Origin of the sequence: Tsuneonella rigui (genome assembly GCF_003958625.1) — a bacterium.
Lineage (GTDB): Bacteria > Pseudomonadota > Alphaproteobacteria > Sphingomonadales > Sphingomonadaceae > Tsuneonella > Tsuneonella rigui.
The window spans coordinates 167,501-220,697 of sequence record NZ_RSEL01000028.1 but is presented as its reverse complement, the minus strand read 5'-3'; the positions used below and the strand labels follow the sequence as shown (position 1 = coordinate 220,697).

The following is a 53,197-nucleotide window of genomic DNA, read 5'->3' as shown; positions in this document are numbered from 1 at the left end:
CCCGGAATCGGTCGAGAACCCGCTCAAGTACTACCACAACAACACCGCCAAGAGCCGGGCTCTGATCGAGGCGGTGGTTGCGGCGGGTGTGCCGCACTTTATCTTCTCGAGCACCGCCGCGACCTACGGCGTGCCTTCGGTCGAGCGAGTGGCGGAAGACTGCCCGCAGGTGCCGATCAACCCCTACGGCTGGTCGAAGCTGATGACCGAGCGGATGCTGGCAGACACCGCCTTCGCGCACGAGCTTAACTACTGCGCGCTGCGTTATTTCAACGTCGCCGGCGCCGACCCCGAAGGCCGCAGCGGCCAGTCGACCGCGGGGGCAACGCACCTGATCAAGGTCGCGGTCGAGGCGGCGCTCGGCAAGCGCGAGCACGTCGCGGTGTTCGGCACCGACTACGACACGCCCGACGGCACCGGCGTGCGCGATTACATCCACGTCTCCGACCTCGCGGCGGCTCACGTGCACGCGCTGGAAGCGCTCATCGCGGAGCCGGAGCGCTCGCTGCAGATGAACTGCGGCTACGGCCGGGGCTTTTCGGTAATGGAGGTGCTCGACGCCGTCGACCGCCTGACCAACCGGCCGATCGAGCGCCGGCTGGAGCCGCGACGCGCGGGCGATCCAGCATGCCTGGTGTCGGACAACGCGCGCATTCTCGATACCCTGCCTTGGCGCCCGCGGCATGACGACCTCGAAACCATTGTGCGTCACGCGATGGCATGGGAAGAACGACTGAGCGCGATCCGCGCCGAAGCGGCAAAGGCTGCCTGACCGCAGCCTGATCCGCGCTTGACGCGAGGCGCTCACCCCACTAGGGGCGCGGCTTGCTTTTTCCGGCATCGGAGCTTGCTTCCGGTGCCGCAATTTTTTCAGGCAGACCCATGAAGATCCGCAACAGCCTCAAGTCCCTCAAGGACCGCCACCGCGACAACCGCGTCATCCGTCGTCGCGGCCGCACTTACGTGATCAACAAGACCAACCGTCGCTTCAAGGCCCGCCAGGGCTGATTCGCGCTGCGGCCCGGCTGGGTCGCGCTGGTCTTTGAAAGCCCCTGCATTCGCGGGGGCTTTTTGCGTGTATTGTGGTCGCGCACAAAAAAGGCCCCCAGCTTCCGCTGAGGGCCTGAAGTGCCACCCTGGGGTCGGAGAGGACTGGGTGGTCGGGAGAAATTACTTGCCGTTGCAGCGCGCGAGGTCTTCGGCCTCGAGCGCCTTGCCGCCGGCAGTGAAGGTCGCCACTTCGCCGACTTCCTTGGCCAGGCGGGCGCAGACGATCGCCGGGCGGCTGGTGCCCTTGGGGGCAGCGCAGTTGGTTTCGGCGCACTTCCACACGAGGCCGCCGGCAACCGCGTTGGTGCTCGCGGCGGGAGCCGACAGCTGGGCGCGGTAATAGGCGCCTTCGGCGGCCTGGGCGGCGGACGGCGAAACGGCGGTGCCGATCGACAGGGTGGTCCAGGCCAGCGCGGCAACGATCGCGAGCGGGCGGGCGGTGTTGGGGAGAGAGAGGGTCATGTCGCATCCTTAGAATTTGCCAAACGAGTTTCGATTCGATACCCGTTGCGAATCGCTACCTAATCGATTCGATTTTAAGTTGCAACCTAAAACTTAAGTTTCGCATGTATGCGCGCGGTTTCCGCGTTACAAGAGCGGCAACGAGAGGATGACCATGGACAAGCACAAGCTGCGCGAGCCCCTGCGTGAACTGAACGCCTGCGGATTGCCCGAGGCGCTCGAGGTGATGGGCGAACGCTGGTCCTTCATGATCCTGCGCGCGAGCTTTAACGGGCTGCACCACTTCGAAGAGTTCCTGACCGAGCTCGGGATCGCGCGGAACATCCTCTCCAACCGTCTCGCCAAGCTTGTCGAGCACGGCATCCTCGACCGGCAGCCGTGCGCCGACGACCGCCGGCGGATCGAATACCGCCTGACCGAGAAGGGTTTCGACCTCCTCCCCGCCATGATCGCGCTGCGCCAATGGGGGCAGAAGTATGCCGGCGAGTTCGTCGAGGACCCGGTGCTGGTCGACGAACTCGACCGCCTGCCGATCGGCCCGACCTCGATCATGTCGCACGATGGGCGCGTGCTCGGCGGCAAGGACTTGCGCTTCGTGGCGCGCGGCGACCTCGGCAAGCGCGAGGACGGCACGTTTGCGACCCCCGCCGACGGTTTCGACCGCGCGCGCGATGACGAGCCCGCGAGCCTGCCGCACATCGCCGCCGTTCGCTGAGCGGATCGCCGAAAACTCCCGACGGGCGCTACATCATCGTACGCGGGCGCCTGTGGCGCGCGAGCAATCCCGATCTGTCCGAAGCTGAGCGGCAGCGCCACGTCGATGCGCTGATGGCTGCCCGGCGCGCGGTGCGCGAGGCCAAGGACGATCCTGAAGCGATGAAGCGCGCCCGCGCCGATGTGCAGGCGGCCAAGGTCGCACTCGGCGAGCGCGGGCCGGTGTGGTGGCGCGATGGCGCGCCCGACTACAATCGCAAGATGGCCAGGAACACGCCGTACGCGGAGTGGGCGGCTGAGCAGGCCTAAACGGCGCTACTTGCGGTCGATGTGATAGCTGATCCTGATCCGCACCCATTCGCCGACCAGTAGCCGGCCGCCCTTTTGCGGGGGCCGCACTTTGAATTGCCAGGTCGAGGCGAGCACTGCGCGCCCCATGCCGGCTCCGTTCGGCCATTCGTCGACCAGCTCGCATTGATCCACCCGGTACTGCGGCTCGGTCTTGCAAGTAATCAGCGCCCAGCCGGGGTCGGCAGTCGAGAGATAGCCGCGCATCTCCTGCTCCGTCGGCTCGCGGTACCAGCGCGCCGCGTAGATCGGCTCGCCGCTCGCGGTGCGGCCGACCACCGTCGAATCGCCGGGTGAGCCGGTGTCCGGCGGCCCGACGGGTCCGCTCATGTCGTCGCGGATCACCGCGCGAATCCGGCTAGGCGGCGCAGGCGGCGGCGCAGGGGCCTTGGTGATCGGGATGACCGCCGCCGGCGGGAGCGGGATGGGCGGGGTGATCTCGCGCGGCATGGGCGTCGGCGGAGGCGGCTTGGCGACCGGCGGCAGCGCCCGCGGCTTCGTCGTTTCCTCGGGCTTGGGCTCGTCCGGCTTGGGTGCCGGCGCGAAGTCCACCGTGGTTAGCGATTCGCTTTGGGGGCGCTTTGCGTCCGGCGCGCCGCCGAGCGTGAGGATCGCCAGCAACAGCCCCGCCTCGATCGCCAGCGCCAGCGTTATTCCCACCATCCGCCGCCGCGCGCCGGGCCAGCGCTGGTCGAACACCGCCAGCAGCGGTTGGAGGCGCGGGTAATTCATGAGTCCTCTGGCGAACGGAAGCGCGGGCGGCGCTGTAGTCGCTCGCGAGAACGAAGGCTACGGCCGCGTCAGGCGCGCGGCGCGGCGCGACGATAGCTGAGCGCCTCGGCGACGTGGATGCGGCCCACTTGTTCGGCGCCCGCCAGGTCGGCGATGGTCCGCGCGACGCGCAACATCCGGGTGTAGCCGCGCGCGGAGAGCCGCATCGCCTGCGCCGCTTGCATCAGCAGCTTTTGACCCGCTTCGTCGGGTTTGGCGAAGCGTTCGAGGGCATCGCCGTCGAGCTCGGCATTGGTGCGCGCGCCGGTGTCCGCGAAGCGCGCGGTCTGGATCGCGCGCGCGGCGGCGACGCGGGCGGCGACTTCCGCGCTGCCCTCGGCGGGCGGCGGCAGCGCGAGGTCGGCGGCGCTGACCGGGTCGACCTCCACATGGAGATCGATGCGGTCGAGCATCGGGCCGGAGACCTTGCTCTGGTAATCGGCCGCGCAGCGCGGAGCGCGGCTGCAGGCGAGCGCCGGATCGCCCAAGTGTCCGCAGCGGCACGGATTCATCGCCGCGACCAGCTGCACCCGCGCGGGGAAGCTGACGTGCGCGTTGGCGCGGGCGACGTCGACTTTGCCGGTCTCGATCGGCTGCCTGAGCGAATCGAGCACCGCGCGCTGGAACTCGGGCAGCTCATCGAGGAACAGCACGCCGAGGTGCGCGAGGCTGACCTCGCCCGGCTTCACCCGTAGGCCGCCGCCGGTAAGCGCGGCCATGCTCGCCGAATGATGTGGCGCGCGGAACGGGCGCTGGCGGCTGATCTTGCCGCCTTCGAGGATGCCCGCGACCGAGGCGACCATGCTGGTCTCCAGCGCCTCGCCCGGGGTGAGCGGCGGGAGGATGCCGGGGAGGCAGCTCGCCATCAACGACTTGCCCGCACCCGGCGGCCCGACCATCAAGAGGTTGTGCCCGCCGGCCGCCGCGATCTCCAGCGCGCGCTTGGCCGTTTCCTGACCTTTGACCTGCTTGAGGTCCGGACCGTAACCGGGTTCCTCGACCTCGCCCGGCGGCGGTTCGGGCAGCCGCTGGGTGCCTTTGAGGTGGTTGAGCAGGCTCACAAGGTCGGGCGCGGCGAGGACGGGAACCCCGCTCGCCCAGCGCGCCTCGCTGCCTTGCGCTGCGGGACAGATCAGGCCCGCTTCCTGCTCGCTGGCGTGGATCGCCGCAAGCAGCACGCCGGGCGAAGGCGCGATGCGGCCGTCCAGTGCCAGTTCGCCGACCGCGATCCAGTCGCCCAGCTGCTCGGCGTCGGTCACGCCCATCGCCGCCAGCAGCGCGAGCGCGATGGGGAGGTCGTAGTGGCTGCCTTCCTTGGGCAGGTCCGCGGGCGACAGGTTGATGGTGATCCGCTTGGGCGGCAGGCTCAGTCCCATCGCGGCGAGCGCGGCGTGGACCCGCTCCTTGCTCTCGCCCACCGCCTTGTCGGGCAGGCCGACGAGATTGAATCGCGGGAGCCCGGGCGCGACCTGGCACTGCACCTCGACGGCGCGCGCCTCCAGCCCGAGATAGGCTACCGTCCTGACGAGTGCGACCACGAAACCCCCTGTAAGCAGGGGCTTGTGGCGAATGCTTGGCGGGCTGTCGAGTGGTCCGGACCGGCATGGTGAACGAAATCGCAAGCATGCTGCTTGGGACTTCGGCAAGGCGCGTGGGCGCAATCGGCATCATGCGCCGCACCTTCATCCTCGCAGCCAGCCTCCTTGCGGGCCTGGCCGTGCCGGCGCACGCGCAGAGTTACGTGGTCAGCGAGACGGTCACGGTCGAGGAGTGGACCGAGGACGGCGCCGAGCGCCTCGTCGCGGCGCATGGGCCGGCGCTAGCGCAGGGCGAGGTGTACGGCCCGTTCCGCGTGATTGACGAATCGCGTGCCGCGATGGTCGACGTCAGCGATGGCGCCACGCCCGCGCAGTTCCAGGCGATGTTGCGCGATCACCCCGGCATCACCACGCTCGAGATGCTCGAGTGCCCCGGCACCGACGACGACACCGCGAACCTCAAGCTCGGCCGAATGATCCGCGCCGCCGGGATCGCCACACACGTGCCGGCGGACGGCTCGGTGCGCTCGGGCGCGGTCGAGCTGTTTCTTGCCGGCGCTACCCGTCGGATCGACGACGGCGCGGAGTTCGCGGTCCACGCCTGGCGCGACAGCGACGGCTTGGGTCCGCGCGACTTCGCCGCCGATTCGCCGGTCAACCGCGCCTATCTCGACTACTACCGCGAGATGGGGGTTGCCGACCCGCGCGGGTTCTACGACATGACCAACGCGACGCCCAACGCCGACGCGCGCTGGATGACGGCGCAGGACATGCGCGCCTGGGTGGGTGAAGCGAAGCCCGCCACACCGGCCATCGCCTACCTTGACTTGGGCCACGCCTTCCCATAGTGGCGCGCGCTTGACGGCGGCCCCGTGTGGTCGCCCTTTGCTTTTAGACATACCGAGGATCCGATGAAGCGGACGTTCCAGCCCAGCAATCTCGTGCGCGCCCGCCGCCACGGTTTCTTCGCCCGCAAGGCGACCCCCGGCGGCCGCAAGGTCCTGCGCGCGCGTCGCGCCCGCGGCCGCAAGAAGCTCTGCGCCTAATCTCTTTGCGAGCGCGCCTCCGCGCGCTCGTCCTCGCTGCTGTTCCCGTCGCTACGCTACGGGGCAGCTGCGGACGGCCGTTCGGCCTTGCGGGCTCCTTCGGGAGCCCGTTTGCTTGCGTATCTAGCAAGCGGTGTATTAGCTCCCTATATCGCCTGACATGACGGTGGAGACCATCCGCAAGCGGGCCGATTTCCTCGCGGCGAATCGCGGGATTCGCGTGGCGCGACCGGGCTTCGTGCTACTGGCGCATCCTAACAGCGGGCGCGGCAAGCGGTTCGGGGTCACGGTTACCAAGAAGATCGGCAACGCAGTCGTCCGCAACCGGATGAAGCGGCGCTTTCGCGAGCTGTTGCGCGTCGCGCTACCGGGCGAGGGGCTCGCCGACCACGATCACATCCTGATCGGCCGCGACGGCGGAGTGGAGCGCGACTTCGCCTTGCTGCGCGACGAGCTGGCGCAGGCGCTCGCCCGCGCCACCGCCGGCAAGGGCGATCCGCCGCGCCGCCGGAAACCCCATGGCCCGCGCAATTGAAGCAGCTCTTCATCCTTGTCGCGCGCGCCTGGCAAGTCGGCCCGAGCCGCATCCTGCCACCATCGTGCCGCTACGCACCTTCATGCTCCGAATACGCCATCGAGGCGCTCACCAAGCACGGGGCATTGAGGGGTGGATGGATGGCCGTGAAGCGTATAATGCGCTGCCACCCTTGGGGCGGGCACGGCTACGACCCGGTGCCCTGACCATGATCATCACCCCATAGACAAACGGGATCGACCTTCTTGAGCAACCAGCGCAACCTGTTCCTCGCCGTCGTGCTGTGCGGCCTGCTGCTGTTCGGCTGGGACGCGGCGATCAACTACATCTATCCCAAGCCGGCCATCCCGGCGAAGGTCGAGGCGACCACCGCTGCCGCTGCAGACGGCGACGCCAAGAAGGTCGTCCGCACGCGAGAAGGCGGGCTGACCGATCCCGCCGCCGAGGCGCTCGAGAAGCGCGACCTCGCGACCGTGCTCAAGAGTCCGCAGCGCGTCGCCATCGCCGCGCCGGAACTGGCCGGCTCGATCGATCTGGTCGGCGCGCGGATCGACGATCTCACGCTCACTACGCACCGCCAGACGGTCGACAAGGATTCGGGCCCCGTTCGCCTGTTCAGCCCGTCCGGCACTCCCGCGCAGCACTTCGCGCAGTTCGGCTGGGTCGGCTCGAACGTGAAGGTGCCCGACAGCACCACCGTGTGGCAGGCCACCGGCGGCCCGCTCTCACCCGGCAAGCCGGTCCAGCTCTCGTGGGACAACGGCCAGGGCCAGCGCTTCGGGATCGAGTTCGCGATCGACGACAAGTACCTGATCACCGCCAAGCAGACCGTCGCCAACCTTGCGCCGGGCGCGATCGTGGTGCGCCCCTTCGCGCTGATCAACCGCACCAGCGCCACCGCCAGCATCGACCAGTGGACGATCCACTCGGGACCGATCGGCTACTTCGGCAGCGGGGTCGATTTCGGCAGCAACTATGCCGATGTCGCGGAAGCCGGCAAGGTGACGCCGGAAGGCGCTGCGCGCTGGATCGGCTTCACCGACATCTACTGGCTGTCGGCGTTGGTCCCGCAATCGAATGCCGAGGTCGACGCCGACTTCCGCTCGCTCGGCCGCGATCTCTACCGCGCCGACGTGATCTACGATCCGCTGACGGTCGCCACCGGACGCCAGATCGCCCGCACCACCCGGCTGTTCGCAGGCGCCAAGGAGATCGACGTTCTCGGCGGCTACACCAGGGCGGGCATTCCCGGGTTAGATAACGCCATCGACTGGGGCTGGTTCGGCGTGGTCGAAAAGCCGATCCACTGGCTGCTCGCGACGCTTTACAGCCTCGTCCACAACTTCGGCGTGGCGATCATCCTGCTCACGCTGATCGTGCGCGGGGCGATGTTCCCGATCGCGCAGAAGCAGTTCGCGAGCATGGCGGCGATGCGCGCGATCCAGCCGAAGATGAAGGCGATCCAGGAGCGCTACAAGGACGACAAGCCGCGCCAGCAGCAGGAAGTCATGGCGCTCTACAAGAGCGAGGGCGTCAACCCGCTCGCGGGCTGCCTGCCGATCCTGCTGCAGATCCCGATCTTCTTCGGGCTGTACAAGGTGCTGATGCTGTCGATCGACATGCGCCACAAGCCGTTCGCGCTGTGGATCCACGACCTGTCGGCGCCCGATCCGGCGCACATCCTCAACCTGTTCGGCCTGCTGCCGTTCACTCCGCCCAGCTTCCTCGCCATCGGCGTGCTGGCGGTGCTGCTCGGCATCACCATGTTCCTGACCTTCCGCCTCAATCCGCAGGCGATGGACCCGATCCAGCAGCAGATGTTCGCGATCATGCCGTGGGTGCTGATGTTCGTCATGGCGCCGTTCGCGGCCGGACTGCTCATCTACTGGATCACCTCGAACATCCTCACGCTGGCGCAGCAGAGCTATCTCTATTCGAAGCACCCGCAACTGAGGGCGCAGGCGGATAAGGACAAGACCGACCGGGATCGCGCCGCCGCGCGCGATGCGAAGGCCAAGGGGTGACGCCCGAGGAAGCCGAGGCGGCCGAGCTTGAGGAGCGCGCGCGCAAGCTGCTTACCGGCAAGGTCGAGTTCCTTCTGTCGGCGCCCAAGCTCGAATTCCTGCCCGACCCGGTCGTGCCGGAGATCGCCTTCGCCGGGCGATCGAACGTCGGCAAAAGTTCGCTGCTCAACGCGCTAACCGGGCGCAAGAGCCTGGCGCGCGCCTCGGTCACGCCGGGCCGGACGCAGGAGCTCAACTTCTTCGACGTGGGCGACCCGCTCGCGATGCGGCTGGTCGATATGCCCGGCTACGGCTTCGCCAAGGCGCCGATCAAGGTGGTCGAGCGCTGGAAGTTCCTCGTGCGTGATTTCCTGCGCGGACGGCTGGTGCTCAAGCGCACGCTGGTGCTGATCGACAGCCGCCACGGGGTAAAGGACGTCGACCGAGAGATGATGAAGCTGCTCGACGAAGCAGCGGTCGGCTATCGCCTGGTGCTGACCAAGACCGACAAGATCAAGGCGAGCGAGCTTGCCGCCGTGCGCACTGCCGCCGAGGCCGAGGCCAGAAAGCGCACCGCGGCCTTCCCGCTGGTCCACGCGACCAGCGCCGAAAAGGGCATGGGAATCGCCGAGCTGCGCGCGGCGATCCTGTCCGACGCCGAGAGCTGAAGCCCGCGCTTCGGTCTACCGCGCCAGCCGAACGCTTCTCTCGTTTCACCGCGTCCAATGCTCCAGCCAACCGGCTGTCGAGCCCGCTCGCGTTGTTCGTTCATCTGGCAGCAAGGCCGCGGACCATCTCGCCGCCGGGCATCTTTTGAAGACTGCACGTGGGGGTCCTGAAATCCGGCCGCGAGGGGGCACGGCCGCTGCCAGAGTTCGAAGGAAAACGACAATGACAACTCTTCGCCGAAAATCGCCCATGCTCCTCGCCGCCGCCGCGCTGGTGCTCCCCGCCGGGCTCGCCGCCCAGCAGGCGCCTGACTATGCCGATACCTCGATCACCGTAAACGGCCCGGCGCCGTCCGACCTCACGGGTCTGGCCGAAGGGCCGGCGGTCGAAGGCTTCATCTCTGCGCGCCGCGACGACAAGGTACAGGTGACCACGGTCGACGGGTCGAAGACGGTGGTGCTGCTCAGCGACGCCACCGAGGTCCGCGGCAAGGGCGGCTTCCTGGGCCTCGGCCGCAGCAAGCTCGCCGCCGCCTCGCTCGTCAACGGGCTTCCGGTTACCATCAAGACCGTCCAGTGGAGCGGCGGGCTGGTCGCAAGCCAGGTCGCGCTCAAGGCCAAGGACCTGCGCACCGCGTCGATGATCCGCAACGGCACCGAGCAGGGCTTCGCCGAGCAGACCGCCGCGACCGAAGCGCTCAAGGGCCGGATGGCGGACATCGACAAGTACAACGTCAAGGGCGTGACCAACGTCAACTTCGACACCGGCCAGTCGGTATTGTCGGAGCAGGCCAAGGCCGATCTGTGCGCCGCGGCGGGACAGGCCGATGCGACCGAAAACGCGCTTCTGCTCGTCGTCGGTTATACCGATTCGACCGGCAGCGAAGACTTCAATCAGGAGCTGAGCGAGAAGCGCGCCAGCCGCGTGGTAAACTTCCTCCAGCAGAAATGCGGCTGGAAGCCCTACCGCATGCTGACGCCCACCGGGATGGCCGAGTCCGATCCGATGGCGGACAACTCGACGCCCGAAGGCAAGGCGCAGAACCGCCGCGTGGCGGTCAACATCCTCGTCAGCAAGAGCGTCGACGGGTTGTAATCCGAGGCGGGGCGGGCTCCGGCTCGCCCCGCTCAGAATGAATCGTACACGTAGCCGAGCTGGCGGACGGTCCGGATCGGGTCGCTCACCTTGGCCGAGACCAGCGCGCGGCGCAGGCGGCCGATCCACACGTCCACCGTACGCTCGTCGACCTGGTCGCCGCCCTTGAGCGCACCGATCAGCTCTCGCCGTGACACGACCCGGTCACGATTCTCGAGGAAGAAGGCCAGCAGCAGGAACTCGTTGGGCCGCATCGGCACCGGCGATCCGCCCGCGCGCACCTGATACGCCTCGCGGTCGAGCTTGAGCGGGCCGTGCGCGAGCACGTTGTCCGCCCGCGGCAGCAGCGGCGCCGCCTCGCATACCCGCGCTGCAATGGCCGACGCCGTCAGCGGGCCCAGCACGTAGTCGTCCGCGCCGGCTTTCAGCGCCCGCCGCCGGGTCTCCCGGTCGTCGTCTTCAATCACGAGGAAGATGCGCGCGTCGGCGGTGCGCGGCTCGGCGCGCAGGCGGCGGCATAGTTCGAGTCCCGAGGACTCGGGCAGCAGCCAGTCGATGAACAGCCATAGAGGCCCCGTCGCCTCAGCGATGGCGTCGAGCGGCCCCACCCGCGCCGCCGGTATACGGCGCGCGAGGTCGGAGGCGAGGTCCGCGTCGAAAGGCGCCAGGATGATGGTGGGCCGGTCGCTCATGCAGGCGCCTGTCTGCGCGCGTTTCATGACAGCCAAGTGACGGCCGGCCTGTCGCAATTCGGTCGCAAACGGCCCGATCGATTGTCGGATATCTATCACAACGGCGCAACCGACTCGCCCTAGTTGGCGGCGGCAGACGGGATGGCCCGAGCGCCAGTTCCCGCCGACTTGCCGATCACCGATCGGCCCACCGATGAGGGACTTTTAATGTATCGCTTTCGCCTTGCCGCGGCCGCTTCGGCACTCGCTATCGCGCATGTTTCCACCTCCGCGCTCGCTGCCGATGAAGTTGCCGCCGACGCGGCAACCGCGGAAGCCGCGACCGCCGACGATGGCGCGTTCGAAGGCGATAGCGGCGATGGACTGAACACGATCGTCGTCACCGCGACCAAGCGCGAGACGAACCTGCAGGACACCCCGATCGCGATCTCGGTCGTCGATCCGCAGCTGATCGAGGACCGCCACGTCCAGTCGTTGATCGACCTCGCCGACGGCGGCGTCCCCAGCTTGCGCGTTGCGACCTTCGAAGCGCGCCAGTCGGCGCTCACCATCGGCATCCGCGGCATCGTCCCGTTCGACCAGAACCAGGTCGCGCGCGAGCCGGGCGTGGGCGTCTACATCGACGGCGTCTATCTCGGCCGCAGCCAGGGCCTCAACGCCGCGCTGTTCGATGTCGAGCGGATCGAGGTCCTGCGCGGGCCGCAGGGCACGCTGTTCGGCCGCAACACCGAGGGCGGCGCGCTCAGCATCGTGACCAAGTCGCCCACGGGCGAGTTCGGCGGCCGGGTCAGCGCGGGGATCGGCAACTACGGCGCTTACAACGGCGAGATTCACCTCAACCTGCCGGCCTTCGCCAACTTCGCCATCAAGATCGACGGCGTGCTCCAGCACCAGGACGCGACCACCGAGAACCCGGCGAGCGGGCAGTACGGCTGGAACTACTACAACCGCGTCGGCGGCCGCATCGCCGGGCGCTGGACCCCGGTCGCGGGCCTGTCGGTCGACCTCGCCTATGACCGGGCGAAGGACGAGAACACGCCGTTCTACAGCCAGCTCTTGAACTACAACCCGCTTGGGCTCGCCGTCGGCACCTACGTGAACCCCATGACCGGCGTCACCGGCACCACGCTCTATCGCGGCACCACGCCGTGCAACTCGACCACCAACGTGTGCATCGCCCCGCTCGCGCCGCTGGTGCAGGTCGAGGGCGAGGACCGCATGAAGGTCGCCGATCTCGGCGTGATCCAGCAGCCAAGCGTCGACGAGACCCACGGCTACACCGCCGCCATCGCCTATGACTTGACGCCCGACCTTACGCTGCGCTCGATCAGCGCCTGGCGCGGGGTCGATACCAAGCAATGGGATGGCTCTGCCGGGGCACACCGCAGCGCGTTCGTGCCCAACGGTCAGTTCGGCCGCTACAGCCTTTCCGAGCTGCACCAGAACCAGTTCAGCCAGGAAGTGCAGCTCGTCGGCTCAATCCCAACGCTCGATTTCGTCCTCGGCGGCTACTACTTCAACGAGCATGTGCGGGAGGCGGCGGCGACGCCCAATCCGCTGCAGTGGAATGCCTCCGGCACCGGCTACACCTTCGTCAACCAGGTCGCGCCCAACCCGACCGCGCCGATCAGCTCGAGCAACCAAGGCTGGGACCGCGCCTACTGGTACGTGCAGCGCGATAGCCAGGCGGTGGGCAAGAGCCTCGGCTTCTTCGGGCAGGCGACCTGGACCCCGGCCGGGCTCGACATCTTCCACCTGACCGCGGGCGGGCGCTACACCCACGAGACCCGCAAGGGCGCGCTGACGGTGATCAATAACGCGCCGCTGCCGGGCGCCACGCTCGACTACAAGAACAACCGCTTCGATCCGATGGTGACGCTCGCGGTCGATGCCGCGCCGGGGGTCAACCTCTACGCCAAGTATTCGACCGGCTTCCGCGCCGGCGGCGCCAACTCGCGCTCGTCGAGCTTCCGCCAGTTTGATCCCGAGGAAGTGAAGGCGTACGAGATCGGGCTCAAGACCGATCTGCTGAACAACCGCCTGCGGATCAACGCCGCCGCCTACATCATGGACCGGACTGGCACCCAGATCGACTTCGACTTCGTCGACACCCGCGCGACGCTGGCGGGCGGCGTCGCCAATCCGTTCTTCAACCGCCACACCGAAGAGACGGTCAACGTCGCGGGCAAGTCGCGGATCAAGGGCATCGAGCTCGACGTGACCGCCGAGCCCATCGACGGGCTGCGGCTCGGCGCATCTTACGCCTACACCGATGTGAAGGTGCCGCCGGTCGCCAATCCGATCGCCGAATCGCCGGCGACATTCGGGGTGATCACCCGGGTATTCACAGTGTTCACGCCGAAGAACGCGCTGACCGGCTTCCTCGATTTCGAGACCCCGGTCGCCGCCAACGACACCCGCCTGCGCTTCCATATCGACGGCAACTACGCCGACGAGCAGTACAGCTTCCAGTCGGAGGATGTGCGCACCGAATCGAGCTTCATCGTCAACGGCAGCATCGCCTTGGCGGCCATCCCGCTGACGAGCAGCGGCGTGACGGGCACCCTCTCACTGTGGACGCGCAACCTGTTCAACGAAGCGCACATCTACCGCCGCTCGAACGCCAACAGCGCGCTGATCGGCGACTATGGCAACTTCAATCCGCCGCGCACCTTCGGCGTCGAAGGCACGGTCAAGTTCTGAGCCACGCGGGAGGGCGCTCGCGGGACGCCCTCCCGATCGCCTGCGGAACGAACTCGCCGCTGGCGCGCTTCGCTCACCCGCAGCGGAGTATAGTCGTGGCCGATCAACGCAGTGCAACCCTCTACCGCATGGTCCTCCCCGACCACATCTGCCCGTTCGGCGTGCGCGCCAAGGCGTTGCTCGAACAGAACGGCTACGACGTGAACGACCGCGTGCTCGCCTCGCGTGAGGAGGTTGATGCGTTCAAGGAGGAGCAGGGCATCGACACCACCCCGCTGGTGTTCATCGGCGATGAGAAGATCGGCGGCAGCGAGGAGCTGTCGGCATACCTCGCCAACGCCTGATCACCAGTCGCCCGGCCCGTGCACCCAGGCCGATGCGAGCCGCAGGAACTTGTCCGAGTTGTCCTTGATCGCGAGCTGACCGAATTCGACCGTCTGCTTGAGGCAGTCCTCAGCCAGAGGCTCGTCGAACACGAGCCCGCAGCGAATGCCGTCGTTCCACACGACACGAACATAGACGGCGAAGTTCAGCCAGCAGAGCCTTCCATCGGCGAGCTTCTGCGGATGCATCAGGCGCACGCACGCGCCGCTCGCCGAGATATCTTCCATCTGCACCCGCAGATTGTTCGCTCCACCGATCAGGCGAGCGGAAATCTCCAGTCGGTGGCGCTGACTGACGCGCCGGCCGATCTGCGCCTCTTCAGCGCAGGTTGCTTCAAGCTGCTCGACTAATCCCGGCACGGTGCGACCCTCCTGCGTAGGATAACGCAGGCTCGCCGTCGGGTTCCGTTAACATTCGAATATCGTTGGTTTATTTGGAGTAAAGAGGGTCAGGTCGCAAACAGTCCGTCGAGGCTGGCGAACGACTTCATCTCGATCGCATTGCCGCTCGGATCGCGGAAGAACATGGTCGACTGCTCGCCGGGCTCGCCCTTGAAGCGGGTGTAGGGCTCGATCTCGAACCGCACGTCCGCCGCCTTGAGCCGCTCCGCCAGCGTGTCGAATGCGTCCAGGGTCAGCACGACGCCGAAGTGCGGCACCGGCACGCCGTGCCCATCGACATGATTGACTGCCGCGTCGCCCTCGTTCTTCGCCGGGGCGAGGTGCGCGACGATCTGATGGCCGAAGAAATCGAAGTCGATCCATTGCGCACTGCTGCGCCCTTCGGGGCAGCCGAGCAGGCCACCGTAGAACGCGCGTGCCTCGGCGAGATCGTGGACTGGAAAGGCGAGGTGAAACGGGCGCAGGCTCATGGCCAATCCCTACAGCCGCACGAACCGTTTTCCTACACGCCAGCGTTTTGCCAACACCTTGCGGATGGATCGTGCCGAAGCCCTCCGTGTCCTCGCAGACTTCAAAGCCATGGCGTTGGCGGAAGACCGAAAAAGGAACCCAGAACAGTGTGACAAGTGTGACACCGTTCAGCCTCGACAGCGACATGATGAACGCCTAGGCCGCGGCCCGGTGGGACAACAGGCAGACAGCATGAAGCTGATCATCGGCAACCGGAACTATTCGAGCTGGTCCTTGCGCGGCTGGCTCGCGGCCAAGCAATCGGGCCTCGCGTTCGAGGAATTGACCGTCAGCCTCTACGGCGACGAGTGGGAGCAGGTGAAGCGCGAGCGCGACGAGCTCCAGCCCTCGAGTGGCAAGGTCCCGGTCTTGTGGGACGGCGAGGCGGTCATCTGGGACAGCCTCGCGATCCTCGAATACCTCGCCGACAAGGTCGGGCGCGAACGCTTCTGGCCCAAGGACGACGGCGCGCGCGGGATGGCGCGGGCGATGGTCGCCGAGATGCACTCGAGCTATCTCGCGCTGCGGCGCCAGTGCCCGATGAACGTGCGCATGCGGCACGAGGGCGTGCAGGTGTCCGACGAGGCGCGCGCCGATATCGTCCGCATCCTGCAGCTGTGGGCGGAAGCGCGCGCGCGGTTCGGGCGCGGCGGGCCGTTCCTCTTCGGCACTTTCGGCGCGGCCGACGTGTTCTACGCCCCGGTGGTGAGCCGGTTCGTGACCTACGGCGTCGGCGTTCCCGGCTTTGCACAGGCCTACATGGAGGCGATGTGGGAGCACGAATGGATGCAGGCGTGGATCAAGGCCGCCGAGGACGAACAATGGGTGATCGAGCAGTGGGACACCGTCCCATCCGTGTGACCGCGCGCCTGATCGCGGCGCTGCTCGCCATGCTGGCACTGGTCCAGCCGGGCGCGGCGGGTGCCTGGGGCTATTACGGCCACGCGACCACCGGGCGGATCGCGCTCGCCAACGTGAAGCCGGAAACCCGCGCCGCGATCGCTCGCCTGATCGCGCACCAGGCCGAGCTCGGCACGCCCGACTGCCCGATCCGCAGCCTCGCCGATGCCGCGACCTGGCCCGACTGCCTGCGCGGCCAGTACTGGCGCTGGGCCTATACCTTCGCCTGGCACTACCAGACCGAACCGGTCGCCCAGCCCTACGATGTGAAGAAGAATTGCGGCGGCGGCGACTGCGTCTCGGCGCAGATCACCCGCAACCAGGTGATCCTGTCGGACGAGAGCCTGCCGGCGAACGTCCGCCTGGAGGCGCTGGCGTTCATGGTCCACTTCGCGGGCGACATCCACATGCCGCTCCACTCGGGCGACAACAACGACAAGGGCGGCAACGCGGTGGAGGCAACCTACGGCATCGCGCCAGGGCTGAACCTGCACTCGGTGTGGGACAGCGCGCTGGCGGAACGGGCGATATCGGGCGCCAATCCGCCGCTGGTGCGGCACTATTCTCCGGCCGAACGCGCTGCGCTGGCTGGGGGCACGCCCGCCGACTGGGGCCGCGAAAGCTGGGAGCTGGCCCGCGACTTCGTGTACAGGAACGCCGCCGGGTTCGGTCCGCTCGCGGAACCCGCTTATCCGGACAAGGTGACGCTGTCGCAGGAGGCGATCGTGCAAGCGGTTCCTGTCGCGGAGAAGCGCATCACCCAGGCGGGCCTGCGTATCGCCGACCTGCTCGACGCCGCCTTCGCGCCCGGCAAGCTGCCGGACCCCGCGCGCTAATGGATGCGCTTGGCCGGGTAGGGCGTCCCGTCCTTGCGGGAGTAGCCGTCGGGTTCGAACACCATGTCGATGTCGGGGTACTCGCCCCGGTCGGCGGCCTTGTCGCCAGCGTCGACGACCACGAACACGCAGTCCTCGCTGCTGCGGTTCTGGAGGTGATGCCCGTTGCGCGCGCCCGCCGGCCAGACGCACACATCGCCGGGGCGCAGCAGCGTTTCGCCGTCGTCCTCGACCAGCACCGCTTCGCCCGCGATCATCACCAGCAGCTCGTCGAGTTCCTGGTGCCAATGCCGCTGCGAGGACCACGCGCCCGGCCTCAGCGTCACATGGCTCGCGCCGAAGTGCCTGAGGCCGCTGGCCGGCGCCATGCGGCGGTACCAGCGGCCCTCAACCGGCTCGTCGAACGGCGCGGGGTAGCCGGTCGCGTTGGTTTGCGGAATGGCGGCGAGATCGAGCTTGGGCATGGCGGGCTTCCCTTGGCTGGTGTGCGCGGCCGGCCCGGTATAGCGGCTCGCGCATGAGCGGACAGACTCCCGATGCTGAATTGGCCCTCGTTGCCGATCTCGCCGAGCGGTTGATCGCCTGCCCGAGCGTGACCCCGGCGTCGGGCCTGGTGTTCGACGCGCTGGAGGCGATGCTCGCGCCACTCGGTTTCGAGGTCGAGCGCTTCGTCAGCGAAGACGTCGAAAACCTGTTCGCGATCCGTCGCGGGCCGCTCGGCTCGCGCCATTTTGCCTTCGCCGGGCACCTCGACGTGGTACCGCCGGGCGAAGGCTGGACCACCGCCCCCTTCGCCCCCGAATGCCGCGGCGACCTCCTCCACGGCCGCGGTGCGGTCGACATGAAGGGTGCGATCGCCGCGATGGTCGCCGCCGTGGCCGAGGTGCCCGCCGACGCCGGCACGATCAGCTTCATCATCACCGGCGACGAGGAGGGCCCGGCGCTCCACGGCACCCGCGCACTGATCGAGCGTATTCGCGAACGCGGCGACATCCCGGATCTGTGCCTGGTGGGTGAGCCCACCTCGACCACGCGGCTCGGAGACATGGTCAAGATCGGCCGCCGCGGCTCGGTCAACATCTGGCTGGAGGTTGAAGGGACGCAAGGCCACGTCGCCTATCCGCACCTCGCCGACAATCCGATCCCCAGGCTGGTCGCGATGCTGGCCGAACTGGAGGCGCTAGAGCTCGACCAGGGGACTGAGTGGTTTCAGCCTTCGAACCTTGAGGTGACCGATCTAGAAGTCGGCAATCCCGCTACGAATGTCATTCCGGCGCGGGCCAAGGCCCGCCTGTCGATCCGCTTCAACGCGCTCCACACTGGCGCCCAGCTTGCCGAGCTGGTCGGGGTGATCGCCGCGAAACACGGCGGGATGGCGCGGGCGATGATCAGCGGGGAGGCGTTTCTGACGCCGCCCGGCGAGTTCTCCGCGCTGCTTTCAGCCGCGATCGAAGCCGAGACCGGCATCGTGCCCGAGCTGTCGACCACCGGCGGCACTTCAGATGCGCGGTTCCTCAAGGACTTGTGCCCGGTGATCGAATTCGGCCTGCTCAACGCGACGATGCACAAGCGCGACGAGGCGGTCGCGATCGCCGATCTCGAGCAACTCGCGCGGATCTATGCGCGGATCGCGCGGGACGCGCTGATTGTGCCCGGTGCGCCGCGCTGATAGCAGTCGGGTCAGGAGAGGGAGAATACAATGGTCGCCACCGCCGCGCCTGACGGCAGCATGCCGCAACCCGAAGCGCCGGGGCCGCAGCGCCGCTCGGCGCTCGGCTGGATGCTCCATGCGCTGAGCAAGCATCTGACCGCGTCGATCATGGTCGGCATGGTGCTGGGCATCGTGGTCGGCTGGATGGTCAATCAGGGGCTGCTGTCCGGCCTCGCCGATGCCGAGCACTGGGCGCGGTTCTTCCAGATGCTGTCGACGATCTTCCTCAATCTGATCAAGATGCTGGTCGCGCCGCTGGTCCTCGCGACGATCGTCTCCGGCCTCGCGCACATGGCGGACAGCAGCGCGGTGGGCCGGATCGGTTTCCGCGCGATCCTGTGGTTCATTGTCGCGAGCCTGATCTCGATCAGCCTCGGCCTGGTGATGGTCAACCTGTTCCAGCCCGGCGTGGGGGTCGACGTCGCAGCGCCGACCCAAGCGATCGGCGAGGTCAAGAAGCTCGATTTCTACGAGTTCATCGAGCACGTGTTTCCCAAGAACGTGGTCGGCGCGATGGCCGATAACAACGTCTTGCAGATTCTTGTCTTCGCGCTGTTCGCGGGCGTCGGGCTGACTGCGCTTCGCGAGCGCGGGGCGCCGCTGGTGCGGGCGGCCGATACGCTCGCCGAGCTGATGCTTGAGATCACCGGCTACGTGATGCGCTTCGCGCCCTTCGCGGTGTTCGGCGCGCTCGCCAACGTGGTGGCCAAGAACGGCCTGGGAATCCTCGGCACCTATGCGGTGCTGCTCGGCGAGTTCTACCTCGCGCTGGTGATCCTGTGGGCGATCCTGCTGTTCGCGGGCTGGGTAGTGTTGCGCGGCCGCGCATTCCAACTGGTGCGGTACGTCCGCCAGCCGGTCCTGATCGCGTTCTCGACTGCGAGTTCGGAGGCGGCGATGCCGCGCCTGTTCGAGCAGCTCGACCGCTTCGGCATCCCGCGCCGCATCTCGGGGCTGATGATACCGCTCGGCTACAGCTTCAACCTCGACGGCTCGATGATGTACGCGAGTTTCGCGACGATCTTCATCGCACAGGCTTACGGGATCGAGCTTTCGCTCGGTACCCAGATCGCGATCCTGCTGACGCTGATGATCAGCTCCAAGGGCATCGCCGCGGTCCCGCGCGCGAGCCTGGTGGTGATCGCCGCGACCCTCGCGATGTTCGACCTGCCGGCGGAGGGCATCGCGCTGGTGCTGGCGATCGACCAATTCCTCGACATGGGACGGACGGCGACCAACGTGCTCGGCAACGCGGTGGCGACGAGCGTGATCACCAAGTGGGAGGGCATGCTCCAGCCGATGCGCGATCCCGAAGCGGACGAAGACATCGCGCCGAGCCATACGCCCGAAGAGGGACGGCAAGGTCTTACGCTGGATCCGGCGGCGAACCCCTAATCAGCCTCCGTCGCCCCGGCCTTGATCCGGGGCAGTGCTTTCTTCGAACGCCGCGCCTCAAGGTAGCACCGGGCCCGGATCAAGTCCGGGGCGACGTCTCTTTGGTAAGTTTCGTCTTCGGCGGCGGCGTCTTCGGCTTGTAAGCGCAGAGGTCCACCACGGGGCACCTCCAGCACTCGGGGAGCCGCGCCTTGCAGGTGTAGCGCCCGTGCAGGATCAGCCAGTGATGCGCGTGGCGGCGGAACGGCTGGGGCACGCGCTTCTCGAGCTTGGCCTCGACCTCATCGACCGTCTTGCCGCGGGCGAGACCGGTGCGGTTGCCGACCCGGAACACGTGCGTGTCGACCGCGAACGTCTCCGCGCCGAATGCGCAGTTCATCACTACGTTGGCGGTCTTGCGGCCGACGCCGGGCAGCCGGACGAGCTCTTCCCGCGTTTGCGGTACCTCACCGCCGAACTCGTCGAGCAGCATGTGTGAGAGCGCGATGACGTTCTTGGCCTTGGTGTTGAACAGACCGATCGTTTTGATCTGCTCGCGCAGCCCTTCTTCGCCGAGCTCGATCATTTGCTGAGGAGTGGTGACGCGCCGAAAAAGCTCGCGAGTGGCCTTGTTCACGCCGACATCGGTCGCCTGCGCGCTCAGAGCGACTGCCACCACCAGTTGATAAGGGTTCCCGAACTCCAACTCCGTCTCAGGCGAAGGATTGTCCTCCGCAAGGCGGCGGAAGAACTCGAAAATCTGGTCCCGGGTCATGCAAACAGGCGGTAGAACCAGAGACCGATCTCGGTCCACCACTGCGATCCAAATACCAGTGTCTCGAACGCCTGCCACGCGATGACTGGCAAGCCGACGAAGAGATAGGCAGGGTGCATTGCCCCGAACCGCACCTGGTCGCGCACCATGGCGCCGATCAGGATCAGGTTCGTCGCGACGAGACCGAGTGCGATGTCCGGTCGCGGGACCCACGGGAGGAAATGCCGCCAACGGAACCATGCGGGCCAGATGATCACTACGCTGGCGATCAGGATGAGGCGCTTGTGCCACTGCGGCCGTTTGCGCAGCGCGATTGCGGCGGCGACCAAGGCGCAGAAGACTGCGGGAGTGGTCACGTTCCCGGCCATCCCCGCCGTGCCGCCGGCAGCGAGATCGCGGCGCGTTGCCTCCACGCCGATGGCGATGGTGCTGACGGCAATCGCGGGGGCGAGCACGACCGCGAACCAGCCAAGGCGCCGGTGTACCTTCAGTCGGCCCGCCGCGAGATGCGTCTGCACGATCGTCTGGCAGAGCCACGACAAGAGCAACGCTCCATGCACGTGCGACCAGCGCGGTCCATTGAACGTGCTGCGGACCATCGGCGCGGTGTAGGTCAGGAAGAAGCCAATAAGCGCGACTGCGAGTGCGCCCCACGCGGCAAGGCGATAAAAAGGAGTGCGGCGATCGGCCTGCCAGCCTGCCGCATTGCTCAAAGGCCGAGCACCTGCGGCATCGTGTATCGGCCAGCCGGTTTGCCGATAAGCCACGCGGCTCCGGCGACCGCGCCGCGGGCGAAGATCATTCGATCCTCGGCGACGTGCGTGAGTGTGAGCCGCTCCTGTTCGCCAGCGAGGATCACGCTGTGCTCGCCGGCGACGGTGCCGCCACGCAGGCTTGCGAAGCCGATGGCGCCCTCTGCCCGCGCCCCCGTATGACCATCGCGGCCGCGCTCGCTGTTGCCGGCAAGGTCGATTCCGCGACCGGCAGCGGCGGCCTCGCCCAGCAGCAGCGCGGTGCCGCTCGGCGCGTCGACCTTCATCCGGTGGTGCATATCGACCACCTCGATATCCCACTGCGGCCCCAACCTTGACGCCGCCTCGCGCACCAGATGCGCCAGCAGCGTGACGCCGAGCGAGGTATTGCCAGTCTGCAGCACCGGGATCGCCAGCGCCGCGGAATCGAGCATTGCGTGGTGGCGTTCCTCCAAACCGGTCGTTCCAACCAGGATGGGGATGCCTGCGCCGATTGCGGCGTGCAGGTTGGTCTCGAGCGCGGCGGGAGAGGTGAAGTCGAGAAGCGCCTCACTCGCTTCGGCAAGGGCTGCGGTGTTGCCCCCCTGGTCCACCCCACCAGCTACTTCGTGCCCTGCTTCCGTGATGGCGCGCGCGAGCGCCTGGCCCATGCGCCCTTCGCTGCCGATGATGCCGATACGCGCCATTGCCACTCCCAGACCCGCATGCTTCATGCGCGCCATGACCGATATCCGCAACATCGTCGTCCTCACCGGTGCCGGCGTCAGCGCGGAGAGCGGGATCGATACCTTCCGCGGGGGTGGCGGACTGTGGGAGCAGCACCGGGTCGAAGACGTCGCCACGCCTGAGGCGTTTGCGCGCGATCCCGAACTGGTGCTGCGGTTCTACGACATGCGCCGCGCGGCCATTCAGACCAAGGAGCCGAACGCGGCGCACCACGCGCTCGCCCGGCTCGACGCGGAGTGGGAAGGCGGGTTGCTGATCGTCACGCAAAACGTCGACGACCTGCACGAACAGGCTGGCGCAAAGCGCGTGCTGCACATGCACGGCGAGCACCTCAACGCCTGGTGCACCGCGTGCGATGTGCGGAGCCGCTGGACCGCGCCGCTGATCGACAGGCCGCCGTGCCCCGCGTGCGGCGCGCGCTCGCTGCGTCCCGACGTCGTGTGGTTCGGCGAGATGCCGTACCGGATGGACGAGATCTACGCGGCACTTCGCGAGGCGGACCTGTTCGTCTCGATCGGCACCAGCGGTGCGGTCTATCCGGCTGCAGGCTTCGTGCGCGATTCACGCGAGCTGGGGGCGCGGACGCTCGAGCTTAATCTCGAACGGAGCCAGGGGTCGGCATGGTTCGACGAGACCAGGCTCGGCCCTGCGTCCGAATTGGTCCCGGCCTGGGTGGCGGAGATGCTGGACGGCTGAGGCCGCTGCACCCATATCCAGGCCATGGTGTGGGACCTTGGCCGAGCCATGCGCAAGAAGGAGGAGTTCGAATCAGCCCGGCTGATGGACTTCGAATACCGCCTGCGTGCCCGCACCATGCGCCTGCTGGGTGATCGGCTTGGGCGGGATGGTGCGCGTTATGCTCGGGAAACTGCGCTTCGGAGCGACGAGGCGATCGTCGACCTCATCGCGGCTGAGACTGACCGTTCACGCGAGGAGATCGTCTCCGAACATGTGCGCTGCGCCACTGAGGCACGCGCGCAACTGATCGGCGAGCGCGGCGATCCGACGCCTTACCGGCTCGGCTAGCTGGCGCAGGCGCGGCATTCGGGGTCCTTTGCGATGCGGAAGCTCCGCATGGCCGGCGCGAGTCCGTCGAGCAGGTGGAGCGTGCCCCACTGCGGATCGCCCATGCCCGGTGCGGCCAGCATGCGCACCGCCTGGAGCGCGGCGAAGGTGCCGACCCAGCCCGCCATCGCGCCGAGCATGCCGTCTTCGGCGCAGGTGTCACAGTCCTCGGCATCGAACGCGTCGCCGACGTAGCAGCGGTAGCAGGCGTGGTCGGGCAGATGGCCGGCGAAGGCGCCGACTTGGCCTTGGAAGCGACCCACTGCGGCGCTGAGGAGGGGTATTCCGGCCGCGACGCAGGCGTCGGACACCGCGAGCCTGGTGGCGAATGTGTCGGTCCCATCGAGCACCAGGTCGGCACCAGCAATCGCTTCGGCGGCATTGGCGGAGTCGATCCTTCGATCATGAAGCGTAAGCTCCAGCTTGTGGTCGAAGTTCGCCAGCCAGCGGCTCGCCGCGACCGCCTTGCCGTGGCCGACATCGCGCTCGGAATAGATCGTCTGGCGCTGGAGGTTGCTCAGTTCGACCTTGCCGTCATCGATCAGCGTCAGGCAGCCGATCCCGGCCCCGGCGAGATACTGCAGCGCCGGCGCCCCGATCCCGCCGAGCCCGACCAGCGCGACACGCGCGTTGACCAGCGCGACTTGGCCCACACCGCCCAGTTCGGGGATCACGATGTGACGGGCGAACCGGTCGAGACGCTCAGGGGATAAGGCCATGCGCAAGCTGTTGGCAGCATGCGGATAGGCTGTCGACAAGGCTGTGTGCAGCCCTGTCGACTATCGGTTCACGATCGGTGGAAGATCAGCTCTCGAGCTGGCGCAGCAGGCTGCGCACGTCGCCGTCCATGTCGGCATCGCGCTGGCGCAAGTCCTCGATCAGGCGAACCGCGTGGATCACCGTCGAATGGTCGCGCCCGCCGAACTTGCGACCGATCTCGGGATAGCTGCGCGGGGTGAGCACCTTCGCGAGGTACATCGCCACCTGCCGCGGCCGGACAACCGCGCGGGCGCGTCGCTTGGAGCCCATCTCGGCGCGATCGATACGGTAGAACTGGCACACCGTGCGCTGGATTTCGTCGATGGTGATCCGGCGGCGGTTGGCCGAGAGGATATCGGTCAGCTGCTCTTCGGCGAGCTGGAGCGAGACGACTTGCCCCGTCAGCTGCGCGTAGGCGATCAGCTTGTTGAGGCCGCCGACCAGCTCGCGCACGTTGCGGGTGATGGTGCGGGCGAGGAAGTCAATCACGTCCTCCGGCACTTCGAGCGGGGCAAAGCGCACCAGCTTCGATTGCAGGATCGACCGGCGCAGCTCGATATCCGCCGCCTGGATGTCGGCGACGAGGCCCATGCTGAGGCGGCTGAGCAGGCGTGGTTCGACTCCATCGAGCGCCTGGGGCGCGCGGTCGGCGGCGAACACCAGCCGCTTGCCCTCGGCGAGCAGCGCGTCGATCGTGTAGAGCAGTTCCTCCTGCGCCGACGCCTTGCCGATGATGAATTGAATGTCGTCGACCAGCAGCAGGTCGAAGCTGCGCAGGCGGGCCTTGAACTCGATCGTCTGGTTCGATTTCAGCGCCTGGACAAATTCGACCATGAAGCGCTCGGCGCTGCAGTAGAAGATGCGGGCGCGCGGGTGCGCCGAGAGATAGGCGTGGCCGATCGCGTGCAGCAGGTGCGTCTTGCCCTGGCCGGTCGCGGCCTTGAGGTAGAGCGGCGAGAACTGCGGCGCCTCGCTCGCGGCCATGCGCTGCGCGGCGTTGCAGGCAAGCACGTTGGCCTCGCCGGTGACGAACGCCACGAAGGTTAGCGAGGGGTCGAGCCCGACCGAGGAGGTGAACCCGCGCTCGCCGATGGTGCCGGCGGCCACCGCGATCATGCTGGTGTCGCCGTCGTTGGCCGGACGGCGACCGTCGGCCAGGCTCAACTCGGGCAGCTTGCGGCGCCCTGGGTGCACCGTGATGCGCAATTGGCGCACTTCGCTGCGCGCGATCTTCCACGCGAGACTCAAGCGGTCATGGAATCGGTCGTTGACCCAGTTGGCCGAGAATTCGGTCGGAAGGTACAGCTCGAGCGTGCCGGTGTCGTCGCACAGCGAGCCGACCTGAATCGGCTTGATCCACTGGCTGTGAATTTGATGGCCGAGATCCTTGCGGAGGCCCTGGCTGATGTCGGCCCAGTCGGCCGCCAGGTTCACCGCTTCGAGATCTTCCATGCCATCCCCACTGTTGCGCCGTGCGGCGTTGCTGCCGCCGATGATGCTGTCCATCGGTTGCCCGTTCATCCTCTTTGACCTGCGCTAGGACAGATCGTTTCCCCCAACGGACGCACCTCGCCACCGCCCTGAATCCGTCGCGGGATTCGGGTCCGACCGAGAAGTCCAGAACTGTGTGAGCCCGTGCCGTCCAGCCCCGGGCGAGGCACTTCTTTTCAACAGCGCCGCGCGACTGGCAAGGCTGCCGATGCAAAAAAAGTGAAATATTGGCTGTTGACTCACGCAAAGTGGCGGAGATGCGTTCAAGCCTCTGAATTTACACGGTTAACTAAGGATAGACGATGCGAATCGCCGGAATTCCGTCGTTTGCGCGAGAGGTGCGCGGCACAAACGAAGACGCCGGCGCTTTTGGCGCCGGCGTCGTTCGCTTTTGTTCCGGTGCGATCGCTCCGCGGGTGCGGAGCGGCGCGCGAATCAGAGGCCGGCGACTCGCTTGGAGAGGCGGCTCATCTTGCGACTGGCGGTGTTCTTGTGCAGCACGCCGCGAGCGACGCCGCGCGCCAGTTCGGGCTGCGCGGCCTTGAGCGCTTCGGCAGCGGCAGTCTTGTCGCCGCCGGCGATCGCGGTCTCGACCTTCTTGAGGAAGCTGCGGATGCGGCTCACCCGATTGGTGTTGATTTCCGCGCGGGTGTTGTTGCGGCGGATGCGCTTCTTGGCTTGCGGCGTATTGGCCATGTCTGTCCTCAGTGAGCCGCTGCTGGCGGCCGAAAATCGTGTTTCGCGTGGGTGCTCGCGGTGGGCGGACCCGCCGGGAAAGGCGCGCCCCTAGCGGCGCTGCCCGATTCCGTCAAGTTACCGCTGGCACTTTGGGCAATACCAAGTGCTGCGGCCGCCTTGAGCGAACCGCCGGATGGTGCCGCCATCGTCGCGCAGGCACGGTTTCTTCTCGCGCCCATACACCGCGAAGCGGGTCGCGAAATAGCCGAGCTGCCCGTCGGGCTGGGCGTAGTCGCGCAAGGTCGAGCCGCCATCGCCGAGCGACCGTTCGAGCACGTCGCGGATCGCGGGTACCAGCCGCTCGAGCGCCGGCTTCGAGACCTTGCCCGCCGCTTTGCGCGGATCGATCCGCGCGTGCCACAGCGCCTCGCACACATAGATGTTGCCAAGGCCCGCGACGATTCCCTGGTCGAGCAGGAGCAGCTTTATCGCCTGTTTGCGGTCCTTGAGTTCTCGCTTGAGATGATCGGCAGTGAGATCGGGCCCCAGCGGTTCGGGGCCGAGCGCGGCGAATGGCGGCCACTCATCAAGAAGGGCCGTATCGACCAGGTCGACAAAGCCGAAGCGCCGCGCGTCGTTGAGCGCGTACACATGGTCGGCCGTCTCAAGCACGAGGTGATCGTGCTTGTCAGGCGCGCTCGGATCGATCCGCCAGCGGCCGCTCATGCCGAGATGGAAGATCAGCGTCGAATCGCGGTCGGTATGGATCAGCCCATACTTGGCGCGCCGTCCGAGGCCGGTAACGCGCGCGCCGGAGAGCCTTTGGACCAAGTCTTCGGGAAACGCCCGGCGCATGTCCGCGCGGTTGAGCTGGACCCGCTCGATCCGCGCTCCATCGAGCGACGCGGCGAGCCCGCGCACGGTTGTCTCGACCTCGGGCAGCTCGGGCATGGCGGGCGCTCTAACACCCTTTGCGGCCCCTGCAATTGCCCGTAAGGCGCGCACCCATGAGAGATACCGTGTCCTTCGGTTACGAAGAGGTCGATCCCGAAGAGAAGACCCGCCGCGTCGGCGCGGTCTTCTCGGGCGTGGCGGCCAAGTACGACATCATGAACGACGCGATGAGCGGCGGCATGCATCGCCTCTGGAAGGACCAGTTCGTTCGCCGGGTGAAGCCGCAGCCGGGCGAGGCGATCCTCGACATGGCGGGCGGCACCGGCGACATCGCCTTCCGCCTGGCCGATCGCGGCGCGAGCGTGACGGTCGCAGACATCAATCAAGAGATGCTCGACGTCGGAGTCGAGCGCGCGCTGGAACGTGGCATCGATGGACTGGTGTGGAGCCGGCAGAACGCCGAAGAGCTGAGCTATCCGGCGCGCAACTTCGACGCGTACACGATCGCATTCGGCATCCGCAACGTCACTCGCATCGACCGCGCCCTGGCCGAAGCGCACCGCGTGTTGAAGTACGGCGGACGGTTCTTCTGCCTCGAATTCTCGACCACCGAGTGGCCGGGGTTCAAGGACGCTTACGACTTCTATTCGCACAAGATGGTGCCGAAGATCGGCCGTGCCATCGCAGGCGACGCTGACAGCTACCGCTACCTGATCGAATCGATCCGCCGCTTCCCGCCGATGCCCGAGGTCGAGCGCATGATCCGCGCCGCCGGCTTCGCGCGCACCAAGGTGGAGCCGATCCTCGGCGGGCTGGTTGCCATTCATTCGGGGTGGAAAATCTAGGCGTGACCCGTCCCGCGACGCATATCTGGCGGCTGCTTAGCTGGGGCCGGACGCTCGCCAAGCACGGCGCGCTGCGCGGGATCGAGCGCGATCCGAACACGCCGGATCAGGTCAAGCGGCTCGCGCGCATCGCCCGGCTCGGCACGATCCAGCCGCGCGAGCCCGACTACGCCGCCGCCTTTCAGGACATCGGGCCCGCAGCGATCAAGCTCGGCCAGTCGCTCGCCACCCGGCCCGACCTAGTTGGTGAGGTCGCGACGCACAATCTGCTCGCGCTGCAGGACAGCTTGCCTCCGGTGCCTTTCGCGGAAATCGAGGCGGAGATCGCACGCAGTTTCGATCGGCCGGTTACCGATCTGTATGCTACGATCGATCCCGAGCCAGTCGGTTCCGCCTCGATCGCGCAGGTCCATCGCGCGGTCACCGTCGAGGGCCGACAAGTCGCGATCAAGGTGCTGCGGCCGGGCATTCGCGAACGCTTCGCGCGTGACATTGCGACGTACGAATGGGCGGCCGCGCACCTCGAAGCGCTCGGCGGCGAGGCATCGCGCCTGCGCCCGAGCCTCACCATCGCCAACTTCAAGCGCTGGACCACCAGCGAACTGGACCTGCGGCGCGAGGCGGCTTCGGCCAGCGAGCTCGCCGACGCGATGCGCGGCTTCGAAGGCTACTGCGTCCCCTCGGTCGACTGGGACCGGACCAACGGCCGGGTTATGACCATCGAGTGGATCGACGGGGTCAAGATTTCCGACCGCGAAGCCCTGATCGCTGCCGGTCATGACCTGCCGGAGCTGGCGCGCCGGCTGGTGCTCGCGTTCCTGCAGCAGGCGATCAGCGCGGGCTTTTTCCACGCCGACATGCACCAGGGAAACCTGTTCGTGCGCGCCGACGGGACCATCGTGGCGATCGACTTCGGCATCATGGGCCGGATCGACCGGCGCGCGCGCCAGTGGCTGGCGGAAATCCTCTACGGCCTGATCACCGGCAACTATCGCCGCGTGGCCGAGATCCACTTCGAGGCGCAGTACGTGCCGAGCTACCACTCGGTCGAGGAATTCGCGACCGCCTTGCGTGCGGTGGGCGAGCCGATGCGCGGACGGCCTGTGAGCGAGCTGTCGGTTGGCCAGATGCTCGACGGGCTGTTCGCGATCACCCGCGATTTCGACATGCAGACCCAGCCGCACCTGCTGCTGCTGCAGAAGACGATGGTGATGGTCGAAGGGCTCGCCACCAGCCTCGATCCCACGATCAACATGTGGGATGTCTCCGCCCCCTTCGTGCGCGAATGGATCCGCGACGAATTGGGCCCGGAAGCGGCGCTCGCGGATCGGTTGCGAACCGATGTCGCAACGCTGATGCGGCTGCCCGATCTCATCCGCCGGATCGAGGACCGCTACCCCGCGCGGGGCGGCGCGCCCGATCCGCCGCCGCTGCCCGAGGTGCCACTGATGTGGGTCCGCACGAGCGAGCGACGCTGGCCCGGCTATGTGTTCGCGGCGCTAATCGGCGCGGCTGCCGTTGCCGCCGCTTCGCTTGCCGGATTGCTGGGGTAGCGTTCGCTCAGGTCAATCGGTGGGGCAGCACGCGGCTGGCGACCAGCGACAGGATCACCGCCAGCGCCTCGACCAGCATCGGCGGCAGGAATCCGGGATAGGTCCCGTCGGCGAAGACGCTGACGATCCGCCCGAACAGCGCGATGCCGAAGATCGCCGCGGGGACCAACAGCAGATCGCCGTTGCGCTTCCATGCGCCCCAGATCATCGCCCCCCCGCCGACGAAGAACAGCGCGGGGAAATCGGCCCGCAGCACCGCGAGACCGCCGGCGCCGTCCGCCATCAAGTGGAAGCTCGTCACCGTGCTCGCGGGCATGAGCAGGAAGCCGAGGCCCATCACGAGGAAGAACAGGCCTTCGATGAAGATCAGCGCGGTCAGGATCAGGCGCATACGGTTCCCCTCTATTCGTCGTGCTTGGCTTGTGACCGACCCGCGAAACTTGCGCTAGCGCAATCTTAACCACCGCCGCCCTAGGGCTGGCGTCGATTGTGCGCCGCCGCTAGGTTGGCGCGATGGTGGCGCGAGGGGTTGAATGCACGAGCTGGTCGGCAGACGACCGCACCGGGAACCGGCGCGCGTGAGCAGGCCGAAGGTCCTGCTCGTGGTGGGCGGCGGCATTGCCGCATACAAATCGTGCGAGCTCGTGCGCCTGATCCGTCGTGGCGGAGGCGAGGTTACTTGCGTTCTCACCGAGGGTGGCAGCCAGTTCGTCACCCCGCTGGCGCTCGCCGCGCTCAGTGAGAACAAGGTCTATCAGAGCCTGTTCGACCTCAAGGACGAGGTCGAGATGGGTCACATCCAATTGAGCCGCGCGGCGGACCTAGTGGTGGTGTGCCCGGCGACGGCTGACCTGCTCGCCAAGATGGCTGCGGGAATCGCCGATGATCTCGCCACGACGCTGATCCTCGCGACCGACAAACCGGTGCTCGCGGTGCCGGCGATGAACGTTAAGATGTGGCTCCACGACGCCACTCGTCGCAACGTCGCCTGGCTGCGCGAGGCGGGGGTCGAGGTGATGGAGCCCGACGAAGGCCCGATGGCCTGTGGCGAATTTGGACCGGGCCGATTGCCCGATCCCGAAGTGGTGTGGGCGGAGATCGCCGCCCGCTTCGGCATTGCGGCCGATTGCGAGTCCGGCCTTGTCGAGGCGCTCGAGCCCGAAGCCGAGGTCGAAGGCGGTGGGCGGCTCGGCTCGCTGCTGTCGTCGCTGATCCCGCGCAAGACTGCGGCGCGCGCGCTGGATGAGGTGGAGTTCGACGAGGCGGACTACATCGACGAGCCCGTCATCGAGGAACCGCTCCCCGAGCCCGATCTTTCGGCCCCGATCATGGCGAAGAAGGGGAAGGCCAAAGCCGCTCCGCCGACCGATGCGGAGGCGCTCAATCATACCGTTGCTACAGGTGCGGGCGATCAATTGCCTGAGGTGCTGTCCGGTCAGCCCGACTTCGACGTCGACCCCGAGCACCGGCCGCTGTTCGGGCGCCACATCCTGGTCACCGCGGGCCCCACCCATGAGCCGATCGACCCGGTGCGCTACATCGCCAATCGCTCGAGCGGCAAGCAGGGTTTTGCGATCGCCGCCGCCGCAGCTGCGCTTGGCGCGCGGGTGACGCTGGTCGCGGGGCCGGTCACTCTTCCGACGCCGGCGGGGGTCGATCGCATCGATGTCGAATCGGCACGCGAGATGGCGGATGTGGTGAAGAAGACGCTGCCGGTCGATGCGGCGGTGATGGTCGCCGCGGTCGCCGACTGGCGCAGCAAGGAATACGCGGCAGAGAAGATGAAGAAGCGCGGCTCCGCCCCGCCGGCGCTGCTGCTCACCGAAAACCCCGACATCCTCGCGCAGGTATCGGCGGGCAAGCAGCGGCCCAAGCTACTGATCGGCTTCGCCGCCGAGACCGAGGACGTGGTCGAGAACGCCAAGGCCAAGCGCAAGCGCAAGGCGGCCGACTGGATCGTTGCCAACGATGTGTCAGGAGACGTGATGGGCGGGGATGCCAACGCGGTGCACATCGTCACCGGCGATGGGATCGAGGATCTGCCCGAGATGCCCAAGAACGAGGTGGCGATGGCGCTCGCCGAGCGGATCGCGCAAGCGCTCGACAAGGTCGATCCGCGCGATGAGTGACCCGGTCGCGGTGGAAGTCATGCGCCTGCCGCACGGCGAGGGACTGGCGCTTCCGGCGTATGCGACCGACGGCGCGGCGGGCATGGATGTCCTGTCTGCCGAAAGCGTGATCCTAGCACCCGGTGCCCGCCACCCTGTCGCCACCGGCCTGTCGCTGGCCATCCCGGCCGGGTACGAAGTGCAAGTTCGCCCACGCTCTGGCCTCGCGCTCAAGCACGGCATCAGCGTACCCAATTCGCCGGGAACGATCGACTCGGATTACCGGGGCGAGCTCAAGGTCATCCTCATCAACCACGGGAATGAACCGTTCGCGATCGAGCGCGGCGACCGGGTGGCGCAGCTCGTGCTCGCCCCGGTGGTCCGTGCGGCGTGGAGCGAAGTCTTGGCGCTGAGCGATACGGCGCGCGGCACAGGTGGCTTTGGCTCGACCGGAGGGCATGCAAAGCTGGTGCAGGAGTAACGGGCCATGGCGCTGATCTTCTATGCTGAGGACGATGCGCTGATGGGCGAGCTCGTCCAGGCGACGCTGATGGATGCCGGCCACGCGGTCGGCGTGCTCGGCGATGGCGAGGATGCTTTGCGTGCATTGCGCCGGCGCAAACCGAACCTGGCGATCGTCGATATGTCGATGCCGCAGATGGGCGGCTGCGAGCTGATCAAGATCGTCCGCCGCGATCCCGATCTCTACGATATCCCGATCCTTGTGCTCACCGCGCGGCGGTCCAAGGAGGACGAGGAAATCGCGCGGCAGGCCGGCGCCAACGGCTATCTGCGCAAGCCGTTCGAGCCCGAACGACTGGTCAGCATGGTCAACCAGCTGCTCGAGTGGGCGGAGAAGCGCAGCGCGCCCAAGCCGCCCGAAGAGCGTACCGTCTAGGCGCGTAAGGACTCGAGGCGCTGCAGGTAGCGCGCCACGGTATCGATCTCGAGATTGACCTCGCTCCCCTGCGCCAGCTCGCCCAGCGTGGTGACCTCGGCGGTGTGCGGGATGATGTTGAGCCCGAAGTGCGCCGAGCCGTTGGTCCGGTCCTCAACGCTATTCACCGTCAGCGACACGCCGTCGACCGTGATCGAGCCCTTGGCCGCGATGAAAGGGGCCAGCTCGCGCGGGGCGATGATCGTGACCCGCATCGAATCGCCCTCGGGTTCCCAGTCGGCGACAGTGCCGACCGCATCGACGTGGCCCGAGACGATGTGCCCGCCGAGCTCGTCGCCGACCTTGAGTGAGCCCTCGAGATTGATTTGAGCCCCTTCGCGCCACATGCCCTTCGCGGTGCGGCTGACCGTTTCGGCCGAGACATCGACCGCGAACCACGCGTCGCCCGGCTCGCCGCCGCGCTCGACCACAGTCAGGCACACCCCCGCGCAGGCGATCGAGGCGCCGATGGTGATCTTGGCCGGGTCCCACGGGCAGGAGATGCGCACTCGCAAGTCGCCGCGCTGCTCGACGCTTTCGATCGTGCCGATCGCGGTGACGATGCCGGTAAACATGTTGGCCTTCCCCTTAGCGCGTCCGGCGATAGGCGGCGAAGGTGTCGCTGCCAAGCTGCGCCTGTTCGGTGAGCTGCCAGCGGCCGTGCGCACTGGTGAGGTTGGTCAGTCCCAACGGGCCAACGGCTGGTAGCCCGTCACCGATGACGATGGGCGCGCGGTAGATTTCGAGCCGGTCGATCAGATCGGCAGCGAGGAACGCGGCGGCGGTCTCGGCACCACCTTCGATGTAGAGATATTGCACGCCCGCCATCCGCCTGATCTCGTCAGGTGAGCTGATCGCCTGCGCATTTGCCGGCTGTGCACCGCGGGTCAGCACCCACCGTTCTGGCGAGCGGTGCTCCAGTCCAGCCAAGCGCACATCGAGGCGCGGAGCATCCGAACGCCAGGTGCCGCCACCGACTAGGATCGCGTCGGCACGGGCGCGCCGGGCGTGCACGTGCGCGCGCGCTTCCGGCCCGGTAATCCACTGGCTGGTCCCGTCGGCGAGCGCGATGCAGCCGTCGAGCGACATAGCGAGCTTGAGCGTGACGTGCGGACGGCCGAACTGGGCGCGCGTAAGGTAGCCAGCCAGGCTCTCGCGCGCTGCCGGGCAGTCGACCAGCTCCGCCGCGATCCCGGCTTCGCGCAACCGATTGAGCCCATTGCCCGCCGTGCGCCGATCGGGGTCGAGCACGCCCGCGACGACCCGTTCGGGCCGCGCCGCAACCAGCAGGTCGGCGCAGGCTGGCCCGCGCTCGGAGCGGTGCGCGCAGGGTTCGAGGGAGACGTATACGGTCGCGCCGCAAGCCCTATCGCCCGCCGCCTGCAGTGCGGCTGCTTCGGCGTGGGGCCGGCCCCCGTCAGCGGTCCAGCCGCGTCCGACGACCACTCCGTCGCGCACGATCACACACCCGACTGAGGGGTTGGGACGCGTCAGCGGGCGGCCGCGCGCGGCCAGCCGCGCCGCTGCGCCGAGCCAATCGGCGTCAGTCGCGCTGGGCGGCAACCGCGGTGTCCGGCTTCTTGTCCTGCGCTTCCTCGCGCGCGATTTGACGCTCCATCGCGTCGACGTCGATGCCGGTCGCGCGGCCGAGCGCACGATAGGCGTCCTTCGCCTTCTCCTCGCGCGCCTTCTGATCGGCGCGCAGGCGGTCCTGTTCTTTCTGGTTCGCGAGGTTCGACGCAGCGATGTCCGCATCGCTGCGGCCTTGCTCGAAGGTCGAGATGTACGTCACTTCGGGCGGAGGCGGGGGAATGCGCACACGCTCGCGGGTGAACTGATAGACCAGCCCAGAGGTCATCAGCGCGGCGACCGCCAGCACTCCGATCCGGATTCGCACGTGCTCGGCGAGCACAGCTGCGAGGACTACGCCGCCGATGAGCGCGAGCACCGCGCCCACCAGCCAGTTCATCGACACGGCGTGATCGGTCAGCATGAACATCAGCGAGCCGGTCAACAGCGCCGAACCGCCGAGGACCGGCCAGCGATAGGGATTGGGCCGTTTGAACTCGGTCCAGAAATCGGCCAGCCCGGGGCCGGGATTGAGGCGCTGGATCATCCGCATGGCGGCAGTCTAGGGGCTTGAGGGCCGTTCGCCTAGCCGAAGCTGGCGTAGAGCGAGCGGCCGTGCGCCTTGATCCACGCATCGGCCTCCGCGACGTTGCCCTCGAACAATCGCGCCAGCTCGGCGTGAAAGGCTGGGCTGTGATCGAAGTGCCGGCAGTGCGCCACTTCGTGCGCCACGACCGAGCGGCGGACGTGGTCGGGTGCCTGGACCAGGCGCCAATTGATCCGGATCGTGCCGCTGGTCGAGCAACTGCCCCAACGCCGTTGCGCTCGGGTGAGCCGGAGCTGGGGAAGGGGAATGCCCGCGCACTCGGCGTAGTCGGCAAGGTCGGCGGTGAGCAGGCGCTGCGCCTCTCGTTCCAGCCACAGCTGCAGCCGCCGTGCGACGCGCTCCGATGGACCGCCGAGCACGATCCGATCTTCCATCAGGCGGGGAGTGCGCGCCGCATCCTCGCGCCAGTCGATCGCGAGCTCGCGTCCACGATAGAAGAGTGTGGCACCGGGCCCAGGTGCGCGGCGCTCGGGCACACGCGCCAATTGTTCGGCCAGCCACCCGGTGCGGGCATGGGCGAAGGCGAGCGCCTCCGCCTCGGGGCACCAGCGGGGCAGGGTCAGGCGCACCTCGCTGCCGTCGGGCGCGAGCCGCAGCGTCAGGCGGCGCGCGCGCGGATTGCGCCGGAGTGCGATCGGCAATTCACGGCCGGCTACGTCGATCGTCGGCGCGGCGCCGTCTCGCCGCAGCCACCCGATCACGCCGCGTATTCCTCGTCATCGTCCGCCGCGTCGGGCCAGTCGACAACGTGGTGTTCGAGCGGTCCCGCGACGGTCTCGCTAATGACCCGTCCGGCCACGCCCGGTCCTCGGGTGTGTACGGTCGTTCGGTCGCCCGACATCAAGTAGTGCCACTGCGGCAGCGGCTGGCCATCACCGCGCAAGCGATAGGCGCAGGTATCGGGCAGCCAGCTGACCTGGCGCACCAGCCGCGGCGTCAGGCGCAGGCAATCGGGCACGAACGCCTTACGGTGACGATAGTCGCTGCACTGCGCGGTGGTAGTATCGAGCAGCTTGCAGGCGACGTTGGTGTGCGCGACTTCGCCAGTATCCTCGTCCTCCAGCTTGTGGAGGCAGCAGCGGCCGCAGCCGTCGCACAGGCCCTCCCACTCGTCGCGCGTGAGATCGGCCAGCGGCAGCTCCCAGAACTTGTCTCTCAGCGCACCCATTTCGCCAGTTCCTCGGCCACCGCTGGCGCACCCTGATCGGTCGGCAGCGTGGCGAGCGGCTTGCCCTGCGGATCGAACAGGTAGGTGATCGCCGAGTGATCCATCAGGTAGCCGCCGTTCTCTTCCTTCCCTTTCGAGAAATAGACCTTGAACGCGGACGCGGCGGCCTTGAGCTGCTCGGGCGTTCCGCTCAAGCCGACCATCTTGGGATCGAACGCCGAGACGAACTGGCCCACGACCTTCGGAGTGTCGCGCTGGGAATCGACGCCGACGAATATCTGCTGGACCTTCGCGCCCAAGTCAGGGTGCGCCTTGCGGAACTCGCGCAGGCCTTGCGCCGTGCGCTGGACGTCGGTCGGGCAGATATCCGGGCAATAGGTATAGCCGAAATAGACCACCGCGTACTTGCCACGGAAGTCCTTCCAGTGCCGCGTCTGCCCGTGCTGGTCGGTCAGCGTGAACTCACCGCCGATCGCCGCGCCCGCGAGCGGCGGATCCTCCGCCGGCTGCGAAGATGCCTGGCAAGCACACAACAACAACGGGGCGAGCATTGCCGCTAGGCGGCGCGTGATACGGGGAGGCATGGCGCGGCGGTTCATGGTCTGCTAACCGGCTGGCGGCAAGTGCGCCGCGACGGGTTTCGCCGCGCACTGTAGATTTTCGCAGCAAGGGACTGAAAGATGCCGGGGGTCGTTTTCCGCAAATTCGCTCTTATCGCGGCTGGCTTCGCGTTCGCTGCCAGCCCGGCCGCGGCGCAGTACACCGACGGCTACAACTTCCTCAAAGCGGTCAAGGAGCGCGACGGGACCGAGGCGACCAAGTTCCTCAACGAGCCCGGCAGCGTGCTGGTCAACGCCAGCGACCAGACGACCGGCGAGACCGCGCTGCACATCGTGGTGCAGCGCCGGGACGAGCTGTGGACCAAGTTCCTGCTCGAAAAAGGCGCCAATCCCAATGCCGCCGACAAGCGAGGTGTGACCCCGCTGGGCCTTGCCGCGAGCCTTGGCTTCATCGAAGGCGTCGAGCAGCTGGTGAAGCGCGGCGCGCGGGTCGATGTACCCAATTCCGCGGGCGAGACACCGCTGATTTCGGCGGTTCACCGGCGTGATACTGCGATGATCCGGCTGCTCTTGAAGAACGGCGCCAGTCTCGACCGGACCGACAACTCTGGGCGCTCGGCGCGCGATTATGCCAAGCTGATGGGCAGCTCTTCCGTGGTCGCTGCTGAGATCGAGCGCGCGGAGGCCGAGCGCAAGGCATCGCCGGCACAGGAAACCTACGGCCCCGGCCTGTGAGCCTCGCCGCCGCCGACCTGACGCTCGACGAACTGCGGTTGGCGCTTGCCCCGGCGATCGCCGACGCGGCGGTGTTCGACGGCTGGAGCGATGCGGCGCTGGTGTCTGCCGCGCAGATGGACGGGGTCGATCCCGACGTCGCGCGGCTCGCCTATCCGGGCGAAGCGATGGACATGATCGCCGCGTGGATCGCCAGCGTCGATTTGGCGATGGCCGCGGCCCTGCCCGCCGAAAGCCTGGCCGCAATGAAGATCCGCGAGCGTATTCGCGCGCTGGTGTGGGCGCGGCTGGGCGCGATCGCGGGCCGCGAGGAGGCGCTGCGGCGGGCGATGGCGATCATGGCGATGCCGCAGAACGTCGTTCGCAGCGGCAAGCTCGGCTGGGCGAGCGCGGACGCGATGTGGCGCCTCGCGGGGGATACCGCGACCGATTACAACCACTTCACAAAGCGGGCGCTCCTCGCCAGCATCTACGCTGCAACGCTGGCGGTGTTTGTCGACGATGAGAGCGAGGGCAAGGCCGATACGGCCGCGTTCCTCGGTCGCCGGATCGAGAACGTGATGCAGTTCGAAAAGGTAAAGGCGCAGCTGCTGCGGCCGAGCGACGAACGTTTCAGCATGGCGCGTTTTCTGGGGCGGCTGCGGTACCCCGTTCGCTGAGACACTATTGCAAATCAGTTGCAATTAGCCGCCTCACTTCCTAGTCCACATCTATGACCCTCGAGGGACTCGAACGCGGCCATCGCGCGCGCATTGTCGCGGTGGACTGGAGCCGGCTGGCGCCCGAGGACGGCGTGCGCCTGCGCGCGCTCGGGCTCGACGCGGGGGCGCGGGTGGCGATCGCGCATCGCGGCGTGTTCGGCGGAAGTGATCCCGTGGCGGTGATGATCGGACGGATGACCGTCGCGGTCCGCCGGGTTCACGCCGCGGCGATGGAGGTCGAGCCCCTATGAGACATCAAGCGTGAGCCGGCTGCGGACCGCCGCGCTGGTCGGCAACCCCAACGCCGGCAAGAGCGCGCTGTTCAATGCGCTCACCGGCGCGCGGCAGAAAATCGCTAACTATCCGGGGGTTACCGTTGAGCGCAAGGCGGGGCGACTGACGCTGCCGAGCGGTGAACCGGTCGAGCTGATCGATCTCCCTGGCGCCTATTCGTTCGAGCCGTCGAGCCCGGATGAGGAAGTGACCCGCAAGGTCGTCCACGGCGAGTTCGCGGGCGAGGCGGTGCCCGAGGTGCTGATCGTCGTCCTCGATGCGGCCAATCTCGAGCAACACCTTGTTTTCGCGCAGGAAGTCATCGCTCTAGGGCGACCGACGGTGGTTGCGCTCAACATGATCGACCTTGCCGAGCGCGATGGGCTGACGCTCGACGCTGAAGCCTTGGCGCAAGGGATGGGCGTGCCGGTGATTCCCACCGTGGCGGTGCGGCGGCGCGGGCTCGAGCAGCTCATCGCGGCAATTGGGACCGCGCAAGTCACCGCACAAGAGGTTCAACCTCACCCACAGGCGCAGCGGACCCTGGCTGAACGCCGTTTCACCGCCGCGAACATCGCTCATGGCGCGATCCTCTCCGAGACCGCGCAACACCGGCTCCATGCTGGACTCGACAAAGTCCTACTCCATCCCTGGATGGGGCCGCTGATCCTGTTCGGCTTCCTGTTCGTGATGTTCCAGGCGGTGTTCGCCTGGGCAACTCCGTTTGCCGACGCGCTGGAAGCGCTGGCGGGCATGATGGCGGACGCGATCAACAACAACATGGGACCGAGCTTCGTCCGCGACCTGCTGACCCAAGGGGTGATCGCCGGGGTCGGCTCGGTCGTCGTGTTCCTGCCGCAGATCGTGATCCTGTTCGCCTTTATCCTCGCGATGGAAGCCTCGGGCTATATGGCGCGCGCGGCGTTCCTGATGGACCGGATGATGCAGGGCGTGGGCCTGTCGGGTCGCAGCTTTATCCCGCTGCTCTCCAGCTTCGCCTGCGCCATTCCCGGGATCATGGCGACCCGCTCGATCAGCGACCCCAAGGACCGTCTGACCACGATCCTGATCGCGCCGCTGATGACCTGCAGCGCGCGGCTGCCGGTCTATGCGGTGATCATCTCTGCCTTCATCCCACACCGCACGGTCGGCCCGGGCATCGGACTGCAGGGACTCGTAATGTTCGGGCTCTACGTCGCCGGGATTGTCGGCGCGATGGCAGCGGCGCTGGTGCTGCGGCAAACTGTGACCAAGGGCGCTGCCTCGGGCTTCATCATGGAGCTGCCGCGCTACCAGATGCCGCTGTTCAAGGACCTCGCGATCGGCCTGTGGCAGCGGGCGTGGATCTTCCTGCGCCGCGCGGGCACGATCATCTTCACGGTGACCGTGGTGCTGTGGCTGCTGCTGAGCTTCCCCCGCGCCGCGCCGGGCGAGAGCCAGGTCGAGGCGTCGATCGCCGGCCAGCTCAGCAAGGGGCTAGCGGTGGTGGTCGAACCGATCGGCTTCAACCGCGAAATCGCGCTGGCGCTGATCCCGGCGATGGCCGCGCGCGAGGTGGCGGTCTCCAGCCTCGCGACCACCTACGCCGTCGACGCGACCGACGAGGATGCCGCCGCGCAAGGGCTCGCCAGCCAGCTTTCGGCCAAATGGAGCCTGCCGACCGCGCTCGCTTTCCTCGCGTGGTTCGTGTTCGCGCCGCAGTGCCTCAGCACCATCGCGGTCACGCGGCGCGAAACAAACGGTTGGAAGTGGCCGCTCTTCATGTTGGCATACCTGTTCGGGCTCGCCTATCTCTTCGCGGGAATCACCTATTGGAGCGCGGTCGCGCTCGGGCTTTAGCGAAGGGAAGCGAACGAATGGCGGGCAGCCTCAACAAGGTCATGTTGATCGGCAACCTGGGGGCGGACCCCGAGGTCAAGAGCTTCCAGAACGGCGGGCGCATCTGCAACCTGCGCATCGCCACGTCCGAGAACTGGAAGGACAAGAACACCGGCGAGCGCAAGGAGCGGACCGAGTGGCACACCGTGGTGCTGCAGTCGGACGGCCTCGTCGGGGTGGCCGAGCGCTACCTGCGCAAGGGCAGCAAGGTGTACATCGAAGGGTCCTTGCGCACCCGCAAGTGGCAGGACCAGTCGGGTAACGACCGCTACTCGACCGAGATCTCGGTCGGCGGCCCCGGCGCGGTGATGACCATGCTCGACGGCGCCCAGGGCGGCGGCGGCGGTGGCGGAGGCCAGCGCGGCGGCGGCGACTGGAGCTCGGATAGCAATCGCGGTTCGGGCGGTGGTTCTGGCGGCGGCTGGAACCAGGGCGGCCAGAGCGGCGGCGGTTCCGGCGGCGGCTCGAACTACGACGATCTCGACGACGACATCCCGTTCTGAGGAACCCCAAAAAGGTATTACTTTTTGGGGACCCCGAGATTCAGTTCGGCTTGAGCCCCCGCAGTAGTTCAGCAAGCGGCCCTTCGCTTTCACCCTCCTGCACGATGCCCGCTTCCTTCCGCGCCGCATCGGCATTCGGCCCTTCGGCATAGGGATCAATCGCCAGGCCGAGCGTCTGTGCGACGGCCTCGCCGAGATCGAAGGCGTCGCCGGTGAACTCGATCTCGTCGGGCTCATCGCCCGGCAGCTCGGCTTCCTCATCGGGATCGACCTGCCGCGCTTCGGGGACGAAGCGCAGCGCGATCGGCTCCTCGATGCGGACGGGAAACTCCTCTTCCGACACTGCGCACAGCTGGACGAGCTGCGCGATCATCGTCCCGGTCGCATCGACCGCGGCGCCATCGGCCACCAGCGCCACTTCAGCGTGGAGCGACTCGATCCGCACGACATCGAACCGGCGGGCGAGCGCCGCGCACTCGGCTTCGTTGGCCTCGATGCTCGCCTCTTGCGGCGGGAGCGGCCGGGCGCGGATCATGCGGGAGAATTCGGGGGTCATGGCGCGATCGCCCCCTCCAGCAATTGCGCGTCGCTGGTGCGCGCCAGACGGCCGGCCCACGCTGTCAGGCCGCCGGTGATCGTCTCAGCATCGGCCTCAGAGCGAAGGGTGAAGTTGCGCCGCACTGCGTCGGCCAGCGCATCGTCACCACCGGCCAGTCCTTCGCGGTAGCCTGCCAGTCGTCCGCCCATCGCACCGACCAGCTTGCCGACGTGCTTGCCGACCACCGGATCGCCGACGCCGAATTCGCGCAACTGGCCATCCATGTCGGCGACGAACAGCTCGGTCAGCATCACCGACGGGACCGCCAGCTCTTCGTTCGCCTCCATTCGCACCAGCACGACCGACAGCACCGCGGTGATCATATCGAAGCGTCCAGCTACGCTGTCGGTGGCACCCAACCTCGCATACCATTCTGGCCGCCGCGCCTCGTCGACGACCGCTTGCCACAGGGGGCGCACGGCCTCGCGCGGGTCGGGCTTGGGCGTGAAGATACGTTGCAGCAGGCTCATGCGCTGCCATGTCGCGCGCATTCAGCGGCAATTCAAGCGGCTGCGCACAGGCGGGCAGCTCCCGCGATTGCAAGCGGCCCGGCGCGGCCCTAAGGCGTGCGCGACGACGATACGAAGGATTGCGCGAATGAAGGCTGTTCGGTTCCTGGGCGCGGGCGCGCTGCTGGCGATGACGCTGGCGGCGGGCGGATGCGCTTCGATCAAGGAGCACCGCGGGTTCATCGTCGATCCCACGTTGACCGCCTCGATCCAGCCGGGCATCGACAACAAGCAGTCGGTCCAGGGCACGCTTGGCCACCCGAGTTTCGAAAGCCAGTTCGGCCAGCCGACCTGGTACTATGTCTCGAGCACCACCGGGCGGCGGCCGTTCGTCAACCCGCGGATCCGCGAGCACCAGGTGCTGGCGATCCAGTTCGATCCCGCCGGCAACGTCGCCAGCGTGGAACGGACCGGGCTCGACAAGGTCGTGTTCCTTTCGCCCGACGGCGACAAGACCCCGACGCTGGGCCGCGAGCGCGGATTCTTCGAGGACCTGTTCGGCAACATCGGCGCGGTCGGCGCGCCGGGCGTGGGTGCTCCGGGCGGCGGCAACACCGGCCCCTGACGCTCTCCTGAGCTTGTCGAAGGATTGAAGCCTTCGCGGCGCGTCCCATATCGCGCGGCATGGACGAGAGACATTCTGCAGGCCGCGATTCTTGGGGCCTGACTCCGTGGCATGGCACCACCATCATCGGCGTGAAGCGCGGCGACCGCACGGTTGTCGCGGGCGACGGCCAGGTGTCGATGGGCAACACGGTGATGAAGCCGAACGCGCGCAAGGTGCGCCGGATCGGCAAGGACGGCTCCGTCGTGGCGGGATTCGCCGGCGCGACCGCCGACGCCTTCACCCTGTTCGAGCGACTGGAGAAGAAGCTGGAGCAGTACAGCGGCCAGCTCATGCGCGCCGCGGTGGAACTCGCGAAGGACTGGCGGACCGACAAATACCTGCGCAACCTCGAAGCGCTGATGATCGTCGCCGACAAGGACGCGCTCCTGGTATTGACCGGCAATGGCGATGTGCTCGAGCCCGAAGGCGGCATCGCCGCGATCGGCAGCGGCGGCAACTACGCGCTCGCCGCGGCGCGGGCGCTGTCCGACTACGAGGATGATCCGGAAAAGATCGCCCGCCGCGCGATGGCGGTGGCCGCCGAAGTCTGCGTGTTCACCAACGACCGCGTGACGGTGGAAACCATCGGCTAAGCGTCCGGCGGCTAGGCCGTGGCGGCGTACGACCTGCGCTGCTAACGTCGCGCGATGCCGGCGAGCGAAACCCCCCGCGTTGCCGCCATCCAGGCGCTGAGGGGGCTGGCTGCGCTGACCGTCGCGGCGGTCCACTTCGTCTCTGGCTTCCTGCATTACATCGACGGCCGTACCTTCATCCCCGTGGGGCTGAGCGAACAGACGGCCTCGGCTGCGGTTGCGCTGTTCTTCATGATCTCGGGCTGCGTGATGGTGCTTTCGACGCGTATGCTGTTCGGCAGCTGGCGCGGGGCGGGCACGTTCTGGCGGCGGCGGCTGGTACGCGTGGTGCCGCCGTACTGGATCGCCAGCGGCCTGTTTGCGCTCGTCGCGCTGTGGACCGGCTTGCCGTTCGAGTGGACCGGTTTCTGGCACTCGCTCGTCTTCTGGATCCGCCCGGCGGCAGGCGCCAGCTCGGTGCCATTCAGCCTGTTCCTGTGGCCCGGCTGGACGCTGTTCTACGAGCTCATGTTCTACGCGCTGTTCGGCGCGGCGCTGGTGCTGGGGCAGCGCCGCGCGGTGATCGCGGCGACCCTCGTCATCGTTGTCGCGGTGATGGCGGGCCAGATCGCGCCGCCTGACACGCTGTTCCTCTTCGCGATCACGCGGCCCGTCGCGCTGCTGTTCATCCCGGGCATGCTCTTCGGCATCTGGTTGAGCGCGCGGCGGACCGTGCCCGCCGCGCTGCGCTGGCTGGCGCTGGCCGGCGTGCCGTTCGCGTTTGCGCTTCTGCCGGCGCCGTCGCCGGACGCTCCGCTGGGTTTCGGCTACGTTGCGTGGGCGGGGTTGCCTGCGCTGCTGGTCATGGTCGCCGCGGTGGGCGGGCCGCTCAGGCTGGCCGGCGTCCGCGCCGCGACGGTCATGGGCGATGCCAGTTATGCGATCTACCTGCTCCACGTGCCCTTTGCCCACGCCTTCATGGAAGTGTTCAACCGCGACCTGTCCCACCCCGGCGGATCGCTCGCGGGCCTCGTCATCGGCCTGCCGCTGCTGATCGCGCTGTCGGCCGCGTTCTACCATGCCGTCGAGCGTCCGCTGACTGCCAGGTTGAACCACTTGGGCGGCGATCACCGGCCGGCCCGGGCCGATCTGCCGCACACCCTCGCGCCTTGAACCTTTCGCCGGGGCACCCAATTTCTCGCCCATGACGGGACTTCAAGCGGACAACCTTACTCCCAAGGCGATCGTGCGCGCGCTCGACGAGCACATCATCGGCCAAGCGGAGGCCAAGCGCGCGGTGGCGGTGGCCTTGCGCAACCGCTGGCGCCGCCAACGCCTCTCGCCCGAGCTGCGCGATGAGGTCAGCCCCAAGAACATCCTGATGATCGGGCCGACCGGCTGCGGCAAGACCGAGATCAGCCGGCGCCTGGCGAAGCTCGCCGAAGCGCCGTTCGTGAAGGTCGAGGCGACCAAGTTCACCGAGGTCGGCTACGTCGGCCGCGACGTCGAGCAGATCGCCCGCGACCTGGTCGAGGAAGCGATCCGGCTGGAGAAAGACCGCCGCCGCGAGGCGGTGCGCGAGGCCGCCTCGAAGGCGGCGATGGACCGGCTCTTGAAGGCGCTGGTCGGCGAAAACGCCAGCGAGGCGACTCGCGAAAGCTTCCGCCAGCGCGTGACCCAGAACGCGATGAACGACGTCGAGGTGGAGATCGAGGTCGAGGAAGCGGCAGCGATGCCGTTCGACCTTGGCGGGATGGGCGGCAACGTCGGCATGATCAACCTCTCCGACATGTTCGGCAAGGCGATGGGCAAGCAGAACCTCAAGCGCCGCAAGATGAAAGTCCCCGACGCGTGGGACAAGCTGGTCGACGAGGAAGCCGAAAAGCGGATGGACCAGGACGACGTGGCCCGCGTCGCGCTCGCCAACGCCGAGAGCAACGGGATCGTCTTCCTCGACGAGATCGACAAGATCGCGGTTTCCGACGTGCGCGGCGGCTCGGTCAGCCGCGAGGGCGTCCAGCGCGACCTGCTGCCGCTGATCGAGGGCACCACGGTCTCGACCAAGTACGGGCCGATGAAGACCGACCACGTGCTCTTCATCGCGAGCGGCGCGTTCCATGTCGCCAAGCCGAGCGACATGTTGCCCGAGCTCCAGGGCCGCCTGCCGATCCGGGTCGAGCTGCAGTCGCTGACCGAGGAGGACTTCGTCCGTATCCTCAGCGAAACGCGGGCGAACCTGGTGGCGCAGTACAAGGCGCTGCTCGGCACCGAGAACGTCACGCTGGAGCTGGGCGACGACGCGGTACGCGAAATCGCCCGCATCGCCGCGCAGGTGAACGAGAGCGTCGAGAACATCGGTGCCCGCCGCCTGCAGACCGTGATGGAAAAGCTGCTCGAGGAATTGAGCTTCGAGGCCGAAGACCGCACCGGTGAGACGGTGACGATCGATGCCGCTTATGTCCAGGCGCGCCTCGGCACGCTGGCCGGCGACAGCGACCTGTCGAAGTATATCCTCTAGTCGAGCGCCTTGGCGACGCCGGGGTCCATCGCCACTTCCTCCTTGGGCGGCAGGGGCGCGTCGTCTTCGGCGTTCTCGCGGTGGAGCATGCGGCGGTAGAAACCGCGCGCGAGGAGCGCCACGATCGCGGCGCCGAAGCAGAACGCCGCGTTGAGCAGCCAGAAGTTGGGCGCGGACATCTGTTCGTAGAGGCTGCCCATGCGGCCGCTGATGAGGCTCCCCGCCGAGACTGCCAGTGAGTTGATGCCCACCAACGTACCGCGCCAGGTGGCCGGTGCGCGCGTCGCATAGAGCGCCAGCATGACCGGCGCGAACCACACCGCGCCAAAGTTCGACAGCACGTGGAACAGGACCGGCAGCAGCAAGGGGCCGCGTCCGCTTGCGCCCGCCAGCATCGGCCCGGTCGCGAGGAGCGCAACGGCGAGGCCGAACAGCGCGAGGCCGAAGGCGAGCTTGCCGAACTCGTCGGGCTCGCGGCCTTTCTTCGCCATGCTGGCCCAGATCCATAAGGTGATGGGGGTGAAGAATGCCGGTGCCAGCCCGTCGAGCGACTGCAGCCACGGGACCGGCACCGCGAAGCTGCCGACGGTCATGTCGATATTGTCGCGCACCCACACGTTGTAGACGTTCCAGATCTGCGCCTGCGCGGTCCAGAACGCGACGCTGATCGGGAACAGCGCGAACAGGCCGAGCACCCGGCGCTTCTGGCCGGCGGTGAGCGCCTCGCGTGGAGCGGCCGGCTCGTCCGCAAGGGTCCGACCCCCGTCGGCGGGGAGGTGGCGCGAGCCGACGAGGTAAATGATCAGGCCGATCAGCATGCCGATGCCAGCAACCCCGAAGCCCAGGTGCCAGCCATAGACCGCCGCCACCGCCCCGGTGACGATCGGCGCGATGAAGGCGCCGAAGTTGACCGCGAAATAGTAGTACTGGAACGCGTTGGTCTCACGCGGGTCGCCGTCGGGGTAGAGCGACTTGATCTGCGGGCTGAGATTGCCGCGCAGCATGCCGGCGCCGGTCATCAGGAACAGCAGCGCGAACAGGAAGGTGGCGTCGAACGCCATGAAGAAGTGGCCCGCGGTCATCATCGCCGCGCCCAGGCCCACCGCGATCTTGCGGCCGGTGAACTTGTCGCCGATCCATCCTCCCAGAAGGGGCAGCCCGGTGACGAACGCGAGGTAGAAGCCGAACGTCTGGGTCGCCAGCGCCACGTCGGTCAGCGGGCCGGTCATGCTCTCGACCGCGCTGCGATAGGCCCCGAAACCGATAATCTTGGCCATCCGTTCCGGATGCACCAGCAGGTCGCCGGTCATGTAGAGCACCAGCATCGCCTGCATTCCGTGGAAAGAGATGCGGTCCCACAACTCGGTGCCGGCGAGGACCCAAAGTCCCTTGGGCTGGCCGAACAGGTCCCCGGTCGGCGCGCGCGGCGCCGCTTCCAGCGTGGTGGCCATCGGCGGTACTCTCCCCAGTGAGCGCCGCTTTGCGCGGCCCGGCCGCGGGATGCGCTCCTGCCAATCGATGTGCAAGCCGTCCTGCCCCGCTCGCACGCCCCTTGCCGAGCCGGGTGCGCCGTTCGTCGAGCGGCCCGGTTGCGCCGGGCGCTAACCATCCTCTAGCGTGCGGCCTTTGTTTCCTGGGGGACGCTCACACCATGTATCGTGCCATTCTCGCCGCCGGCAGCGCGCTTGCCGTGCTTGCCGCCGCCTCGCCCGCCCTCGCCAAGGACGCCGCCGCGCCCGCCGCGATCTCCGCGCCCAAGATCGAATATACGCAATGGACGCTGCCCAACGGTTTGCGGGTGATCGCGTTGCCCGATCCGAGCACCGCCTCAATCACCACCTCGATGTGGTACGAGGTCGGATCGAAGCACGATCCGGAAGGCCGCAGCGGCTTCGCCCACCTGTTCGAGCACATCCTCAGCCGCAAGACGGTCAACATGCCGTACAACCAGGTCAACCGGTTGACCGAGGATGTCGGCGGCACCCGCAACGCCTCGACCGGCGACGACCGCACCAACTACTTCGAGACCGTACCTGCGCAGTATCTCGAGACCATGCTGTGGACTCATGCCGAGCGCATGGCACGCCCCGTGGTCGACGACGAGGTGTTCGAGAAGGAACGCTCGATCGTGAAGGAGGAGCTGCGCCAGCGCGTGCTCGCCCCGCCGTATGGCCGCATCCGCCTGCTGCTGGCCGAGAACGGCTACGACGTGCTGCCCGAGCGCCGGTCGGGCATCGGCAGCATCGAGCAGCTCAATGCCGCGACGCTGGCCGACGCGCGCGCATTCCACGAAGCCTACTACGGTCCCGACACCGCGACGCTGATCGTCGCGGGCAACTTCGACATGGCGAACCTCAAGGCGCTGGTGTCGAAGTACTTCGCCCCGATTCCGCGCCGCGCCAATGCGATCCCGCTGACGGTCGAGGGCAAGGAGCCGCAGCGCACCACTCCGCGGGAGATCGTCGCCACCGCGCCCAACGTCCCACTGCCGGTGGTCGGATCGCTGTGGAAGGTGCCGGGCACCGGCCATCCCGACACCGCCGCGCTCGAGGTGCTCGATGCGGTGCTGTCGGCCGGCGACAACAGCCGGCTGCACGAGGCGCTGATCCGCTCGGGCAAGGCGGTCGACGTCAGCGAATACCTCAATACCGCCGAGGAGGGCGGTTATTTCGCCGCGTTCGGCATCCTCAATCCGACTGCCGACAAGGCCGAAGTGGCCGGCATCCTCGACCGTGAGTTCGCCCGCGTGCGCGATCAGCAGATCACTCCGGCCGAGCTTGCCGAAGCCAAGAACACGCTGTTCGCATCCGCGCTGCGTGGCCGTGAGACGGTGCGTGGCCGTGCGTTCGAGCTCGGCGAGGCGCTGGTCTCGACCGGCGACCCCAATGCCGCCGACGTGCGTCTGGAGCGAATCGGCAAGGTGACCGCGGCGGACGTCCAGCGCGTCGCGCGGACCTATCTCGGTGCCAACTCGGTGGTCGATTTCCGCTACGAGGCCGGCGAGGACAATCCGGCGACCTATGCCAACCCGGTGCCGATGCCGACCTTCAAGAGCGTGCCGGACGCTCAGGGCACACCCAACGCGTTGGCCGATGAAGCCGTCCGCCAGCCCGCGCCAGCCCCGGCCGAACCGCCGAAAGTCGAACTAGCCAAGCTCGTCGAGAGCAAGCTGTCGAACGGCATCCCGCTGGTCGCGGCGCAGACCGGCCAGGTGCCCATCTCGACCATCACCGTCGTCCTCCCGGGCGGCAGTGCGACCGATCCTGCGGGCAAGGCGGGCCTCGCCTCGCTCGCGGCGACCGTGGCCGACAAGGGCACGCCGACGCGCAGCGCGCAAGCGATCGCGCAGACGCTGGAGAGCCTCGGCGCCTCGCTTAACACAGGAACCGCGAACGACGGCTCCTACGTCAGCCTGACCGCGCCGACCGCCAACCTGCCGGCGGCAGGCGAAGTGCTGGCGGACGTGATCCGCAACGCCAGCTTCCCGGCGGACGAGCTCGAGCGTGAGCGCAAGCGGACGATCGACAGCCTGCAGGTCGCATTGAAGGACCCGGGCTCCATCGCCGGCCTAGTCGCGACGCGCGTGCTCTATGGCGATGCGCCCTATGGCGGGGTCGCCACCGTCGCGACGCTGCCGACGATCGCGCAGGCCGATCTCGTCGCCTGGCGCAACCAGTGGTGGCATCCGGCGACCGCCAAGATCGTCGTCAGCGGCGGCATCGCGCCGGACCAGGCGAAGGCGGTGACCGAAAAGCTGTTCGGCAATTGGACCAGCACCGCCCCCGCGCCGGTCGCGGTCGTCCATCCGGCGGGCGAGGCCCAGCCGGTGCGCACGATCGTGATCGACATGCCCGAAGCCGGCCAGGCCGCGGTGATCGCCGGGGTGCGCGCGGTCTCGCGCAGCAGCGAAGATTATTGGCCGCTGATGGTCGCCAATGCGGTCCTCGGCGCCGGTTCCAACGGCCGCCTGTTCGAGGAAGTGCGGACCAAGCGCGGGCTCAGCTATGGCTCGTACAGCGGCTTCGGCGCCACCGCCGACGCCTCGATCCTGACCGCCAGCGCGCAGACCAAGAACGAGACTGCCGACGAAGTGGCGCAGGTGATCCTCGACCAGTTCGCCGGTCTCGCGACCGCGCCGCTCGACGAAGCTTCGGTGCAGAAGCGCCGCTTGTTCTTGGGCGGCTCGACCGAGCGCGCGCTGGAGACGAGCTCGGGCTTCAACGGCATCGTCGCCAACCTGTTGCTGCAGGGCCTGCCGCCGAGCGAATCCGGCAAGGTCGCGCAGCACCTTGCAGCGGTCTCGCCCGACATCGCCAAGGCGGTTGCGGCCAAGCTGGTCACCCCGCAGCAGGCTTCGCTGATCGTGGTCGGCAACGCCGCGCAGTTCCTCGACGATCTCAAGAAGGTCCGACCGGACGTGACGGTGATCAAGGCGAGCGATCTCGACTTGGACAGCCCGACGCTGGTGGCGAGCGGCGGCTGATCGGCGCTTGCCTCGACCGGGGCCGCAGCTAAGCTCGCGGCCCCGGACAGAGGAGATGACTATGGCGAGCGGAGGATGTCACTGCGGCGCGGTGCGCTACGCGATCGACGCGGAGATGCATCACAACGCCGTGTGCCATTGCAACGATTGCCGGCGGAGCAGCGGGGCGATCATGGTGCCCTGGGCGGCGTTTCCCAAGGATGCCCTGCGCGTCGAAAGCGGTTCGCCGACGGTCTACCATTCGTCCGAGCACGGCGAGCGGCACTTCTGCGGCCAGTGCGGCACGGGCCTGTTCTACTTCAACGAGCAGGTCCTGCCCGGCATCGTCGATGTTCAGGCGGTCACGCTGGACGACGCGGCCGAGCGCGCCCCGCAGGTGCATATCCAGGTGGCCGACAGCCTGCCGTGGGAAGCTTCGCTCGACCAGTTGCCGCGCTTCGACCGCTATCCGGGGTAGCCCCTCCATACCCTACTCCGTCGCCCCGGGCTTGACCCGGGGCCGTGCTGCCTTCTGCGACGTTGGCAAAAGAAGCACCGACCCCGGGTCAAGCCCGGGGTGACGCGATTTGGAGAGGGTGGGCGGAGGGCGGCTACTCCGCCGCTTCGCTGAGATTCTCGCTCTCGGACTGCTGGCGGGCCCACATCTCGGCATAAAGGCCATCCCTCCGCAGTAGCGCGGCGTGGCTGCCTTGCTCGGCGAGGCGGCCGTGATCGAGCACCAGGATCTCGTCTGCGTCGGCGATGGTCGACAGGCGATGCGCGATGCTGAGCGAAGTGCGGTGCTCGCTCACCCGGTGCAGCGTGGCGAGAATGTCCTGCTCGGTGCGCGAATCGAGCGCGCTGGTCGCCTCGTCGAGCAGCAGGATCGGCGGGTCCTTGACCAGCGTGCGGGCGATGGCGACGCGCTGCTTCTCGCCGCCCGACAGCTTGAGGCCGCGCTCGCCGACCTCGGTCTCGAAGCCATGCGGCAGGCGCTCGATGAAGGGCAGGATCGCCGCGCCTTGCGCGCCGCGCACGATGTCGTCGTGCGTGGCTCCGTTGCGGCCATAGGCGATGTTGTAACCGATTGTGTCGTTGAACAGCACGCTGTCCTGCGGGACGATGCCGATCGCGGCGCGTAAGGATTCCTGCGTCACCTGGGCGATGTCCTGCCCGTCGATCAGGATACGGCCCGACCAGGGGTCGTAGAAACGGAACAGCAGCCGCGCGATGGTGCTCTTGCCCGCGCCCGATGGGCCGACGATCGCGACCTGCGCGCCGGCGGGCACCTCGAAGCTCAGGCCGTGGAGGATCGTGCGCTCGGGCTCGTAGCCGAACACTACATTGTCGAACGCGACAGTCGGCTTGCGGATCACCAGCGCGGGCGCGCCCGGAGCGTCGGCGACCTCGACCTCGGTGTCGATCAGCTTGAACATCGCCGCCATGTCGATCAGCCCCTGGCGGATCGTGCGATAGACCATGCCGAGCATGTCGAGCGGGCGGAAGAGCTGGGTGAGGTAGGTCTGCACCGCGACAAGGTCGCCGACCGAGAGCTTGCCCTTGCTCCACTGCCAGACGGTGAAACCCAGCGCGAACAGCATCAGCGCGTTCATGATCAGCGCCTGGGTGATGTTGAGCAGGCCGAGCGAGTTCTCGCTCTTGATCGCGGCTTCGGCGTAGGCACCCGCCGCGCGGCCATAACGGTCGCGCTCGCGGCCTTCGGCACCGAAGTATTTCACCGTCTCGTAATTGAGCAGCGAATCGACCGCGCGGGCGAGGGCGGTGCCGTCGAGGTCGTTCATCTGTTTGCGCAGCGCGGTGCGCCACTCGGTGATCGCGCGGGTGGCGAAGATGTAGATCGCTACCGTGATCGCGGTCGCGATCACCAGTTCTCCGCCGAACAGGGTATAGAAGATGACCGCGACCGCGATCAGTTCGATGATCGTCGGCGCGATGTTGAAGAGCAGGAAATAGAGCATCGCGTCGATGCTCTTGGTCCCGCGCTCGATCGTCTTGGTGACCTCGCCGGTGCGGCGGCCAAGGTGGAAGCGCAAGGATAGCTCGTGCAGGCGAGCGAAGGTGTCTTCGGCGAGGTGCTGGGTCGCTTCCTGTCCGACCCGCTCGAACACGATGTTGCGCGTGTTGTCGAACGCGGTGCCCATGAAGCGGGCGGCGACGAACGCGATTACGAAACTCAGCGCGACCCACAACTGCGGGTTGCCTCCGGCGGCCATGGTGTCGACGATCCGCTTCATCGCCAGCGGCGTCACCAGCGTGATCGCCTTGGCCAGCAGGACGAGCACCATCGCACCGACGATCCGCAGGCGCAGGTCCTTGCGGTCGTGCGGCCAGAGGTAAGGAAGGAAGCGCCTGAGCGTCGCCCACCCGTCGTATTCCATTGTCTTGTCGGTCGGCATTTGCGGCGGCATCGCGGGTGATGTGGGTCGGGCGTGCCGGTTAGGCAATGCCGGGTAGGTCAGCTCTGGCCGGGCCAGCGCTCCGATCCGGGCGGCAGGTCGAACAATACGGTGCGCTCGGCGAAGTCGATCGCGACGCGGTCGAATGAGCGCAGGTCGGTGATCCCCAACACCATCGCCGGCTTGTGGGCGAGGCCCAGCGCGGCGAACGCGGGCGCGTCGGAATAGGCGATTCCCAGGCCGCTCAGGCGCATGCGGCCTATCTCGACCGTTCGCGCGAAGCCGAGCGGACTGGTAATCGTGGCGCCCGTGACATCGGTCGTCGTAACCTCGGTGGCATGTCGGGTGCGTAGACGCCGCTGCAGCGCCAGGTTGCCCATCGATCCCTGCGCGCCGGTGTCGATGATCACCGAAGTGCGGACTCCGTCGACCAAAGCATCGGTGATGATCAGCCGGCCGAGCTTGCGGCGTGCGCGAACGATGATCTCGTAGCCGTCGTTGCCGCCCAGGTCGCGCGCGTCATCGACCGCGATGCTTTGGGCACGGAAGTCGATCAACACGCGCAGGTTCTGCAATGAGTCCAGACCCAGGATGCCGTCCGCGCCGATGTGCTGAGCCTCCAGCAGCGGGGCGTGGATCGCGTCGAATACGCGCGCGGCGAACTCGAGTCCGTCAAGCTGCACCACCTCGACATCGCGGCTCGCCGCCATCCCGACCAGAGTCGCCCGGCCGAGCGAGGGCAACGCGAGTCGGTCGCGCAACCCGCGCGTGACGACGGTCGCCTGCGCGCCCGTATCGATCATGAAGCGGAACGGGCCCTGGCCCTCGATGGTCACCGGCACGGTCATGCGGTCGTAGCGGTCGGTCGCGCCGTCGACGATCTCGGGGGCGGAAGGGTCGGCCTGAAGCGGCGCGGCATCCTGCGCGAGCGCCGGCGCAGCGGACGCGAGTAGGATGGTAGCGGCGGTGTTCAGATAGCCCATCTCGGCTCTCCCGCCGTGATGATACCACGGGATGGGCCGCCCGTCGCGGCCTTTAGGCGGGCGCGATCTCGCGCCGCAGGATGAAGCCGACGATCTCCCCCACCGCCTCGCGCGCGACCAGCAGCAGCGCGGCAAGATAGGCCGCCGCCCCGGTTGAGGCGAGCAGCGCCAGCTCGGCAGCTGCGGGCAGCGGCGGGAGGATCGCACGCAGG

At 67.6% G+C, this 53,197-nt stretch carries 62 protein-coding genes (2 of these 62 cut by a window edge); 35 read left to right on the top strand and 27 right to left on the bottom strand.

Features of this window, described 5'->3' with window-relative positions; genetic code table 11:
• Both galE and ykgO read left to right on the top strand, forming a co-directional pair.
• Window positions 1-772, top strand: partial view of a UDP-glucose 4-epimerase GalE gene (gene galE, locus ELY12_RS12625; RefSeq protein ID WP_126177054.1) — the 3' portion only. It extends 263 nt beyond the left edge of the window; the window shows 772 of its 1,035 coding nt (coding positions 264-1,035); its start codon lies off the left edge, out of view; the stop codon is at window positions 770-772.
• A 110-nt stretch (window positions 773-882) separates the two neighbouring features.
• Window positions 883-1,008: a type B 50S ribosomal protein L36 gene (ykgO, locus tag ELY12_RS12620; RefSeq protein WP_003046794.1), complete on the top strand. Its 126-nt coding sequence runs from the start codon at window positions 883-885 to the stop codon at window positions 1,006-1,008.
• 162 nt (window positions 1,009-1,170) lie between these two features.
• Here the strand turns inward: ykgO and ELY12_RS12615 are convergent, their stop codons facing one another.
• Window positions 1,171-1,512 (bottom strand): CC_3452 family protein, encoded by a 342-nt coding sequence (locus ELY12_RS12615; protein ID WP_126177053.1) that lies wholly within the window; start codon window positions 1,510-1,512, stop codon window positions 1,171-1,173.
• Between the two features lie 154 nt (window positions 1,513-1,666).
• Here ELY12_RS12615 and ELY12_RS12610 point away from each other — a divergent pair, with 154 nt between their 5' ends.
• Both ELY12_RS12610 and ELY12_RS12605 read left to right on the top strand, forming a co-directional pair.
• Window positions 1,667-2,227, top strand: a complete 561-nt coding sequence (locus tag ELY12_RS12610; protein ID WP_126177052.1) for a winged helix-turn-helix transcriptional regulator — start codon at window positions 1,667-1,669, stop codon at window positions 2,225-2,227.
• A 113-nt stretch (window positions 2,228-2,340) separates the two neighbouring features.
• Window positions 2,341-2,535, top strand: a complete 195-nt coding sequence (locus ELY12_RS12605; RefSeq protein WP_338142066.1) for a hypothetical protein — start codon at window positions 2,341-2,343, stop codon at window positions 2,533-2,535.
• 6 nt (window positions 2,536-2,541) lie between these two features.
• Here the strand turns inward: ELY12_RS12605 and ELY12_RS12600 are convergent, their stop codons facing one another.
• On the bottom strand, window positions 2,542-3,306 hold the full coding sequence (locus ELY12_RS12600) for a hypothetical protein (protein WP_126177050.1): 765 nt from the start codon (window positions 3,304-3,306) through the stop codon (window positions 2,542-2,544).
• Window positions 3,307-3,374: 68 nt separating this feature from the next.
• On the bottom strand, window positions 3,375-4,883 hold the full coding sequence (locus tag ELY12_RS12595) for a YifB family Mg chelatase-like AAA ATPase (RefSeq protein WP_126177049.1): 1,509 nt from the start codon (window positions 4,881-4,883) through the stop codon (window positions 3,375-3,377).
• A 113-nt stretch (window positions 4,884-4,996) separates the two neighbouring features.
• Between ELY12_RS12595 and ELY12_RS12590 the strand changes: the two genes are divergently transcribed.
• The 7 genes from ELY12_RS12590 to ELY12_RS12560 all read left to right on the top strand — a co-directional run bounded on the left by ELY12_RS12590 (window position 4,997) and on the right by ELY12_RS12560 (window position 10,231).
• Window positions 4,997-5,731 carry an alpha/beta hydrolase gene (locus ELY12_RS12590; RefSeq protein WP_126177048.1) on the top strand — a complete coding sequence of 245 codons (735 nt, stop codon included), beginning with the start codon at window positions 4,997-4,999 and terminating at the stop codon, window positions 5,729-5,731.
• A 63-nt stretch (window positions 5,732-5,794) separates the two neighbouring features.
• Window positions 5,795-5,929: a 50S ribosomal protein L34 gene (gene rpmH / locus ELY12_RS12585; protein WP_057884309.1), complete on the top strand. Its 135-nt coding sequence runs from the start codon at window positions 5,795-5,797 to the stop codon at window positions 5,927-5,929.
• Window positions 5,930-6,089: 160 nt separating this feature from the next.
• Complete coding sequence (gene rnpA, locus ELY12_RS12580; RefSeq protein WP_126177047.1) at window positions 6,090-6,464, top strand: ribonuclease P protein component; 375 nt, start codon at window positions 6,090-6,092, stop codon at window positions 6,462-6,464.
• Window positions 6,461-6,670 carry a membrane protein insertion efficiency factor YidD gene (yidD, locus tag ELY12_RS12575; RefSeq protein WP_126177046.1) on the top strand — a complete coding sequence of 70 codons (210 nt, stop codon included), beginning with the start codon at window positions 6,461-6,463 and terminating at the stop codon, window positions 6,668-6,670. The genes rnpA and yidD overlap by 4 nt, the downstream gene beginning before the upstream one ends.
• 39 nt (window positions 6,671-6,709) lie before the next feature.
• Window positions 6,710-8,488, top strand: coding sequence for a membrane protein insertase YidC (gene yidC / locus ELY12_RS12570; protein WP_126177045.1), 1,779 nt, complete (start codon window positions 6,710-6,712; stop codon window positions 8,486-8,488).
• Window positions 8,485-9,135 carry a ribosome biogenesis GTP-binding protein YihA/YsxC gene (yihA, locus tag ELY12_RS12565; protein WP_126177044.1) on the top strand — a complete coding sequence of 217 codons (651 nt, stop codon included), beginning with the start codon at window positions 8,485-8,487 and terminating at the stop codon, window positions 9,133-9,135. The genes yidC and yihA overlap by 4 nt, the downstream gene beginning before the upstream one ends.
• A 223-nt stretch (window positions 9,136-9,358) precedes the next feature.
• Window positions 9,359-10,231, top strand: coding sequence for an OmpA family protein (locus tag ELY12_RS12560; protein ID WP_126177043.1), 873 nt, complete (start codon window positions 9,359-9,361; stop codon window positions 10,229-10,231).
• Between the two features lie 32 nt (window positions 10,232-10,263).
• Here the strand turns inward: ELY12_RS12560 and ELY12_RS12555 are convergent, their stop codons facing one another.
• Window positions 10,264-10,950 carry a response regulator transcription factor gene (locus ELY12_RS12555; protein ID WP_164549504.1) on the bottom strand — a complete coding sequence of 229 codons (687 nt, stop codon included), beginning with the start codon at window positions 10,948-10,950 and terminating at the stop codon, window positions 10,264-10,266.
• A 180-nt stretch (window positions 10,951-11,130) separates the two neighbouring features.
• On the opposite strand from ELY12_RS12555, the gene ELY12_RS12550 reads away from it, so the two are divergent.
• Both ELY12_RS12550 and ELY12_RS12545 read left to right on the top strand, forming a co-directional pair.
• Window positions 11,131-13,626 carry a TonB-dependent receptor gene (locus ELY12_RS12550; protein WP_126177041.1) on the top strand — a complete coding sequence of 832 codons (2,496 nt, stop codon included), beginning with the start codon at window positions 11,131-11,133 and terminating at the stop codon, window positions 13,624-13,626.
• A gap of 95 nt (window positions 13,627-13,721) precedes the next feature.
• On the top strand, window positions 13,722-13,970 hold the full coding sequence (locus ELY12_RS12545) for a glutaredoxin domain-containing protein (RefSeq protein ID WP_241229855.1): 249 nt from the start codon (window positions 13,722-13,724) through the stop codon (window positions 13,968-13,970).
• Here the strand turns inward: ELY12_RS12545 and ELY12_RS12540 are convergent, their stop codons facing one another.
• Window positions 13,971-14,369 carry a PilZ domain-containing protein gene (locus ELY12_RS12540; RefSeq protein WP_164549503.1) on the bottom strand — a complete coding sequence of 133 codons (399 nt, stop codon included), beginning with the start codon at window positions 14,367-14,369 and terminating at the stop codon, window positions 13,971-13,973.
• Between the two features lie 89 nt (window positions 14,370-14,458).
• Window positions 14,459-14,881 (bottom strand): VOC family protein, encoded by a 423-nt coding sequence (locus tag ELY12_RS12535; protein ID WP_126177039.1) that lies wholly within the window; start codon window positions 14,879-14,881, stop codon window positions 14,459-14,461.
• Between the two features lie 232 nt (window positions 14,882-15,113).
• Between ELY12_RS12535 and ELY12_RS12530 the strand changes: the two genes are divergently transcribed.
• Together ELY12_RS12530 and ELY12_RS12525 are read left to right on the top strand one after the other, a co-directional pair.
• Entirely contained in the window at window positions 15,114-15,782 is a 669-nt protein-coding gene (locus ELY12_RS12530; RefSeq protein ID WP_126177038.1) for a glutathione S-transferase family protein, read from the top strand.
• Window positions 15,743-16,657, top strand: a complete 915-nt coding sequence (locus ELY12_RS12525) for a S1/P1 nuclease (protein ID WP_126177037.1) — start codon at window positions 15,743-15,745, stop codon at window positions 16,655-16,657. The genes ELY12_RS12530 and ELY12_RS12525 overlap by 40 nt, the downstream gene beginning before the upstream one ends.
• On the opposite strand, the gene ELY12_RS12520 is transcribed toward ELY12_RS12525, so the two are convergent.
• A complete protein-coding gene (locus tag ELY12_RS12520) occupies window positions 16,654-17,121 on the bottom strand; it encodes a cupin domain-containing protein (protein ID WP_126177036.1) in 468 nt (155 codons plus the stop codon). The genes ELY12_RS12525 and ELY12_RS12520 overlap by 4 nt on opposite strands.
• 53 nt (window positions 17,122-17,174) lie before the next feature.
• Between ELY12_RS12520 and dapE the strand changes: the two genes are divergently transcribed.
• Both dapE and ELY12_RS12510 read left to right on the top strand, forming a co-directional pair.
• Window positions 17,175-18,326 (top strand): succinyl-diaminopimelate desuccinylase, encoded by a 1,152-nt coding sequence (gene dapE, locus ELY12_RS12515; protein ID WP_126177035.1) that lies wholly within the window; start codon window positions 17,175-17,177, stop codon window positions 18,324-18,326.
• 123 nt (window positions 18,327-18,449) lie between these two features.
• The gene (locus ELY12_RS12510) at window positions 18,450-19,763 is read left to right on the top strand and encodes a dicarboxylate/amino acid:cation symporter (RefSeq protein ID WP_126177176.1); all 1,314 of its coding nucleotides are present in this window, start codon (window positions 18,450-18,452) and stop codon (window positions 19,761-19,763) included.
• A 79-nt stretch (window positions 19,764-19,842) separates the two neighbouring features.
• Here the strand turns inward: ELY12_RS12510 and nth are convergent, their stop codons facing one another.
• Genes nth through dapB form a run of 3 tightly spaced genes read right to left on the bottom strand, consistent with a single transcriptional unit; the run spans window position 19,843 to window position 21,955 of the window.
• Complete coding sequence (nth, locus tag ELY12_RS12505) at window positions 19,843-20,517, bottom strand: endonuclease III (RefSeq protein WP_126177034.1); 675 nt, start codon at window positions 20,515-20,517, stop codon at window positions 19,843-19,845.
• Complete coding sequence (locus ELY12_RS12500; RefSeq protein WP_126177033.1) at window positions 20,514-21,230, bottom strand: hypothetical protein; 717 nt, start codon at window positions 21,228-21,230, stop codon at window positions 20,514-20,516. Before ELY12_RS12500 ends, nth begins: the two co-directional genes overlap by 4 nt.
• Window positions 21,227-21,955 (bottom strand): 4-hydroxy-tetrahydrodipicolinate reductase, encoded by a 729-nt coding sequence (gene dapB, locus ELY12_RS12495; protein WP_126177032.1) that lies wholly within the window; start codon window positions 21,953-21,955, stop codon window positions 21,227-21,229. Before dapB ends, ELY12_RS12500 begins: the two co-directional genes overlap by 4 nt.
• Before the next feature lie 34 nt (window positions 21,956-21,989).
• On the opposite strand from dapB, the gene ELY12_RS12490 reads away from it, so the two are divergent.
• Together ELY12_RS12490 and ELY12_RS12485 are read left to right on the top strand one after the other, a co-directional pair.
• Complete coding sequence (locus ELY12_RS12490; RefSeq protein WP_126177031.1) at window positions 21,990-22,691, top strand: NAD-dependent deacylase; 702 nt, start codon at window positions 21,990-21,992, stop codon at window positions 22,689-22,691.
• A gap of 48 nt (window positions 22,692-22,739) precedes the next feature.
• Window positions 22,740-23,021: a hypothetical protein gene (locus ELY12_RS12485; protein WP_126177030.1), complete on the top strand. Its 282-nt coding sequence runs from the start codon at window positions 22,740-22,742 to the stop codon at window positions 23,019-23,021.
• Here ELY12_RS12485 and ELY12_RS12480 read toward each other — a convergent pair.
• The 4 genes from ELY12_RS12480 to mutM all read right to left on the bottom strand — a co-directional run bounded on the left by ELY12_RS12480 (window position 23,018) and on the right by mutM (window position 26,939).
• On the bottom strand, window positions 23,018-23,779 hold the full coding sequence (locus ELY12_RS12480; RefSeq protein WP_126177029.1) for a HesA/MoeB/ThiF family protein: 762 nt from the start codon (window positions 23,777-23,779) through the stop codon (window positions 23,018-23,020). The genes ELY12_RS12485 and ELY12_RS12480 overlap by 4 nt on opposite strands.
• Before the next feature lie 85 nt (window positions 23,780-23,864).
• The gene (gene dnaA / locus ELY12_RS12475) at window positions 23,865-25,325 is read right to left on the bottom strand and encodes a chromosomal replication initiator protein DnaA (protein WP_126177028.1); all 1,461 of its coding nucleotides are present in this window, start codon (window positions 25,323-25,325) and stop codon (window positions 23,865-23,867) included.
• 420 nt (window positions 25,326-25,745) lie between these two features.
• On the bottom strand, window positions 25,746-26,006 hold the full coding sequence (gene rpsT / locus ELY12_RS12470; protein WP_126177027.1) for a 30S ribosomal protein S20: 261 nt from the start codon (window positions 26,004-26,006) through the stop codon (window positions 25,746-25,748).
• A 117-nt stretch (window positions 26,007-26,123) separates the two neighbouring features.
• Entirely contained in the window at window positions 26,124-26,939 is an 816-nt protein-coding gene (gene mutM, locus ELY12_RS12465) for a bifunctional DNA-formamidopyrimidine glycosylase/DNA-(apurinic or apyrimidinic site) lyase (RefSeq protein WP_126177026.1), read from the bottom strand.
• Window positions 26,940-26,995: 56 nt separating this feature from the next.
• Here mutM and ELY12_RS12460 point away from each other — a divergent pair, with 56 nt between their 5' ends.
• Together ELY12_RS12460 and ubiB are read left to right on the top strand one after the other, a co-directional pair.
• Complete coding sequence (locus ELY12_RS12460; RefSeq protein WP_126177025.1) at window positions 26,996-27,727, top strand: class I SAM-dependent methyltransferase; 732 nt, start codon at window positions 26,996-26,998, stop codon at window positions 27,725-27,727.
• A 2-nt stretch (window positions 27,728-27,729) separates the two neighbouring features.
• Window positions 27,730-29,280, top strand: a complete 1,551-nt coding sequence (gene ubiB / locus ELY12_RS12455; protein ID WP_126177024.1) for a 2-polyprenylphenol 6-hydroxylase — start codon at window positions 27,730-27,732, stop codon at window positions 29,278-29,280.
• A gap of 7 nt (window positions 29,281-29,287) precedes the next feature.
• Here ubiB and ELY12_RS12450 read toward each other — a convergent pair whose 3' ends face one another.
• On the bottom strand, window positions 29,288-29,671 hold the full coding sequence (locus ELY12_RS12450) for a hypothetical protein (RefSeq protein WP_126177023.1): 384 nt from the start codon (window positions 29,669-29,671) through the stop codon (window positions 29,288-29,290).
• Window positions 29,672-29,813: 142 nt separating this feature from the next.
• Here ELY12_RS12450 and ELY12_RS12445 point away from each other — a divergent pair, with 142 nt between their 5' ends.
• The 3 genes from ELY12_RS12445 to ELY12_RS12435 are packed head-to-tail and all read left to right on the top strand — an operon-like array spanning window position 29,814 to window position 32,286.
• Window positions 29,814-31,409 carry a bifunctional phosphopantothenoylcysteine decarboxylase/phosphopantothenate synthase gene (locus ELY12_RS12445; RefSeq protein ID WP_126177022.1) on the top strand — a complete coding sequence of 532 codons (1,596 nt, stop codon included), beginning with the start codon at window positions 29,814-29,816 and terminating at the stop codon, window positions 31,407-31,409.
• A complete protein-coding gene (gene dut / locus ELY12_RS12440) occupies window positions 31,402-31,869 on the top strand; it encodes a dUTP diphosphatase (protein WP_126177021.1) in 468 nt (155 codons plus the stop codon). The genes ELY12_RS12445 and dut overlap by 8 nt, the downstream gene beginning before the upstream one ends.
• Before the next feature lie 6 nt (window positions 31,870-31,875).
• Entirely contained in the window at window positions 31,876-32,286 is a 411-nt protein-coding gene (locus ELY12_RS12435) for a response regulator (RefSeq protein WP_126177020.1), read from the top strand.
• Here the strand turns inward: ELY12_RS12435 and ELY12_RS12430 are convergent.
• Genes ELY12_RS12430 through ELY12_RS12410 form a run of 6 tightly spaced genes read right to left on the bottom strand, consistent with a single transcriptional unit; the run spans window position 32,283 to window position 36,253 of the window.
• Window positions 32,283-32,900: a riboflavin synthase gene (locus ELY12_RS12430; RefSeq protein ID WP_126177019.1), complete on the bottom strand. Its 618-nt coding sequence runs from the start codon at window positions 32,898-32,900 to the stop codon at window positions 32,283-32,285. The two genes, ELY12_RS12435 and ELY12_RS12430, sit on opposite strands and share 4 nt — an antisense overlap.
• Before the next feature lie 13 nt (window positions 32,901-32,913).
• The gene (gene ribD / locus ELY12_RS12425) at window positions 32,914-33,888 is read right to left on the bottom strand and encodes a bifunctional diaminohydroxyphosphoribosylaminopyrimidine deaminase/5-amino-6-(5-phosphoribosylamino)uracil reductase RibD (RefSeq protein WP_241229853.1); all 975 of its coding nucleotides are present in this window, start codon (window positions 33,886-33,888) and stop codon (window positions 32,914-32,916) included.
• Window positions 33,869-34,441 carry a hypothetical protein gene (locus tag ELY12_RS14530; protein WP_241229852.1) on the bottom strand — a complete coding sequence of 191 codons (573 nt, stop codon included), beginning with the start codon at window positions 34,439-34,441 and terminating at the stop codon, window positions 33,869-33,871. The genes ribD and ELY12_RS14530 overlap by 20 nt, the downstream gene beginning before the upstream one ends.
• Before the next feature lie 38 nt (window positions 34,442-34,479).
• Complete coding sequence (locus ELY12_RS12420) at window positions 34,480-35,202, bottom strand: M48 family metallopeptidase (RefSeq protein WP_126177017.1); 723 nt, start codon at window positions 35,200-35,202, stop codon at window positions 34,480-34,482.
• Window positions 35,199-35,669, bottom strand: coding sequence for a YcgN family cysteine cluster protein (locus ELY12_RS12415; RefSeq protein WP_126177016.1), 471 nt, complete (start codon window positions 35,667-35,669; stop codon window positions 35,199-35,201). The genes ELY12_RS12420 and ELY12_RS12415 overlap by 4 nt, the downstream gene beginning before the upstream one ends.
• Window positions 35,657-36,253, bottom strand: a complete 597-nt coding sequence (locus ELY12_RS12410) for an SCO family protein (RefSeq protein ID WP_241229851.1) — start codon at window positions 36,251-36,253, stop codon at window positions 35,657-35,659. Before ELY12_RS12410 ends, ELY12_RS12415 begins: the two co-directional genes overlap by 13 nt.
• 96 nt (window positions 36,254-36,349) lie before the next feature.
• Here ELY12_RS12410 and ELY12_RS12405 point away from each other — a divergent pair, with 96 nt between their 5' ends.
• From ELY12_RS12405 to ssb, 5 genes are read left to right on the top strand one after another with little or no spacing between them, the layout of a single operon-like run.
• Complete coding sequence (locus ELY12_RS12405; protein ID WP_126177014.1) at window positions 36,350-36,964, top strand: ankyrin repeat domain-containing protein; 615 nt, start codon at window positions 36,350-36,352, stop codon at window positions 36,962-36,964.
• Entirely contained in the window at window positions 36,961-37,623 is a 663-nt protein-coding gene (locus tag ELY12_RS12400; RefSeq protein ID WP_126177013.1) for a COQ9 family protein, read from the top strand. The genes ELY12_RS12405 and ELY12_RS12400 overlap by 4 nt, the downstream gene beginning before the upstream one ends.
• A 53-nt stretch (window positions 37,624-37,676) precedes the next feature.
• The gene (locus tag ELY12_RS12395; protein WP_126177012.1) at window positions 37,677-37,916 is read left to right on the top strand and encodes a FeoA family protein; all 240 of its coding nucleotides are present in this window, start codon (window positions 37,677-37,679) and stop codon (window positions 37,914-37,916) included.
• Between the two features lie 10 nt (window positions 37,917-37,926).
• Window positions 37,927-39,777, top strand: a complete 1,851-nt coding sequence (gene feoB / locus ELY12_RS12390; RefSeq protein ID WP_126177011.1) for a ferrous iron transporter B — start codon at window positions 37,927-37,929, stop codon at window positions 39,775-39,777.
• A gap of 17 nt (window positions 39,778-39,794) precedes the next feature.
• Complete coding sequence (ssb, locus tag ELY12_RS12385; protein ID WP_126177010.1) at window positions 39,795-40,319, top strand: single-stranded DNA-binding protein; 525 nt, start codon at window positions 39,795-39,797, stop codon at window positions 40,317-40,319.
• Between the two features lie 40 nt (window positions 40,320-40,359).
• Here ssb and ELY12_RS12380 read toward each other — a convergent pair whose 3' ends face one another.
• Window positions 40,360-40,875: a YceD family protein gene (locus tag ELY12_RS12380; protein ID WP_126177009.1), complete on the bottom strand. Its 516-nt coding sequence runs from the start codon at window positions 40,873-40,875 to the stop codon at window positions 40,360-40,362.
• Window positions 40,872-41,387 carry a ubiquinol-cytochrome C chaperone family protein gene (locus tag ELY12_RS12375; protein ID WP_126177008.1) on the bottom strand — a complete coding sequence of 172 codons (516 nt, stop codon included), beginning with the start codon at window positions 41,385-41,387 and terminating at the stop codon, window positions 40,872-40,874. Before ELY12_RS12375 ends, ELY12_RS12380 begins: the two co-directional genes overlap by 4 nt.
• A gap of 127 nt (window positions 41,388-41,514) precedes the next feature.
• On the opposite strand from ELY12_RS12375, the gene ELY12_RS12370 reads away from it, so the two are divergent.
• The 4 genes from ELY12_RS12370 to hslU are packed head-to-tail and all read left to right on the top strand — an operon-like array spanning window position 41,515 to window position 45,123.
• Window positions 41,515-41,991, top strand: coding sequence for an outer membrane protein assembly factor BamE (locus ELY12_RS12370; protein ID WP_164549502.1), 477 nt, complete (start codon window positions 41,515-41,517; stop codon window positions 41,989-41,991).
• Window positions 41,992-42,050: 59 nt separating this feature from the next.
• A complete protein-coding gene (hslV, locus tag ELY12_RS12365) occupies window positions 42,051-42,626 on the top strand; it encodes an ATP-dependent protease subunit HslV (protein WP_126177007.1) in 576 nt (191 codons plus the stop codon).
• 54 nt (window positions 42,627-42,680) lie between these two features.
• Window positions 42,681-43,778: an acyltransferase family protein gene (locus tag ELY12_RS12360; protein ID WP_126177006.1), complete on the top strand. Its 1,098-nt coding sequence runs from the start codon at window positions 42,681-42,683 to the stop codon at window positions 43,776-43,778.
• 31 nt (window positions 43,779-43,809) lie between these two features.
• Window positions 43,810-45,123: an ATP-dependent protease ATPase subunit HslU gene (hslU, locus tag ELY12_RS12355; protein WP_126177005.1), complete on the top strand. Its 1,314-nt coding sequence runs from the start codon at window positions 43,810-43,812 to the stop codon at window positions 45,121-45,123.
• Here the strand turns inward: hslU and ELY12_RS12350 are convergent.
• Window positions 45,120-46,574: a peptide MFS transporter gene (locus tag ELY12_RS12350; RefSeq protein ID WP_126177004.1), complete on the bottom strand. Its 1,455-nt coding sequence runs from the start codon at window positions 46,572-46,574 to the stop codon at window positions 45,120-45,122. The genes hslU and ELY12_RS12350 overlap by 4 nt on opposite strands.
• 200 nt (window positions 46,575-46,774) lie before the next feature.
• On the opposite strand from ELY12_RS12350, the gene ELY12_RS12345 reads away from it, so the two are divergent.
• Window positions 46,775-49,606 carry a M16 family metallopeptidase gene (locus ELY12_RS12345; RefSeq protein WP_126177003.1) on the top strand — a complete coding sequence of 944 codons (2,832 nt, stop codon included), beginning with the start codon at window positions 46,775-46,777 and terminating at the stop codon, window positions 49,604-49,606.
• Between the two features lie 61 nt (window positions 49,607-49,667).
• On the top strand, window positions 49,668-50,063 hold the full coding sequence (locus tag ELY12_RS12340; RefSeq protein ID WP_126177002.1) for a GFA family protein: 396 nt from the start codon (window positions 49,668-49,670) through the stop codon (window positions 50,061-50,063).
• A gap of 133 nt (window positions 50,064-50,196) precedes the next feature.
• On the opposite strand, the gene ELY12_RS12335 is transcribed toward ELY12_RS12340, so the two are convergent.
• The 3 genes in view from ELY12_RS12335 to ELY12_RS12325 are tightly spaced (at most 52 nt apart) and all read right to left on the bottom strand, a layout consistent with a single transcriptional unit that may run on beyond the window.
• Window positions 50,197-52,014, bottom strand: a complete 1,818-nt coding sequence (locus ELY12_RS12335) for an ABCB family ABC transporter ATP-binding protein/permease (protein ID WP_126177001.1) — start codon at window positions 52,012-52,014, stop codon at window positions 50,197-50,199.
• 47 nt (window positions 52,015-52,061) lie between these two features.
• Window positions 52,062-52,985 (bottom strand): aspartyl protease family protein, encoded by a 924-nt coding sequence (locus ELY12_RS12330; protein WP_126177000.1) that lies wholly within the window; start codon window positions 52,983-52,985, stop codon window positions 52,062-52,064.
• Window positions 52,986-53,037: 52 nt separating this feature from the next.
• Window positions 53,038-53,197 carry the 3' end of a lipopolysaccharide biosynthesis protein gene (locus ELY12_RS12325; protein ID WP_241229850.1) on the bottom strand. The gene runs 1,337 nt beyond the window's last position, so the window shows 160 of its 1,497 coding nt (coding positions 1,338-1,497); its start codon lies beyond the right edge, outside the window; its stop codon occupies window positions 53,038-53,040.

Excerpts from the sequence above, each read along its gene's own strand:
- ykgO (WP_003046794.1), top strand. The coding sequence starts at position 883 with ATGAAGATCCGCAACAGCCTCAAGTCCCTCAAGGACCGCCACCGCGAC.
- ELY12_RS12615 (WP_126177053.1), bottom strand. The coding sequence starts at position 1,512 with ATGACCCTCTCTCTCCCCAACACCGCCCGCCCGCTCGCGATCGTTGCC.
- ELY12_RS12610 (WP_126177052.1), top strand. The coding sequence starts at position 1,667 with ATGGACAAGCACAAGCTGCGCGAGCCCCTGCGTGAACTGAACGCCTGC.
- ELY12_RS12605 (WP_338142066.1), top strand. The coding sequence starts at position 2,341 with ATGGCTGCCCGGCGCGCGGTGCGCGAGGCCAAGGACGATCCTGAAGCG.
- ELY12_RS12600 (WP_126177050.1), bottom strand. The coding sequence starts at position 3,306 with ATGAATTACCCGCGCCTCCAACCGCTGCTGGCGGTGTTCGACCAGCGC.
- rpmH (WP_057884309.1), top strand. The coding sequence starts at position 5,795 with ATGAAGCGGACGTTCCAGCCCAGCAATCTCGTGCGCGCCCGCCGCCAC.
- rnpA (WP_126177047.1), top strand. The coding sequence starts at position 6,090 with ATGACGGTGGAGACCATCCGCAAGCGGGCCGATTTCCTCGCGGCGAAT.
- ELY12_RS12560 (WP_126177043.1), top strand. The coding sequence starts at position 9,359 with ATGACAACTCTTCGCCGAAAATCGCCCATGCTCCTCGCCGCCGCCGCG.
- ELY12_RS12555 (WP_164549504.1), bottom strand. The coding sequence starts at position 10,950 with ATGAAACGCGCGCAGACAGGCGCCTGCATGAGCGACCGGCCCACCATC.
- ELY12_RS12550 (WP_126177041.1), top strand. The coding sequence starts at position 11,131 with ATGTATCGCTTTCGCCTTGCCGCGGCCGCTTCGGCACTCGCTATCGCG.
- ELY12_RS12535 (WP_126177039.1), bottom strand. The coding sequence starts at position 14,881 with ATGAGCCTGCGCCCGTTTCACCTCGCCTTTCCAGTCCACGATCTCGCC.
- ELY12_RS12530 (WP_126177038.1), top strand. The coding sequence starts at position 15,114 with ATGAAGCTGATCATCGGCAACCGGAACTATTCGAGCTGGTCCTTGCGC.
- ELY12_RS12525 (WP_126177037.1), top strand. The coding sequence starts at position 15,743 with ATGGGTGATCGAGCAGTGGGACACCGTCCCATCCGTGTGACCGCGCGC.
- ELY12_RS12520 (WP_126177036.1), bottom strand. The coding sequence starts at position 17,121 with ATGCCCAAGCTCGATCTCGCCGCCATTCCGCAAACCAACGCGACCGGC.
- dapE (WP_126177035.1), top strand. The coding sequence starts at position 17,175 with ATGAGCGGACAGACTCCCGATGCTGAATTGGCCCTCGTTGCCGATCTC.
- nth (WP_126177034.1), bottom strand. The coding sequence starts at position 20,517 with ATGACCCGGGACCAGATTTTCGAGTTCTTCCGCCGCCTTGCGGAGGAC.
- dapB (WP_126177032.1), bottom strand. The coding sequence starts at position 21,955 with ATGGCGCGTATCGGCATCATCGGCAGCGAAGGGCGCATGGGCCAGGCG.
- ELY12_RS12490 (WP_126177031.1), top strand. The coding sequence starts at position 21,990 with ATGACCGATATCCGCAACATCGTCGTCCTCACCGGTGCCGGCGTCAGC.
- ELY12_RS12485 (WP_126177030.1), top strand. The coding sequence starts at position 22,740 with ATGCGCAAGAAGGAGGAGTTCGAATCAGCCCGGCTGATGGACTTCGAA.
- ELY12_RS12480 (WP_126177029.1), bottom strand. The coding sequence starts at position 23,779 with ATGGCCTTATCCCCTGAGCGTCTCGACCGGTTCGCCCGTCACATCGTG.
- dnaA (WP_126177028.1), bottom strand. The coding sequence starts at position 25,325 with ATGGACAGCATCATCGGCGGCAGCAACGCCGCACGGCGCAACAGTGGG.
- rpsT (WP_126177027.1), bottom strand. The coding sequence starts at position 26,006 with ATGGCCAATACGCCGCAAGCCAAGAAGCGCATCCGCCGCAACAACACC.
- mutM (WP_126177026.1), bottom strand. The coding sequence starts at position 26,939 with ATGCCCGAGCTGCCCGAGGTCGAGACAACCGTGCGCGGGCTCGCCGCG.
- ELY12_RS12460 (WP_126177025.1), top strand. The coding sequence starts at position 26,996 with ATGAGAGATACCGTGTCCTTCGGTTACGAAGAGGTCGATCCCGAAGAG.
- ELY12_RS12450 (WP_126177023.1), bottom strand. The coding sequence starts at position 29,671 with ATGCGCCTGATCCTGACCGCGCTGATCTTCATCGAAGGCCTGTTCTTC.
- ELY12_RS12445 (WP_126177022.1), top strand. The coding sequence starts at position 29,814 with ATGCACGAGCTGGTCGGCAGACGACCGCACCGGGAACCGGCGCGCGTG.
- dut (WP_126177021.1), top strand. The coding sequence starts at position 31,402 with ATGAGTGACCCGGTCGCGGTGGAAGTCATGCGCCTGCCGCACGGCGAG.
- ELY12_RS12435 (WP_126177020.1), top strand. The coding sequence starts at position 31,876 with ATGGCGCTGATCTTCTATGCTGAGGACGATGCGCTGATGGGCGAGCTC.
- ELY12_RS12430 (WP_126177019.1), bottom strand. The coding sequence starts at position 32,900 with ATGTTTACCGGCATCGTCACCGCGATCGGCACGATCGAAAGCGTCGAG.
- ELY12_RS14530 (WP_241229852.1), bottom strand. The coding sequence starts at position 34,441 with ATGATCCAGCGCCTCAATCCCGGCCCCGGGCTGGCCGATTTCTGGACC.
- ELY12_RS12415 (WP_126177016.1), bottom strand. The coding sequence starts at position 35,669 with ATGGGTGCGCTGAGAGACAAGTTCTGGGAGCTGCCGCTGGCCGATCTC.
- ELY12_RS12410 (WP_241229851.1), bottom strand. The coding sequence starts at position 36,253 with ATGCCTCCCCGTATCACGCGCCGCCTAGCGGCAATGCTCGCCCCGTTG.
- ELY12_RS12405 (WP_126177014.1), top strand. The coding sequence starts at position 36,350 with ATGCCGGGGGTCGTTTTCCGCAAATTCGCTCTTATCGCGGCTGGCTTC.
- ELY12_RS12395 (WP_126177012.1), top strand. The coding sequence starts at position 37,677 with ATGACCCTCGAGGGACTCGAACGCGGCCATCGCGCGCGCATTGTCGCG.
- ssb (WP_126177010.1), top strand. The coding sequence starts at position 39,795 with ATGGCGGGCAGCCTCAACAAGGTCATGTTGATCGGCAACCTGGGGGCG.
- ELY12_RS12380 (WP_126177009.1), bottom strand. The coding sequence starts at position 40,875 with ATGACCCCCGAATTCTCCCGCATGATCCGCGCCCGGCCGCTCCCGCCG.
- ELY12_RS12375 (WP_126177008.1), bottom strand. The coding sequence starts at position 41,387 with ATGAGCCTGCTGCAACGTATCTTCACGCCCAAGCCCGACCCGCGCGAG.
- ELY12_RS12370 (WP_164549502.1), top strand. The coding sequence starts at position 41,515 with ATGAAGGCTGTTCGGTTCCTGGGCGCGGGCGCGCTGCTGGCGATGACG.
- hslV (WP_126177007.1), top strand. The coding sequence starts at position 42,051 with ATGGACGAGAGACATTCTGCAGGCCGCGATTCTTGGGGCCTGACTCCG.
- ELY12_RS12360 (WP_126177006.1), top strand. The coding sequence starts at position 42,681 with ATGCCGGCGAGCGAAACCCCCCGCGTTGCCGCCATCCAGGCGCTGAGG.
- hslU (WP_126177005.1), top strand. The coding sequence starts at position 43,810 with ATGACGGGACTTCAAGCGGACAACCTTACTCCCAAGGCGATCGTGCGC.
- ELY12_RS12350 (WP_126177004.1), bottom strand. The coding sequence starts at position 46,574 with ATGGCCACCACGCTGGAAGCGGCGCCGCGCGCGCCGACCGGGGACCTG.
- ELY12_RS12345 (WP_126177003.1), top strand. The coding sequence starts at position 46,775 with ATGTATCGTGCCATTCTCGCCGCCGGCAGCGCGCTTGCCGTGCTTGCC.
- ELY12_RS12340 (WP_126177002.1), top strand. The coding sequence starts at position 49,668 with ATGGCGAGCGGAGGATGTCACTGCGGCGCGGTGCGCTACGCGATCGAC.
- ELY12_RS12335 (WP_126177001.1), bottom strand. The coding sequence starts at position 52,014 with ATGCCGCCGCAAATGCCGACCGACAAGACAATGGAATACGACGGGTGG.
- ELY12_RS12330 (WP_126177000.1), bottom strand. The coding sequence starts at position 52,985 with ATGGGCTATCTGAACACCGCCGCTACCATCCTACTCGCGTCCGCTGCG.